Consider the following 57671-nt stretch of genomic DNA (forward strand, 5'->3'; position numbering starts at 1 on the left):
CAATCATTCGGACTCCAACGACTAGTCTAAAAACTAGTATTAAGACTATCACTAACTTAAGTGATACCAACTGTCTGGAGATTCAGGGGGCCAGTCTATCCTGCGTTTCCATGTACTGCCACACTTCACCAAAGTTTTCAGCGGCAGTGGGGTCCGGTAAATCACGATTCGGGCCACACGCGGACAGTTCTGCCCACATGTGGTGCCATTCGGGACTGTCCGGTCTGACAAGACAGATCGCGTTAACGGTATGGTTGAGCATAGAAAAATCCTTTGTTTGTGGACGAGAGGATTTCTCTCCGCAGGGAGAAAATCCCCTGCGGGTCAGGTATCAGTGGTCAGAAATCAGCGTCGTGGCTTTCCATCGTCAGAAAGGCCTCTTCATCTTTAATGGCAACCTGATAAAAAAAATCCCAGGCTGCTTTATCGATGCTTTCTGCCAGACGACAGAGGCTGTCATAGAATGTTACCCATGAGTCAGGTATGAGTTTCCGGACAGACAACTCAGCCAGGTCACGGGCAACAGCAGCCATATCCCAGACGTAAAACTGAAAACCGTCTTCATCTGTCCCGGTATTAAGGTCAAGGCGGCGTAGCGCTGCGATACTCAGCAGCTCGCCTTCCGCTTTTGCCAGCGTAATTTTGTGAGCGATCTGCTCGCTGGCATGATGAGATGAGTAATAAGCGGACAACGTGCGTGATTCATACATGATCGGATTCCTTTTGAGGGGAAACCGATCCCAGAGGGAAAGTTTCCCAATGGGGTAGTGGCACGACCAACAGCGTCAGACGTGAGGATTAAATGTAAGGTAAGGATGCGTAGGGCATAGCGTGAAATAGACCTTAACCTGGTTATCAGGCCCCTGTTTGCAAAGGTTAAACAGGATTAAACCACCCGAAGGCGCCACTCTCAGGTTGCTGTGGCATTGGCATGTGATCACCCGAAGGCGCCTGTCTCAAATCACTCAGGCATTGGCAGTTGTCAGAGACAACGTTAGCAAATTAAGCGTACACAATTCCAGCACCTCAGGCAAGTGTCAACGCAAAGATCTTCCCACATTGTGTCATGTTTAAATTGACCAGAAAACAGGATCATTTTTTTACATATCATGAGCGTTTTCTTTTTCTCTCAGAGATTTCCTGAAACTTTCAGACAGTGCGCCATAGATGAAATAAAGACAGGCATCAGTACGGGTGAATTTGTCGCCGTAATGCGCATGAGCCTCCTGTGAACAGGCCACCTCGTAATGTCCCCTGTCGATAATACGTGAAATCCTTTCCTTCCATCCCAAAAACACACGACCAATAAACAAATCCTCACCAGAAACAAAAATGCTTTTACTCATTACCCTTTACCTTATTATAAACACGAGCCACGTAATGCCCCCTGCCATCGCCATGTCCCAAATCCATTGAAGCCAGAGCCTGTGCCTCTTCTTTAGTGAAACCTTTTTTCATATGATAATTCATGACATCAACAGAGTAGGCATAACGTAAACTATGAGGCGCATATTTTCCTGTTAATCCGGATTCACGGACAACATTGCGATAACGTTCAATAGCTGTATGTAATGATGGCTTATCAATCAACTTTCCATTATTTTCATTCAAGTGTTTAAGGGACGCATTGATTGCAGCCAGAGTTGAGTCACGATCTAATACCGTTGTATCTCTTGGACGTCCTCCTTTTGTCCCGAATACAACACGTATTTTTTCGTCACCATTGAGTAAAGCTTTTTGCCAGGTACGCAATGATTTAGCAGACTGTACTGTTTCTTCTGTTCTTAAACCGAGTAATCTGGATAGTCTCATTGCACATGCAACGCCATCATCCTTTTGCTCTACACTCGTCAATACCTGCCGAAAATAAGCATCGGGAATAGCCACCTTAGTTCCATCCCGGCTCGTTTCCGAAATACCCAGAGCCTGATTGCTCAGTTTTTCGTGAGAAGGATTTGCCATGAATGTTTTACCCGCAACCCGTAACAAAGCCCGGATAGCTGCCATTTCGTTCTGAAGTGTGCGTCTGGAAATATCTTCGGAAAGACGGCTCTTCATATACAACTCGATATGCCCCGTCCTGATGTTCTTAATATCTCTAATCTGGACGTTAAGTTTTAATAAACGTTCAGCAAACCTGTCCGCAATTTTCATACGGTCGGAAACAGTTTTAAAACTTCCGCCAGCCTGTCTGGCAAGCGTTTTTAAATTCTTATTCAGTTTTGCCATAGTCAACCCTCCATTAAACAGGTGTCAGTGCTTTTCCGTCTGCGTGAACGGAAAAGCACTGACACCGGCTGCGCCACAGCTACAGACGATGAATTTCACCCCGACGGCACGGTTTATGGTTGCGCTTCCTGCGTCTCGACAGATATCTGTGCATCGGGGCGGCGAAATGTTGAGTTATTGCGAAGCTCCCCAGGTCTCTGACCTGTTCGCGGTTTGCACCGGGCTGAAATTAATCAGTCTGCTTCCACACACCAGAATGTTGACTGGTGTCGCCATCGATATCGTGTCGATTTTCTCCTTTCAGAATGAAGTCCTTACCCGTTTTTACGGTAAAGGCGTTTGGTTGATAAATGAACAAACAGTGAATGGAGTACGTTTTTAAGGCTCTTAAAACCTTTAAGTACGTGTTGGTCAGTTGGTAAAAAAGTTGTCGAAATGGCAGTGCGTCAGCTCTGCCAGTTTTGCGCTGCGCGCGTCACTTGGTACTCGTTTCACTCGTGCACAAGTGACGCCGCGCTCCTCTGCTCTCAATGCAACCGTGGAAGATGCCCAAATGTGCCAAATGGTCATACCCACGCCGCAAAGTTCGCAACGGCCTGCAGCGTCATAAAGAGTGAAAACGATAAGAAAATTGCACCCAGACAGCGGCTGCAAGACGTATCTGAAAACAGATACAGAAGTGAAAGGGACCTTAATCGCCAGATTCAAACTGTATGCGATCTTCGTTTTCAAAGGGTAAACGAAGTTACCGCCCGAAGGCGCCACCTCTCAGGTTACGGTGGCATTGGCATGGCGATCACCCGAAGGCGCCTCTCTCAGATCACCGAGGCATTGGCGTGTTGCATACAACGCAACGGTACAACGAGTAAGATATTAGATCGGAGAGCGATCCTTTAACAAGTTTTTATCTGTGATTGATTTAAACTGGTTGCTATTATGAGCTATGGAAGAGTAAATATAAAAACAATAATTCTAAATGGTAGTTGTATAACACACTGATAACTGTGTTGCGATTTGATAGAATGATTTTTTATTATGATGATATTGCATTGCTACATAAGCGCCTAAATACGAGTGTAACTCCCTTCCCCTTCTGGTCAACGGAACGAAATAACTAACGACAACATCCATGATTTATTGTCTGAGATATGTTAGATACTCTGCGTTCGCCCACATACCCGGTCGGTAGTTCTGAACGGAATTCGGTGATCACCTGCTCAAGTTCAGCACCGACGCTATCAACATTTTGCCCCTTGATCACATCCCCCTGGATAGTTACAGATGCTTCCCGGTTACGGCGTTGTATTTCCGGGCTCTTTAAATCCCATGAAAATGATGCCACCTGCGATAACGGGATTTTCGTACCCGATTCAGTGGTAATTAGTGTCCCTTCTAGACCGGAAAGATTATTCCTGTCATCTTCGTTACCCTGTAAAATGACTTCAGTACGGTGATTTTTCTCTCTCAACTCTGTGACAGAAAGACCGGAGTAAAACATGTTCAGCATGTTAGCAATACGCTCCGAGGTCAGTCCCGCCATCCCTGCTGCAGCCTGGTTTATCTGAATATTGACCGTACGCTGCGGATCACCAGCCGTCATATTCAGCCCTGTCACTCGCGAGTCCTTTGCCAGCAGGCCGGAAAGTTGCCGGGCATAAATTCGCGTCTGATTAAAATCCGGACCGGTGACCCTGTATTTAAGCGGCCAGCCTATCGGGGGACCTAGTTCCAGCGGTGAGACACGGGTAACGATATCGCTGAACTGCTCATTCATAATTCTGGTCAGCCTGGCCTGCAGCTTCTCCCTGGCCTCAAGGTCTTTTGCCACGACAACAAGCTGGGAAATATTCTCAGCATCAGAAAGAATATCCATTGGCAGATAGAAACGAACCGCGCCAGTACCAATATAAGAGGAATATCCACTGACCCCTTCGTCTTTATCCAGAATATTTTCAAGACGTCGGGTCTCCTGTTCCGTAACATATTGCGTTGTATTTTGCGGCAATGTCAGACTCACAAGCAGCTCCGGGCGATCCGATGCCGGGAAAAACTCACTTTTGAGCCATTGGCTGCTAAACACTGAAACGCCGAAAAGCAGTACGGATGAAATGATAACCGCAGGACGATGGCGGAACGAAAATGCGAGCAGGCTGTGATACATGCCTGCCAGTCGTCCGGTTTTGGTTTCATCGTGCTGCTGCAGCTTTGCCCCTTTCAGCAGCCATACACCACTGATTGGTGAAAAAAGCACGGCAACAACCCACGAGCTGAGCAGAGAAATAAAGATAACGGCAAATAATGAATAGCAGTATTCACCCGCCATTGATTTGGCGAACCCCACAGGGATGAATCCGGCAATCATAACCAGTGTCCCGGTTAACATCGGAAACGCGGTTTTCACAAAGGCACTTGATGCCGCCTTTCGCAGAGGCTCCCCTTTCTCAAGGTGCGATACCATTGACTCGATAGTGATCATCGCGTCATCCACGAGCAATCCCAGCGCAATAATTAACGCGCCCAGCGAGATTCGTTGCAGCCCAATACCTGCCAAATCCATCCCGGTAAAGGTCAAAGCCAGAACAATTGGAATGGCCACGGCAACGACCAGACCTGCGCGCAGCCCTAAAGAAACAAATGAGACCGCTATCACGATGATAATGGCCTCCATCAGCACATGCAGAAACCCATCCACGGCTTCGTCAACAATAGCTGGCTGGTTGGCGACTTTCGTTATGGTAATGCCATGCGGAAGTCTGGCCTTAATCTGCTCAAGCTTTTGATCAAGAGCCTCGCCAAACTGCAGCATGTTTCCACCCGATAGCATAGCTATACCGATGCCAAGCGCCGGATGTCCATTAACATGGAAAACCGGCTGAGGTGTTTCTGAGGCTTTTCTGGTCACGGTGACAATATCAGCCAGGGAAAGAATACGCTCCCCGGAACGCAGGCTGATACGCTTGAGAGCATCTTCAGTAAGTTTTGCACCGCTGACAAGAAGACTCATCCGGTCATCACGCGTTCGCAGCTCGCCTGAAGGCGTAACGGCATTGCTGCTCTTCAGTACAGCCATAATTTCATCAGGAGAAATGCCCAGTGTGGCCAGTTGGCGTGCTGAGAAGCTAAGAATAACCTGTTGCTGCTGTACGCCAAGCTGCACAGTGCGTCCAATATCTTTCACAGAACGGAGATCGCGCTGAACCTGATCTGCAATGTTTCGCAACTCATCACTGGAAAAACCGTCCCCGGTAATGCCGTAAATGGTGCCGTAGGTGGCATCATATTCATCATTCACCACCGGCTCGTTAACCCCTGCAGGAAGCGTGGCGGCGAGATCCCGAATTTTTTTGCGTAGCTCCTGCCATGACGGTTTCACTTCCGACGGAGGTGTGGCATCCAGCAAATTGACAGTGACTTTTGTATGACCATTTCGGGTCTGACTGTCAACACTGTCAAACCACCGAAGCTCCTGAACTGTCTTCTCAATTGGATCGGCAACGAGGTTCACCATGTCCGCCGGCGTTGCACCGGGCCAGTCGGCACTGATAACAGCTGTTTTTATCGTAAACGCAGGATCCTCATCCCGCGACAGTGCGGTAAACGAAAGGCAGCCCGCCGCCATGATGATCAGCAGGAAAAAACTGACCATCTGCTGATGGGCCAGTGCCCAGGATGAAAGGTTATGTTTATCCAGATTCATTTCATTGCCTCAGCGCTGACATCCACCTTTTCGCCGTCCTGTAGCGTATTAACACCGGCAGTAACCACTTTTTCGCCTGCTTTGAGGCCAGAGGATACATAGGCCTTATCGTCAGAGAAACGAACAATATTTATCGGACGGATGACGAGCTTCCCGAGTTTCGGATCAACGATAAATACAGCGGGCTGGTTACCTGCCCGGGTCAGTGCAGAGGCAGGTAGAGGAATAACGGTATCGTCATACGCACTCAGTTCGACTGATACAGCAGATCCAAACACAGGTTCGTTTTCCGCTGCAGAGAGCGTTGCACGGACCAGACTCGTACGTGTGCTGCTATCAAGCTGGGGTGTGATATACCTTATTTGCCCTTTGATCCGTGAGACCCCGTCGTTGACGGATACCGGGTCTCCGGCATGTAATTTTGAAGCCAGCCCGGACGAAACACTGAACTGTACCTCAGCCTTCGAAGAGGAAACTTTTAGGATATCCTGGCCCGCAGCGATGGTTTGTCCGGAATAAGGGAGATACGACGTGACCACACCATCAAAAGGCGCTCTCAGCGTACTGAAATCCGATTCGTTGAGCGCTGCATCTTTTTGAGCCTGAGCCCGGGCTTTACGTGCGTTCAATGCTGCAACAGAGGACACCGCCTCCTCAAGCTGTGCTCTGGATGCCGTTCCTATAGCGAACAGTTTTTTTGTCCTCTCAAGTTCCTGACGTCCTTTTTGTTCCGCTGCTACGGCTTCCTGATATTCAGCCACCGCCGCCGCTTTCTCGCCCTGGCTCATGGAGCCACTCAGCAGAGCAACGGGCTGGTTTTTTGTCACTTTCGCGCCGACATCTACCAGTTTTCTGGCCAGTTTTCCGTCAATACGAAACTGGAGAGTAACCTCTTCTGAGGGCTCAATGGTGCCAGTCCAGGTTAATGGAGGGACATGTTGCGCCTCCTGAACGACCCAGGTTTTAACCGGCCGCAAAGAAGCAGGTGCAACCTGACTATCATCACAGCCCGTTAGGAGCAGTAACATGCTAAATGCACATACGCCCAGACCTGAAACTGAAGTGAGCGGCTTCTGAATGATGTGTTTTTTGTGATATTGCATCGTGTAAATCCCGGTTTATTCCAGATCGTTATCTAACCGCACAAAGAACAAGGAACGCTTCAGGAATTATCAAGATACAGTCAATGGATATAAAAAAGTCATTCTTTCCTGGCATATTGCATCAACCTTGAATTGCCCTTGACCGTTTATTGATAAAGGTCTGGATAATCTGTCTGAGGGACGGATATGGCCGTCGGCTATGGCAATTAACATGACTTCGGGGAAGAGTAATGATACCGGAAACTACAAGATTTACATCCTTAACCATCACATTGTTTTCGGCATTATTGCTTTCAGGCTGTGGCCTGATGCCGGATTATCACAGGCCGGAAACAGCGATCCCGTTGAAGTGGAATCAACAGGAAGTTTCTCTTCAGGGAACAAACGTTGCCCGTTCTTCTGCGCCTTATTTCAATGACGAAAAACTGCAACAACTGATCAAACTGACCATCGCAGGCAATAAAGATTTGCAGGTGTCTGCTCTGAATCTTAAAAAGGTCGGGGAACAATATGGTGCAGACCGTTTGTCCACGCTTCCTAATATTGGTATGACTGTCGAGAAAACAGCTGCACATGAGCCCGCAGGAATTTATGACACAGTCGATACAGGAGCTGTTACGTATCATCAGTTCGATGCGAAACTGGTTTCAGCGTCATGGGAAATTGATTTCTGGGGGCGACTGCGCAGCCTGAAAGAAGCATCTCTGAATGAATATCTTGCCGCCGGTGCAACATCCCGGGCGCTGCGAATCAATTTAATAGAACAAACAGTGAGCGCATATTTCAATTATCTGTCCAGCCGTGAGGCTGCAGAAATATCCACTCAGCTTCTGAAGAATAAGCTGACAGAAAAAGAAATGGTGCATCAGGCATACCTGGAGGGGGCACTGACACAGAATGATGTTATTGAAGCCGATAAAGAAGCTGAACGCGCACAAACAGAACTGATGACATTTAAATTGCAGGCACAGCAGAATTACAATGCATTACAGCTTTTAGTCGGTCAGCCGCTGCCCGCTTCATTATTCAAGAACGTCGCACTCAGCCAGAACTGGCGTTTCCCCCTTCTTCAAAGCGGACTTCCTTCGGATGTACTGCTAAGACGCCCGGATGTTGTTTCAGCAGAATATGCTCTGAAAGCAGCTAATGCCCGAATCGGCGCCGCGCGTGCCGCATTCTTCCCGTCGGTTTCAATAACCGCGGCGGGTGGCTCAACCTCAGCAGAGCTGAGCAACCTCCTGTCCGCCGGAACGGCAAGCTGGAGTTTTGTCCCCTCGCTTAACCTGCCGATATTCGATGGCGGGAAAAATGCCGCAAATCTGAGCATCGCTGAACTGAATAAACAGGTCGAAATTGTCAATTACCAGAAGGCGATACAGCAGGCTTTCAGGGATGTATCCGATGCACTTGCAGGACAGGCGGCTATGAAAGCCCGGTATGGCAATAGTGAGGCGATTTACACGGCTGCAATGACACAATACCAGATGTCCGTAATGACGCAGACGGCAGGCCAGTTGAGTACAGAAGGTCTGGTACATAAGAACAATGAACTTCTTGAAGCACGTAAACAGTTACTGGAATCACGTCTGAAATACCTTATCCAGGGCGTAAAACTGTATTCTGTTCTGGGCGGCGATAGCGCTATCTGATTATTTTTTGGGACACAGGATTATGAGTCTTAAACATACCATTATGGGGTGGGTTCCCTGTAATTATGATGTTTACGCTGCAGCATATTATAAATTTGGCGGTAGCGTGAATATGCACCCCGACATGGTCATGTTTTTTATGAACCAGGGCCGAATGAAGTTTCAATTCTGGCATTATTGTCAAAATGGGATAACTACGGCAGCTTATTTCACCGTTGATAATAAGAATATTGGTTTAAATGTCTGGCGCGAATACCCGGTCTCCTTCGACGAAATTATGCTTCCTGTTGCGGCTGAGCAAAAAATCTGGCTACCTGAAAAGACAAACCGGCTGTCATCTGATAACCGGGCAAACATAATTAACTCTGCTTTTATCTACCGAACGAAAAGGCAGGTGTGTCGCGTTAAAGACTCCTTTTCGGTTAAAACAACCAAAAAGAGAAATAGCGAACTCAGAAAGTTTTTATCTCAGGGAGGCGAAAGCTATCGACTTGCTGACATATCAGCAGGAGAGATTGCGCAACTTTATGTGCATCTGTTTAAACTGCGTTTTGCAGACAGAGTCAGATGCTATGACCGACAGAAAATTTTTGAACTGCTGTCCTCTGTTCGCCATATGATTTTTGGCAATGTTATGTTTTTTGCAGGCGTACCTTGTGCCATCGATCTGGTTCTTGCAGCATCGAGTGAAAATATGATCTATTTTGATGTGCCGAATGGGGGGTTGGACCCACAGTTTTCACAGTACAGCCCTGGAAGCCTGCTCATGTGGTCAAATATCTCTGACGCCCGCAGAATATGCGCCATACAGAATAAAAAGATGGCTTTTTCAATAGGGATGTTCGAAAAAAACTGGGAATACAAACTGAGATGGTCAGAGGCCACTAAAACAGGAAAAGTGCTGTGCTATTAGCTATCCGGCATCGCCCAAAATAAACGTATCGATGCAGTCTATTTTTTATTCCGGTTTGAGTGACTTGTGTCCAGGAGGATAGCCACAAAAAGTTGAATGACAAAAATTATAATCGCGATAATGATAATCCAGACACAGCTATCATCAAATTTATCGCATGCTGACAAGAAACTCTCAATAAAACCTGACAACATGGTAAACCTCCGTTTACCATGCATTTAATCAGACGATAATCAAGGAACTGTACACGCATTGTTAAGAATGCTTCAATGGCTGAAAAATTTAATGCCTGGGGAGGGTTATGCAGAAAGATAATCCTTTTTCTTTGTTTTTTTCAGCGCTTAGTCTTCCGCCATGAGCTTCACAGATTGCCCGCGCAATTGATAAACCCAGTCCTGATCCCCCGCTATGACGCGAGCGGGATACATCTTCACGCACAAAAGGAGTGAAGATACTGTCAAGGAAGTTATCAGCAACTGCCGGGCCGCTATCTTTGAACACTACAACAACAGCTTCAGAGGAAGAACGATAGCTTATATCAAGGACCCCACCGTCAGCTGCATAGCGTAGCGCATTATCCATCAGTATCAGGAACACCTGGCCTATACGGTACGGATCAGCCATGCAAGTGATTGTTTGTTTCTGATGGTGGATAATATCCACCCCAACTTTTTTAGCGGAAGGCGTTATCCACGCGATTTTTTCCCGTACAATATCACTGAGGTTTACTGGCATAACATCCAGGTTAAGCTGACCGGCATCGGCCAGTTTAAGAAGATGCAGATCTTCGACGAGCCTGTTCAGCTCGTTAAGCTGACGCATCACCATCTTCAACTGGTCTTCGTCTGGCTCAAATATTCCGTCAATCATACCCTGCAGGCGACCTGTAGCAGCGGTTAGTGGGGAACGAAGCTCATGTGCCAGCGTTACATGGGCCTTTTTTAAATCCTTTTCATAACGTTCAAGCTTCACTGACATATCATTGAAGTTTTCACTAAGACGTTGCAATTCAAGCGGCAGGATATCCGGAACGGGCACTTTAAAGCCGAACCCACCTTCAGAAACTGATCGGGCTGCGCGATCGAGTCTGCCGATATGACGCGAAATAGGGCGCGCGGCCTTAAGGGTAATCAGGACGATCACCGGTATGAAGAACAGTATCAGGGCTCCTAGTACTAGCCAGTCCATTACACCCATTGAGGGGTCGGAATAAGAAAGGCCATACCAGGTATCAATAATCTCGTGATAACGATTTATATTCAGGCGCGGATTTTTTATCAGTACGGCAAGTTCAGCCCGTACATCTTCCGGCATGCGGTATTCATGCCATTTGTTCTGCACATAAAAGCGTAACCACATCAAAAAAGCGATCAGAATGATACAGCCAACAGCAAGGGATATCAGACGGCCGCAAATCCAGGACCATAAGGTTCCTGGCTCCTTTTTTTGTCTGTTTTGATCCATCTTCATATGTTTGAAAACCTGTAGCCAATGCCTCTGATGTTAACGAGGAGATCTGTCTGACCAGCGGACTCAAGCTTTTTGCGTAAGTTATAAATATGCGTGTCCACAACACGTTCGAGTGCATAACTGTCAGGCAGGCAAGCTTCCAGTAATGCCTGCCGGGTAAACGCCTTATTGGGCGATTTAAGGAAAGTCACAAGTAGTGAGAATTCCGTTGGAGTCAGATCTAATAATGTAGATGCACCCTGTTCATCTTCAACCGTTGCCTGCATCGACTCCATATCCGCTTTAAGTCCTCTGAACTGAATAATATTGGTGACTCGCTCACTCGAATATCTTCTGAGAACAGCGCGTACACGGGCAACGACCTCGCCCGGGTTGTAGGGTTTTACGACATAGTCATCCGCACCAAAACGCAGCGCACTGATTTTGTCGCTACCATCGCTCACGGCGGTGATCATGATCACCGGTACATCACTCCTGCGGCGTACAGCCAGCAGAACGTCCGTTCCGCTCATTGCTGGTAGCATGACGTCCAGCAAAACGAGGTCGGGTTTCCAGCTAAAGACCAGTTCCAGACCATGTTGACCATTACTGGCTACCGCCGTTACAAACTGATCGTGTTTAAGGTATGCCTCAAGCACATTCGCAGCATCGAGGTCGTCTTCAATAATTAAGACACGTTTCATATTCGCACCTTGACTGAATCTTGATTAAATCTTGCGGGTTTTTTGATTATCTGCATGCATACTATGTTTCCTTTTTATATAAGCATAATTCATTTCGGGAGTTTTATGAAGGAAATAAAATTTGCCATCGCGACATTAGTTACCTTGTCATTTTCATCGCAGGCAGCATCTGAAAATGCCACACCATCCCTAACGATTGGACTGGGTGCACAGTATGCTCCGGAATATACGGGGGCTGATAAATATAACACGAACGTATTGCCCTATATTGAATGGAGTAACGACACCTGGTTTCTGAACTCCGAAAAAGGGGCGGGTTATACCCGGCAATTTGATAATGGTATTTATATTGGTCAGGCTTTAGGATATTCTGTCGGGAGAACTGATAAAGGTAACTCCTGGATTCAGGAGGGGTCGAAAAAACTGAAAGGCATGGGAAAAATCAAGCCAGCAATAACGAGTACGACTACTGTTGGATGGTGGATAACCCCCTGGGTCGGTTTTGAAGGGAATATTATTGCACCACTGACAGACAGTCAAGGTATGCAGTATAACGTTAAAGTCAATCTCGTTCTCTTTAATAATGATACAGATACGCTGACAGTTAGCTCGGAAGGTAAATACGGTGATGCACGATTTAATGACACCTAGTTTGGTGTTAATGAAAGACAAAGTACAAATTCAGGTTACAGAAAATACAATGCCGGAAGCGGAATGAGCAGTATTGATTATACTATTAACTGGCAGCATGCATTCACTGACTCCTGGTCAGGATATGCTGATTTTCGTTACACCACTCTACCGAACCGTGTAAACAGAAGCCCGATTGTTAAAAAGGATGATTACATCACTTTTACTATTGGCGCATTATATAATTTTTAAACGCTGGCATCAGTTATCTGACGGCATTATGCCGCCAGATAATTTAAAGCACCCACAACCGGCCAAGCTTTGCGTCCCATTCTGGAGGATTAAACTTTAGTTGACCGCTTTCTGGTGTCAGTGTAATTTCACTAAAAAATATAGCGTCGTCAGATGCCATAAAATCCAGACGGCAATAGTCAAAATCAATAGCTATCTTACTGGCTAAGCTAAGCATTTTATTGAAGGATGCTGGCCTGTCGATTGGATTCGGTGTGTTGGCATACCCCAGAGTAAATGGCTCCAACTCCCATTCAGTGTTATAGATGTTTACATGCTCGTTGCCATTGCCCGACGTGAAGTCGACCTCAATAAAGTGTGGTCTGCCATGGAAACAATGTATTCTGAACATTTCTGGTGTGGTATCCCGCGATTTACCACGAAACAATTCTACTTTTTCTTCAATTAAGATACGCGGCTTAATGTTTTTGTACTGCCATTCACGGTTGGTGTAATACGGATTTCTTTTGAGATGCTGTTTAAAATGGCGGATGACATTTTCCAGATCAAGATTATATTTATTATTGCATATAATTGCGCTTCCACTGTCATGATTGCACTTCATAACGAAACTCAATGGAAGTCTGCTAAATTCAATTTCTTCTGGCTTTTCGAAAACGCCCAACAAAGGAACAAGATACTCAGGACCAATGGCAAGTTCAACATAATCTCGTACGGAAATTTTATCTGCAACTAGCGTAAAGAAATCACTTCGCTGATTAACCATTCTGTAATTAATTTTTTCGTTCAGCGTTTTCGGTGATGTCAAGGAGACTTCTTTACCAAAAATTTTTTTAAATTTTTTCCTGCGATACTCCTCATCGCTAACAAACAGTGTTCTGAAAACCTTGAACTGATACTCAATCATTTTAAATTTACTTAAAAACATGATAAATCCCCAGGATAAATGACAGAGTCAATTTAACCTGCACTTGTCAATTCTCAGTCAAGGAAGTATTGAGAAACCGTTAAGATTGGGATGTATTTTCGTAAACATACGTAAATAATAAAAAGTGGCGATAATAAAATCACGTTCCGGTTTATTATAAGTCAGCCACAACATTTAACAAACAGGATTTCATAAGAGTTGAGCATGGACATAACCATTAAAGAAGTTCAAAAGAAAGACCATCGCAGAGCCAGGCAGTTTGCTATTTCTGGCATGCATCTCAGCTGGTACACATCAAGTAGGCTGCATCTTTTATTGTACATACAACACTACTGGAATTATGAGTTATTACATGCAACTCATCTTATGGGAGCTTATTCAGGGGACAAGTTGTCTGGTGTACTTATAGCAAAAATGAACGATCACCCAGCAATCTGTAGTTCCGTTTTGCGGAAGATTTTCGTTGCGACATTAGAGTGGATTATAAGAAAATTATACGGTCATTCCGGTGAGGAACTGGACAACCTCAATATGAAAATGTTACAGGAAAATTCACATTGCTCTCAGTTCGATGGTGAAATTACTTTTTTTGCCGTCGCCCCTGAAACGAAAGGAGCTGGAATTGGCTCCCTCCTGCTTAAAGAGCTTGAGGCCAGGGAAAAAGGAAAAAAAATTTATCTTTTCACCGATACGGGTTCCACGTTCCAGTTTTATCAGAAAAGAGGTTTTCAGGAGGCTGGCAAAAAGAGAGTGCACCTGAAAATAGGCCCACGAACCCTGGAGGTAACGTCTTACCTATTTTGTAAAAGGTTGTGATTTTCTTGAAGACAGACTCAACAACACTCTCACTAATCCTTGATTTCTGCTGCGGAGATTTATTCTAACTATTTTCTGTCATTAACAATCTGAACGATGTCTGCATAACCACAGCCTTGACGGATCTAAAGATCCTCTGTGTGCCAAGCGGACATGGCTAAGTCCGCACCGCATCTATTATTGAGGAGCGTGTCACTCAACTAAATCTGTTTGACGAGATACAGCCGCGCGCTTCGATTAGATAATTCTGGCTGATCTGTATAGTGCCGGTTTACTCCACATGTTGAGTAATCTGCTTCATCAAACTTACTGCTTCATCTGTAGGCATCTGAAACTGAACCCGGTGTCTGGCAGCGACATCAAGGGCAAACACCTTCGTGTACACCTCCGTCGAGCTTACCGACTTATGCCCCATCAGACTCTGTAGCACCTTCAGCGGAATACCGGCGTACAGCATGTGCATGGCATAGGAGTGACGGAACGTGAGAGGCGTCACCGGCACTGAGAACCTCACGCCGTCGGCCGCAGCGGCTTCAACCGCTTCATTCACCCATGTCCTTGCCGTCCGGTCGGTGATCTCCCAGATGCGTGCCTTTTCCATTCTGCCGGTACGTTTGTGTTTACGCTCCAGCGGAATTTTCAGGGTAGCCACTAACATCTGCAGCTGGCTGACGTACTGATTATCTGAGAGGGGGACCAAGCGATGTACCTGACTGTCGGCTAACGCACGCCCTGCTGCTCTGGCCGCTTTTTCCGTGCGCTGCTTGAGAGTGGCCAACTGTACAAACGGCCAAGGCGGCGTCAAAGAAAAATCGCCCCTCGTCAGCGCCAGCGCTTCGTTGATGCGCGCGCCGATGTTCCAAAGCGTCTCTAGCAGCATTTTGCGGTGCAGATCCGGGACATAATGGAGTAACGCGCTCACTTCCGGCGCCAGCAGGTATTTCGGCAGTTCGACATGCAAAAGAGCCATCTTCCGCAGCGCCAGCGCCGCCGGATAGTCGATAGCCACAGGAAGCTGCTGTGACTGGGCAACATATTCGCTTGGCAGACCAAGAAGAGACATCTTCATCAGCATTCCTTTCAACTAAGTAGATAGAACTCGTGTAACAGTTGCTCAGGAATTCAGGACCTTCCGCCCCTGAACTATGGCATGCAGATGCTTGAGAACTTTCTGGCCATCTGTTTCCATCATGAAGGGATTTAGGTTAACCAGAGTCAGTATCATTACAATCAACCCGGCAATGACCATTAGTGGCTGAATACCGGTAAGAGTAAAAACTGGTACTGACAGAATCACGGGCAATAATGGACCGGCCAGCGCCGCCGCCATAACTTTCCACCTGGGGGCATCATTCGCATAGTGGTAACTGACACCTCCGTCCGGAAAAAGCAATCCAAACTTCAGGATAAGTCTGCCCCTTTTGAACCGGAACAAGACAGGTTTCCCCACTTGAAAGCGCGTTACCCGAGTTCCCAGGCACATGGCCATAAGGGCATGTCCGGATTCATGAATAAATGCGTAAATAAAACTGAAGAGATATAAATAAACCGGCAGCATCCATCCAAGGCTATCAACGATGTAATGCAGATATTCAAAAGAGAGCAATGGAATTTCTTTAATCATAAATCCCGCCCGCCATTAAATTTGTTTAGCAGCAGCTTTTGCAATTTCATCCACCGCTTCTCTGACCGAAAAGGACAAACTCTGCTTCGGCGAGAAATGTACCCAGTAGCACAGGTGAGATGCCCAGGTCTGACCGTTCTGTCGCGGCTCATAATCCACACTGAAGGCATAGATAATCCTTCCATTAAGATCAAAGCTGGTCACTTCGCAGTAACGCAGATAAAGCTCGCGTAATTCATCAAACAATTTTCCCTCTTTCAGCGGGCCCGCTTCTTTGACTGTTTCACGCTGATCCATGAAATGCCCCACAGCTGCTTTTTTGGAAGGAAACTCCCTCCCCTTGATAATCACCTTAGTGGAACGCCCCATCCTTAACTCCTTTGTTGTTACGCTGCTTTATAGAGAAATCCCGCCATCATTGATTGGTTCAATTGCGGGTGGCTTTTGCTATTACCAGTCATTTATTAGATATATCTGTTGTGCTGCATGACCTGGGTCTATGAGTTCAGTGAGGAAGCCCCCTGGTGGGGATTCATTTTTCGTATTGTCATTCACCCGACAGGCATTTTTGCGAAAATTCCAGCTCCTGAGGTATGGGTTATAGCTGGCAGCGACTAGGTTATCCCTGGTAATGATAAGGCGATTGTACTTTCCGTTATCACGAAGCCAGAGACGGGTGTGTCCGATACATATCAGCGCCTCAAATATTTGTTGTATTTCAACCGGCATTCGTTTGCTCACTGATCTCCCCCAATACCTTTCATGAAAATAGTCCCGCCGTCAAACCTTCCCCCGCCCCGACGCCACCCTTTCTTTCCGCATTGTCGCAGTGAGTGATAATCACTAACCTGATAATAAACAGATATATAACCACTCCATTAAATTACCGAATGCCGGTTTCAAGGTGATCAGATTTTTCTGCTCTACAGCAGTTTCCGGAAGTGTATCACGGTCAGGGAATAAGGCCGGGGGCGAAGATACAGCATATAGCGTGACCGGTGCGGTATTAACTACCACATGGTGGATTAAATGGCCGCAGCGCCCCGGAGGCCGAAAAGAAGAACCGGGACCACCAGAAATCGGATCTGTGCGAGAAGAAAAAAACTACTGCTTAATCTGCAATAACCATAAATTATTATTTCTTTTTTGGCATTAATGTCTGATATGCAATAATAATCACTTTCTATTGCTTAATTCAGCACATCGGAAAAGACTGCCGGCCGCCCTCATTCGTAACCGGTTAAATGCGGTTCGGGTTCAGATCAAAGATTTATTAAGCGGCTACGGAAATAAAATGAAGCCGGAACGGGATCGCCCTAATATAAATGACATTAAGCAAAGCCTCCGGGCATTCATCAGCGACTGAATAAAGGTATCAAGGAATGTATCCCGTATTTGAGAATGGATCCTGCTGGGTCAAGGTGGATTTTCACCTGCATACCCGTGCAGATAAAGAATTTCGCTATGCCGGCGAAAGCGACAGATTTATTACCGACTATGTGAATACCCTTAAAGCGGCGGAAGTGGGGCTGGGGGTTATCACCAATCACAATAAATTTGACCCCGGTGAGTTCATTGCACTGCGTAAAGCGGCGCGCCGTGAAGGTATAGGGCTACTACCCGGCGTGGAGCTGTCCGTCAATGATGGCCAAGCCGGCGTGCACACGCTCGTGGTCTTTGCTGATGAGTGGTTTATCAATCTACAGCAGACGAATCATATTGAAAGTTTCCTGACGGCCACGTTTGCGGGCGTTGATAATTTTGAGAACGAAAATGCCCGTTCAACAGAAAATATCACACAGACCATCCAGCGCCTTGACCGGTACGAACGGGATTACTTTATTGTGTTTGCTCACGTGGAGGCCCATAACGGGTTATGGGGCGGGCTGAGCCCTGGCCGGATCGGGGAGCTTTTTAAAAATGACCTTGTCCGCCGGCGCGTGACGGGATTTCAGAAGGTGATGACCCTCGACCTGCGGGTCAAAATTCAGGGCGTGCTTGGTGAGCGCTATCCTGCTGAAGTCCAAGGATGCGATGCCAAAACGCTGGATCACATCGGTGCCAGAAAAGTCGCCAGCTATCTGAAACTGGGTGATTACAGTTTTGACGCTGTCCGCTTTGCGCTGCAGGATTTTCCGCATCGCGTCAGCGGCGAGAAACCGCCCCTGAACCACAGCCATATCCGCCAGATAGCATTCGAGGGAGCCGGTTCGCTCGGTGGAACCGTGGTGAAATTATCTCCGGAGCTGAACACCCTGATTGGGATCCGCGGCAGCGGCAAATCCTCCATACTTGAAGGGATCCGATATGCCTTGGACATTCCGTTTGGCGAGAAGGCTTCTGACCGCGATTACAAAGAAAATCTGGTCAGTAATTTACTCAAAAGCGGGGGGAAGATTACCGTTGACGCCGTGTGCCGTCACGGACGGGCCTATCAGATAACCCGCATCTTCGGCCAGGAGCCGCAGGTTATTTTTGACGGTCAGGCCCGGCACGGGGTGGCGCTTCGGGAAACGGTTCTGCACAAGCCGGTGTATTTTGGCCAGAAAGATCTGTCCAATACCGGCGCGGGATTTGAACACGACCTGATTGAAAAACTGGTCGGAGAGCGCCTGGCCGCCGTGCGGAATAAAATCCGGCAGCAGAATGATGTCGTCCTCGACAGGTTACGCGAGTATCGTCGTCTGAAAACATCAGGAGAAACACTCTCCGAATGGCAGGCGAAAGAGAAGGATGCGCAGTTCCGCCTGCGCTTTTATGCCCAGCACGGTATGGAAGAAAAACTGGCGCGTCAGACCACTTTCGGACGGGATGAGCGTTATCTCAGCAGTACCACTGCACGGGCAACCCGGGCGCTGGACAGTCTGCAGGACGGGATCAAGGAAACACTCGATGAGCTGAAACAGGAGCAGAAACATGAATCAGCGCATAACCAGGCAGACATTGATGATTACAGTGCGGGATATGATCGCTTCACGGCCCATCTCGACTCCCTGAACTCCATCGTAGACGGCGCCCGCCCGCTCCTCGCCGAACTCGATACGAAGCAGCAGGCCTTCCTGCAGAAAAAGCTGGCGCTGACGGAGGAATTTGCCGAAATAGAGCGTGGCCTGGCTGAAGAGTTGCGGCTGGCAGGCGTGGAAAAAGCCGATCCGGCTGACTTTCTGAAGCTGAAGGCCGGGCTGGAACTTGCGGAACAGAAAATTGCCGAGCTGACCCGGGCTGAAAGCAGTCAGGCGTTACTGGAGAAAAGCCTGACAGAGGCGCTGAGCCGATTGTATGAACTGTGGGTGGAAGAATATCAGGAAATTGAAGCCGTGCTGGCCGGCATCAGCCAGGCCGACTCGCCCCTGAAGATCGTGCCGTCCTTTGCAAACGGCAAAAAAGCCATGCAGGCCGTTCTGAAAGAGGCCTTTACCGGCAGCCGGCTGCGGGAAAGTACCTACCAGACCGTGGCTGACACCTTCAGAGACTTTGGTGAACTCTGGCTGAACAGGGACAAACTCCCGAGGATTATCAGCGGCTCTGCAGAGACGTTCAGCGAGTATCTGGAACAGCAGATAGAATCGCTGATTGCCTGGCAAATACCCAATACCTACTCCATTGAATTCCGGGGCAAACCCCTAGAACAGCACTCGCTGGGTCAGCGCGCATCCGCATTAATGCTGTTTGTCCTGAATCAGCAGGACAATGATGTGGTGATCATCGATCAGCCCGAAGACGACCTCGACAATCAGACGATTTATGACGACGTGATTAAAATCATCCGGGTAATGAAACCCCACACCCAGTTTATCTTTGCCACTCATAATGCCAACATTCCGGTGTTGGGAGATGCAGAAAATGTCTGTGCCTGTGAATATTCAGACGGAAAGATCCAGGCTGCCGGCGGGGGCGTGGATGCCCCTCTTGTACAACAGCACATCATTTCTGTGATGGAGGGAGGGCGGGAAGCCTTTGAGCGTCGCAGGGAAGTTTACGGCTCATGGCTCAGTAAAACCTGATGCCATCACGCTTACTGAGCATGCAGAAAAAGCCGCAAATGCGGCTTTTTCTGTTTCCAATTAACCCGAATCCTCAGAGAGGATTTTCATGCTGTTCTCGCACCGCTTCATCAGGAAATGCGCAGCCTGGACTATATGACGTCCCGTCTGCCCCTGAAGTGGCTGCAGCGGGAACAACGCCACCTACTCCGCCATGCTCGATGGCTGCAGCTGTATCTGGATTCGTGCAGGGGCGACAGTAAAGGTTTTTTTCCTGTTACTGCATGATGTGGCGATGGGGGCTGATTATGAGCTCGCTGACATTCTGGCGTCGCTGCATAACAGTAAGCGGTGCCGTGTATCACGCCTGCCGGTTAACATGAAAACCAGCCCCTAAGACGGTGCAGATGAACGCAGAAATGAATATCCGGCATCAGCCGGGTTATCCCGACACCACATGCAGCATGCGTCTGGCTTCGTCAAAGTCCCGCAGTTCCTGCGCCTGCTTCATTATCTCGGCAGTAGGAACCGGGAGTTTACCCAGGAGTTCCTCAAAGCGCTTGGCAACCGACTGGATTGACACGCTGTTGGTCCTGGCCGTTTTCAGATTGGTATAAACAAGGCGGGCAAGCGGCTTTGTCAGCGCCTTATCTTCCATGAATCGCTTGAATGTCCAGAGATAAATATCTACCAGCTCCAGGCCTGCACTTTGGGTACCGGACTGGAAAACAAGTGGCTCAGCCGGCATATTTTTCATATTCATTACGGGTAATCCAGGCCCCAGCTCCCAGGGCATCTCCCGGATCTGGTAGTAGAACTCGTTAAGTTCACGTTGTGTAGTGTTGAACTGTGACTGCTGGTCAACAATGATACAGGCCTTTCTTTCAGGAGCCCCCAGGCGGGAGCAGATACCGTGCAGCACGGACTGAAAGCCAATCATATTGGGCATGATCTGCAGCCTTTCCTTGTTAGTTTTACAGTTATAGCCCAGCCGCTCAAAATTGACTGATGCCCAGTTCAGGGCATCGGTGATCAGCTGTTTCGACCGATGGTCCAGCGCGCTGGCTGCCGTCCTGCTGACCAGTTCATTACTGACGGTACAGAAAAGCGCCGCCGCCCGCTCATCATGAGCCTCCAGCCTAGCACTCCATGCGTTTGCAGCAAGTTCATCATCAAACAGGCTGGCCAGATTCAGCAGCAGGGGGTAGCGCAGAGGGGTCCAGTATGCGGACCAGGGAACAGCTGGATTCATCCCCTGATCAAACACCTGGTCGAAGAACGAAATAATGGCGTGATCGCGCTTAACCACCTGCCAGATGTCAAACCGTATCCGGTGCTTTTTCTGGAGGACCAGCAGCGTATCCACAACATCAGAAAGACGATGCACGCCCAGTTCCGCAGCGTGCAGGCGCTCCACGCCCAGTGTTTTGCGTAATACGGCAAGATCAGCTTCAGCAACCTTATCCAGATCAGCATCTGAGGACAGCACTCCATAGGAGAGGACGGGCTGGGTTTTGTCAAAAAGGTTTCGGCCGGTCTGGCCTGTTTCATCCACATAAAAGTGCATTCAGATATCCTTTTCCGGGCAGGAGGAAGGGAAACGGCATAATCTAGGTCAATGTAAAACCTTTCTGTAGTCGGCTGCAAGTGATCCGCTTAAGCCTTAAGATCCACGCGGAGTCCGGTAACTTCAGAAAGGTCGCTGATTCGGGACGCCTTGCGGATCTTACAAAAACATGGCTTACCCCGGCAGAAACCGATCTACTCTGCAGTGATCTTGCCCACTTAGATCACAGCAAGGAACAAACGGACCAAAATACTGGCCTATTTTTTTGTGTTAAATCTGCCCGGTCGGCAGAAACTCGATTCTAGCAATGGCCGATCTGGACACTGATTTACCCTCACAGTCTATGCCTAAAGTTGCGTTTGTGTCCGGCGGGAGGTCCCGGACTGATGTATAGGCATATGCTAGGGCCGTCTCAAGTGCCCCTTTTTCATAAATAATATCCGCCTGGAACCAGATAATACAGGGATGAAGCACCCTGAGGTAATGCGGCGTCAGATCGTGGCCGTACTGCTCCTGATAGGCGTTACAGACGTCCTCTACCAGTTCCGGCAGCCGGAGATAATCATGCAGCCCATTTTTTCTGGCGTGGAAATGTAATTCACGGACCAAATGGCCGTATGGTCCCCAGTGCGTTTTATCGCCTGTTCTGAGCTGAAACATCTCGTCCGGGACGCCCCCCGGAACAACCCATTCCTGCAGGTGTTTACGGACTATGTCGTTCGGGGCATGGGTAAGCAGCATCTTCATCGCAAGCGATTCGGAATGATTCAGCGCAAGTAACCCTGCAGGAAAAGTATTATCGACGAAAGTCCTGGTGCCATGAAACCACAGCGCCCTTCTGAAGGGACCCGGTTCGCCCAGTTCCGCGCTGACATAATCTTTCAGAAACTGATTTGCATCCACTATAATACTTTGATCTGTTTCGTAGATATGCTCCAGATCGAGCGACAGCAGCACCTTTTTCAGCTTTTCAGGGGGACAGCCAAATCCGGCAGATAGTGTATGCAATGCCTGAGACCGTGAGGAGCAATCGAGAATCAACATTGTGTAAATCCCTTACAAATCCAAGACGTTAACAGCTGGGGCTCGACGGCGGGCCATATTCTCTAGCAGCTGCGCTGCGTAATATTTAAGGAAAGGCAAAAGTTCCGGGGCGCTGAAAATGGCGTAGGCATTCTCATCCTCCGGATCATCCCTGAAAGCAATCAGATCTACAAGACTCTCATCGCTTACTGATACAACCTGGACGCTGAAATGAGCCACAGAATTTCTCATTTTAAGGATCAGAGCCCGCAGGGTCATCTCGGGTCCGGGTAGTTGCGACTCCTGTAACCCCATGCTGGTTTTAAGCTGCTGCGTTAAACGGTCAGCAGGCAGGAAAGAGAGCGCCCTCTCTTTCGCAACACGATAAGACCCAGAAGGCAATTCAGGGTCAACGTGTAGTTGTACTGCTCCCTGAACGGCTTGCCCTGCACCTCAATCATTTCGTTATACTGATCGATAAATGCCAGTGTTCGCTGAACAAATTCGGTCTCAAAATCTGAATAATTTCCCATTCAAACCTCCCGCTCCGGTCCAAAAACTCACTATACCATCAGGTCAATCAGATACCTCAGGCCTGCAATTCCGATTCAGTGAGTTTTCGGATCTGAGCGCGAAAATAAAGATGGTGTATGTTGGTTTTGTATTGAATGTATTATTTGTATTGTGTACAAAATACAGTCAGGTTAAAATGTATGCATACCTTCTAAACGGAGTATTTCATGACTAACCTGCCTGCTGACACCGTCCGTCGGATCGAGGACGTCGCCGCCGCACTCATTGCCGCCGGCAACCCGAACCCGACCAACGAACAGGTCCGCCAGCACCTCGGTGGCGGCTCCCTGTCCCACATTTCCCCGGTGATGCGGGAATTTCGGGCACGCCAGCGCGCACTGGCCAGCGAACGGACGCCGGCTCTGCCGCCAGAGCTGGCGCAACTGCTCACCGGCCAGTTGGCCCTGCTGTGGCAGGCCGCAGTGAAACAGGCAGAAGCCGGGACACTGGCGGCCCGGGAACAGGCCGACACCGATATCGCCCGGGCCGACCAGGAACGCGACGAGGCGCTGGAGAAAGTGACCGCACTGGAAAGTGAACTGGCGGTGCTTCGGGAGGTGGTGACCGAACGTGACCGGTTGCTTGATGAGGTACGCGGGCTGCGCGCAGAGGCACTGCCGCTGCGCGAGCAGGTAGCCCGTCTGACCGCTACCGGCGAACACCTGGCGGCGCAGTTGCAGGACACCAAAGCGGAGTTGAAGGAAACCCGGGAGGATGGCCGTGCGCTGCAGGCCGAGCTGCTGGCCCTGGCACGCCATGACGGGAAGGCGAAGAAATGAGAGCGGGAACACAGGCCCGTGTGGAGGCCTTCCGTCGTCCGCTGGAGCTCTCCACCAAGGAACGCGCCGGTGAGCGGTGCCCTCCGACTGGCACAAGGAGCTGGGGTCATTTCCGGACTGCTGCTGTGAGCTGGCCAGCCAAGCACTGGTAAAGTACCTGAGAGATCACGACAAAAGCGACAGAACGGTTACCGGTCCGTCAGATTAGGGCGCTCACGTCCCTGAAGGAGTTTATCGTGGGGAGCACTGAATCCGTCAATCACACTGACTCCAGCGGGCCACCAGACTGACGGCCTCATATGACAAGTATTGCAAGCGGAAGTCAGCATTAAGGTATCCATACCGGCTAAGGAATAAAGTTAAAAATATGAGTAAAAAAATGCTTGAAAGATGCAAGGAGACGTACCGATTTCTCAGATCGGTAGATGCGCTTTATCATTGGATCGGGCTCGGTAGTCTGGTTGTATTGCTGTCCAAGGTGGCGGTTCTGAACAGTATACCAGCGCCGCTGCATTTTATGTCTGCAATCAGTCCGGTGGTGGAAGGCATTCTTGGCTCGGTAATCGCCAGCTACATTTTTTATATGTTCTGTATTCACCCGCCAGTGTTTGCAGAAAAAAAAACCAGTGCGGCTTTTGTTAATTTTATACTGACACGGATAAAAAAAGGGTTCGACGAACATTTGCGCAATGTGTCCTCCACGCTGAGCTATGACTCAACCGAACAAGATTTTTATGCGGCATTTACGGGTATCAATCCCTTTGCACGTAACGCACCTTTACTCCTTCAGGCACACCCAAAGCTGATATATGCAGACTGGTTCGAGTTTTTTCAAAACCATAATGTGCATATAAAGAAAGAAATCTCGCGCCTGCTGGATTCGCGGCTAACCTTGGATATAGAGACAATCTACATTCTGAATCTGATTAACGATTGCAGCTGGTTCATGATTACCGAAAAGCTGGCTGGACTGAAAGGGCAGATGACAAATGGACATAACCCTTTTGTAAATCCAAACCAGCCAGAAATTTCTTGCTGCTCAAGTATGTATAAGTTGAAGGAGTTTATCAGAAGCCTTCAACCTGCAATCGATGCTACGGATAAACTGGTAGGTAGAATCTGAAAGATAGGTTGACATGTCCCCTATACGGCCCATATAGCGCTTAATAATTTGCGTGTATAGGGGATTTTTAGTAGCTTATTTATTAGACGAAATCAGGAGTCGTTACTATGAGCGAGGACGGTTTCAATAAAGATGACCTGAGCAGCACCTTTGCGCGCTTCACTACAAAACGCCGTAATATCGTTAGTGATGAGTCAAAGTTAAAGCGGAAAAAACCTGAGTCGGTAAAACTTTCGAGTGCAACACAAGAAATTGGTAGTGTGATTTCATCTGTGCTCGCCTCTACCTCTAAAGCGGATGTCACTAAAGACAAACAGGACCAATATAAATCTCCTATCCGTTACAGCTGGGAGAAAAAAGGTATTAACGGTGGTTCTAACAATTTTTAATCTTATGAAGCGATGGCATAACCACCGCTTCATAAAGCCATCAGTTACCCTTTACTTAATCCTGATTTAATCCCGCCTGAAGCTGCATCAATCGCCATTCCCTGAGCTTTTTTACCTGCTTCCGAACCAGCATCCATAGGCATTTTAGAAGCATCGCTAAAGTTGTTAGCCATATTGCCAATTCGAACTCCTGCCCAACTGAGCATACCAACCCAGAACATTGGAAAGACCAGGTACATCATCCCCAATACCAGGTTCATAATCCATCCATCAGCCGTTGAGCTAAAGAAAGCCGCAAAAGGCACTGAGCTGTTTGCAATCCCCTGCTCAGCCATATTGTCATAAAGGATGGTGATCAATCTGTCATCAAGCCAGCCTGCCAGTTCCCACCAGAACGTAATGAACTGAAGAGCAAATAACGCGAATGAGATAGTAAAAATGGTTTTCGGATCGTAGGCGCTGAACATCATTAACGCAGGAATGACCGTAATTATCATCATCAGCAATAATGCCTGGATCATCGGCAGCGCCTGCTTCATTGCATCAAAACCTGGTAACGCTTCGGCCTGTTTCAGTCCAAGACCAATAGACGAGGTAAGGCGTGTAAGATTACCGACTACTCCGGAAGTTGTGTCGCTACTGCCAACAGCATAAGTGGTACCTGCGCCGGACAGATCTGCGTTGCGTGGACTGACCAGCCAGCGTAACGCGATTTCTTCCCACTGCTGTCCGGGGAACTGGCGTTGCATCTCCTTACGTGTGTTATCACTAAAGCTGGCCAGAACTCGTTTGCGAAGCCCGGAAGTACCATCAGACCACCACGTCTTACATGTTGGGTATCCACCTGCGCCGGTATCTGGATAACCACTGTCCCGGCTAATGTTGTAAGGCCACTGGCTACGTGGCGTCATAGCCGTGTAGTAATCATAATATCCGGAAGTATTCAGGAAGTAGCTGCTACCTATCCAGCCCACAGAGTTGATGGTGGCATCACTGAGCTGGCTGTTGCTGTTTTTCAGTTTGAAATATGCTCTCGAGTAACATTGATCTGCAAATTCCTGGACCTCCTGCAGCAACACAGGATCACGCAGCTTCGTGTTCTGAATGTCAAAACGCATCTGTCGCAAATTCGTACCGCATGGGATTGACGCAATCATTGCCTGCGTTGTGCCCTTCGACATCATATGCAGGAGATACCACCATACTGGAACCTCGGCCGTACGACCGTCAAAATCATTAACGAGTCCCTTGTAGCCCGAATTCTGTGGCGTCGGCACACTGACACCGCACTGTTTAGCGCGTGAACTGTCGAACTTGATCGTGCTGATATCAACCGGCAACAGCGGAATGCAGCAAAAGAGCATCACAAGATAAGACACATACAATGCATGCTCGATTCGCGGAAGGGCAAGAAGCCCTTTGTTCCCCTCGTCAGCCCCCTCCTCCCTCACTTTCAGCCAGACGCCAAGAACCCTGACCACTAGTGGCAATGCAAAAAGGCCCGTATTGCTGAGAATGCTCCACATAGCATTGTTCATTACCCAGCCAAAGAGAACGAGAAAATATTCCAGAAAACTGTTTGCGGTCATCGTCCTCTCCTTACACAGCACTTGTCCAGGCCACATATTCCGTGGCTACCAGGAACAACACCCCCATCAGTTCCATACGCACAAGACGCGGACGTCCGTCCGGCCAGCGGATTAATGCCTGTGGGCGTACCTTCAGTATCCAGGCGGTAATAAGGCAGCCATAAAGAACCAGTCGCCAGGCAAACAGTCCCCATCGGCTGTCATGCAACCAGCCCCGTGTGATGTGGCCATCAGGGTCGTAAGCCATAAATACCGCTGAGATAGCAAACATGCTGGCCGTCATCAACAGAATGAGCAGCACCATAAGGAGAATGCGGCCAATATGGCCGCTGAACGGGTAAAGTCTCATATCAGTTTGCTCCGGAAGACTGAGACTGGCCCATCTGGCTGAAGCCCTGGTCCTCGTTACCGGCTTTCTGCTGCAGACGGTTATCCTGATTCCTTGTTCCCTGCCGTTCCAGTGCCGTAAGCAGACTGTTATTGCTGATAGATTTGCGTAACTCCATCTCATTACGCAGCGCCGTCAGCTCGCGATCGAGGGCATCGATGCGGCGATCACCCTCGGCAATAGCTTCCGGCTGCTCTGCAGCATTAGGTTCGGATTCACCGGTGGTGAGCATCCTGCGCATTGTTAGCGCGGTTTCAACGGTATCGGACATCGCCAGTTCGCCGGCAAGCCGTTGAACCAGGGCCGCTTTGTCTGGATCGTCACGTAATGCCTGAATTACCCCGCGGGTGACAACCAGACTGCCGGTTTTCAGTGCGGAAAGGTTATCAGTGGTGGGCTGCAGTTCACCACTAACCAGCTTACTAAGCTGCTCCAGATTCTCTTTCGTGGCATCCTCAAGGATGGGAGAAAAGCCAGTACCAGCGACAGCACTGCCCGGCTGGTTATCGGTTCCACCACTGGTACATTCACTGGTTTCCCGGCAAGTCCTGATGGAGCGATCACCAAGCACTTTAACAACGGCCGCTGCGGCCTCTTCAGAAGATTTATAACGTTGGCATGCGGTACCATTGCAGCTCGAGGAGCCGACGCTGCTGTTACTGGTCACTGGCAAATTATTCATCATGTTATAACCAGCTTTGGCCAGATCCCGAGTGGGTTGAATTGCGGGCTGCCCCTTACCTCCCCTTTTCTGCCCACCGACCCACGTCACGCCTTCCTCTCCAGTTGCTTTTTGCAGTTTCTGGTCGCTGGAAACCGCATCGCCACCACTTGTGGCCACAATATCTTTGTACTCTTCAGAGACGGCTACCTGCTGCCATTTATTGCCAATGGTATAATCAGCCAGCTTCTTCGACATACTCTGACAGTTCAACATCGCTTTATCAAAGCTCAAACCGGCCTGCAGAACGCCATTGGTGAGCATTTCATACAGCCCGGGGTTTGCGCGCTGAATAGCCATTGCCGGCATACTCATGACAGCACCGGTCGCCCCCTGAATCACATTCCCCATCAAATCCTTAAACCCGCTGGTAATACCATTCAGCTGGTTGCCAACGGTTGTTTTGATGTCGAAATTGCCACACATCAGATCACTGCTAAGGCCACCATTAATGCCTATCCTGGACATATTGTTACGACTGGGCGGGGGTGAAATAACCGAACCGCCACCAATAGAATAAAAGAGCCCATCGCTGATAGCGTTACCGCTAACTGACGCCCCCGATGAAGACAAAGAGATATCAGCTGCCATTGCCGGCAGCGAGGCAAAAATCAGTAAAAGTCCTGCTTTTTTCATGTTCTGAACCTTTATGAGAAATCGGTGCTGGAAAGGAACGTCTGGCCGCGACGTTTGCAGCAGCTGTACGGTTGCCACAATGCCCAGGCATAGTTACCGTCCTGGGCAATCTGACCATTGGTGTCGGGAAACACTGCACAGGTCTGGGACAACTGAGGCGAAAGTCGCTGCCATTTGTGGTTTTTCGTGCCGGTATTTTCTTTTACCGGCTCGGGTGGCCAGTAACCCGGGGACTTCTGTCCCGTAAGGGGGTTGTAGACGTGGAGCTGGCCGGAGCGGGTAATGACGTCAGCGACACGCTGAACTACAACCGCTGCTGATTTGTAACTGTCTGTCTGGGTGACAAACCCGCTACGTGGATAAACGTTCCCCCACATATTGCCGGATGTGGTTTCCCCGATTTCTCGTTGCCCGGGGATGAGTGCTTCGGGATAAAGGGTCTCCGGGACACCCGTTCGCCAGACCAGAGCATCCAGTGAGCTGTTGAAATATGGCATGAAAGGAGTGGCAGCACTGTCGCATGAATAGCCCGGCACCATACCGCCAATGACTTTCGTTGCTGGATGGCCATAGGCGTCGCCGTAATAGAAATGCAGGTTCTGCTTACGTTCCCCGGGAGCTTTCATCTCCTGACGACCGCCCCCCGTACTCACGCCCGTCACACTTTCCAGCAGAGAACCTTCAGCACCGCTGGCGGCGTTACTAACTGTGGACATTTCGGTCCAGGGGTTATCTCCGGGGTTGAGGTAAGCCGATACCACAGCCTCCGGAATGAAATGTGTCACTTTTACCGAGGTTTTCACCGTGCAACCAAATGGGGTACACAATAACCAGTAGCAGATACCACTGACACGCCAGCTGATACAGTCTGTACTTGCCGCGCTGGCCAGAAGATTCGCTGTATTGACGCTGGCCATGGTGCCGGAACAAACCAGCAATGTGGCGATCGCCAGTCGACGTGGGCGGAAGGAGAAAGATTTCATCGGTTCTTCTCCTTCCAGGCAGTGAGCTGACGGGTTGCCTCGTTGACATCAGTCGTACCGTAGACAACAAAGACGTCATCAAAAACCACAGCCGGGTATTTTTCCAGGCCGAGGGACCAGGCATGAGTGACACCCGCATAAGCTTCCGCCAGTTGTTGTTGCTGCTGCCGGAAATTCGGGGAAGAGATCACTGCCCGGGCACGTTGTTCTGCAAGAACGGGATCGGCAGATAACTGACCGAAAATGTCCGCCTGTGCACGTTCGGGCGCATCGAGCTCAACAACGGAGACATCCGGACCAGGATTTGCTGCTATGGCATGAGAGGAGTCGGTATATATCACTGTGCCGGCACTGGCACCGACGGAAAGGAACAGTGCTGCCAGGCAGCAAAATGGCATTTTCATGAAAAACACTCCCTGAGTGTGAAAAACCTATTCAGGGTGCGTTCTCTTTAAGGAGGGGTCAGTAATTAATTCTGACGTGAAAAATGATAATTAATCTTGCCCTGGTAATTCATCATCTGTACGTCAGCATAAATCTCAGATCGCTGGAAATGTCATTTTTTAAATGCAGGAACTTTAATACACGCGGGCTCTTTGCCGCCCGCACCCGCAGCCTCCCCCCTTACCAGACAGCGGAAAACACACCGCTGTCTGGCAAGGTCGGAGGGTTATAAGTCACATCCGGTGTCACAGGTCACCCTGTCGATTTCCTTAAGAACCCAGAGCATATCGGTTGCATCGGGTACACAGATATTCCATCGGATACCCGACCGGTACTCTTGTTCTGCTGGCCAGAGTGTATTGCCGGTAACAGTTATCAGGATATCCAGGGTTTTCTCATGCACGTCGCTGAGGTGGACTGCAACGCAGCTGCGCCGGCCAACCCGGTGAGGATAGACCGACAGCAATACAGGCTGCTCCAGTCTCTTAACGATCTCCCCTTGCAGATGCTTAATCGACTCACTGTCAGCCACACCGACTGAGGCAGAACCCTGTGGCGGAACGGTAAAAATAACAGAGGCAATAAATGCCTTGTCCGGTACAACGATCGGCGTCGCCATAATCAGTTTTTTCATATTGTCCCCTGAATAGTACCAATGCCACGTTTCTCATCGAGGCGGCGCGCAACGTGAAATGCGGCCTCAAGCTCCGAGCAATTTAATTCATTCATAATGGCCCGTCTTTCGGCTTTTTCCTCTTTTTCAGTCATTCCCAGCGCCAGGTACAAACTGGGGGGGACCGCACGAAACAACGCCTGTACCTTACGGGACAAAATAACTCCCTCTGTGTATTTTCTCGGAAGTTTTGTCGCGGACAACAGCATCGCCTTCTGCTCTTCTGTGAGCGTCTTAAATCGCGCTATTTGTTCAACTTCATCAGGTGGCATAACGAGGCAGATCCACCACTCCGCCATATTGAGCATTTTTTTCGCAGTGTCAGGGAAATCCTCCAGGTTCTGTGTGAACAACCACAGCCATGATCCGAGCTTACGCCACATTTTGACAATTTTGGTTGCATACGGGCCCAACAGCGGGTTAGCAGTTACAATATGCGCTTCGTCGATTGGCACAATGATATCCCGATCGCTGAACTGTTCCCTTTCTGCGATGTTGTTAATCGTATTAAGCAGCGAGATGACAGCAACGGCCATCTGAGCTTCATAGCCTTCACGCGCCAGCGTACCTAAATCAACAATAGTCACGTCTGCCTCTGGCCATTGCGCGCCTGGACGGTTAAACAACTCCCCTTCAAAACCTTCGGTAAACATGCGTAATGCTTCTGCCATCTCTTCAGCTCGCGCACGTCGCGCTGGCGTGCGTTTCTCGCGGCCGTCTTCTCCCATGCTGACATCGCGGGCAATGTTCTCAAGCGAGAACATTAAATCTTCCGGTAGCATCTGGCGGTTTTCCTCAAACGCTTTACGAGCCGCAATGAGTATCGCCTCACGAATCATACCGCGGTCGGCGCGTGTCATTCGCTCCTCTTCTGCTGCTTCACCACCGGTGATCATCAACCGCGCTGCAATCTCCATTTCACCCAGAATGTCACGTTCTTCGTCCTTGTCCTCATCATCTTCATCAATGTCAGGGAGGGCCTCTTCGCTTGTCACTAACGTCTCAGGTTTCGCCTGCATGAGCAGATGTGAATCGCCAAACGGAGCAAGTGAAATAACCTTACCAGGCTTGATACTGACACGGTGCACTGAGAGCCCCAGCGAATTACAGTAATCTCCAAACAGACCGAAGCTGTTACCCGCTTCCAGCAAAAATATACGGGGGCGGTAGATTGCCACCATCTGAGCCAGTTTATCGAGCGCAGTGGCAGATTTACCGGCACCTGTCGGCCCGAAAAGCAGCAGGTGCGCATTCTGGGTACGGTCATTTTTATTAAGTGGATCTACGGACAGGGGGCCACCACCACGATTCCAGAACGTAAGCCCCGGGTGACCAGTACCGGTGTCACGACCATAAATAGGGGCGAGACATGCAAAATGCTGTACAAACATAAGGCGCGTGTACCAGTTGTGTTTATCCATTTGAGGGTTAAAGCACATGGGTAACGCACGCATATAACTGCTGAGAGGGCCAATATCGTGTTCTGGATTTATCGGTTCCATCCCACAGTTCAGCAATTTACTGCTGAGATCAAGATACCGTTTATCGAGTGTTTCCTTGTCCTGAGCCTTGATAAGCAGTGTGATGGCCGCACGGTAAAGCTTGTGTTTGTTTCCCAGGAAATTACGCGCTGTAGCAGCGTCTTCACGAGCACGCAGGGAATCAACATTCTCCCCCATTGAATTGCGGCTCAGGCTCGCAAAACTTTCTTCAAGTTTGTCCTGAGGCTGAACCACCAGGGTCATGGCCAGAACTGTCCCTTCCGGAAGCAGATCCATAATGGCATTCACGTTATCACCACGTTTTACCTCCCCCGTCAGATGACCGGTGGAAGGTGCAGTACGCAGGCGGGCAACCGGAACAGCTTTATGTGCCACATCATCAAACCACCACACACCGCTTTCGGCATCACTTCGCGGGCGGGTAAACCAGAGGCTTTCGCTGAAATCATTCAGAAGAGGCAGATCGCCCGGTGCATGATCGGAGTGTTTTGCGCAACGATACAATGTTTTCTTATCGACCCACGCCGGCGCCGGGTTGAACCAGCGCAACAGCCAACTATGGATTTGCTCGCCGTTCTGCTTTTCGCACCGGATACCGGCACCGCTCAGAGCTGCAGTCAGGCGATCGCAGACCTGTTTCAGCAGCACCTCCGGTGGCATGGGGTCACGATACGGCGTCTCAACCCAACGGTAAACCACCATGCGCGTTCTGCGAATTTGCCCTCTCCAGGCGGCCCCTGTGACAGCCTCGTCTACAAAAAGCCCCTGTTCCACCGCCACATTTTCTAGGTGGCGCTCCTGTTCAGCCAGCCAGGCTTTCGTGAATGCAGTTCCCTGAGCTCTTGGCCTGACATAGCCTCTGATAGTATCCATATAAGTAGAGAGATCAGAGTCATCCTGGCAGAAAAACTGTACCACCCATTGGTGATCATCCAGTTCAGGGAGACTGTCCTGTAGGGCGTTCTCAGCGATATTGCAGATCTCGTCCAGACGTGTTTCCGGGCGCCCTTCAGTGCCCACAGGAATAATCTCATACACGGCCCCGACAGATACACCATCGTCAAGCAGAATGCATTCATGCTCTGGCAAATACTCGCCCCAGGGAACATGATCGATAATGGAAGGTGCCGTGGAATACAGACGCGCTTCATCTGAATGAGTCAGCTGCCCTTCCCGGGTAAGCGGTTCATACCCACTGACGGAAAACGGACCGTTACCGTACTGATGAGCATCCTGAGATGCTCGACGTCGGCTAAATAGAGGGAAAGCCATCAGAGATCCTCCGTTCGCTCACCAGGCAACGCATACTGTACCTGGCTGTAGAAAGGAAAGACGGTGCTGTAGCCTGGAACCGGCGTGTTCCCGCCAGCCAGATGCGGGAAAACATACATGACCATGTCAGGATTTGGCAGACGCGGAAACGTCTGCTGAATTTCATTTTCCTGGGTGCGGCTGTAGCTGTTACTGACCTGCTGATTGATCTCACGTTCGCTGTCTGTAACTGGCCGGCGAAGTGTTGTTCTGCTCTCGTTGGTAGCATGAGTTGCCGATGCACCATCGTTCCATAATTCAAGCATGGTGCTGTCGCCAGGCGGCAACATCTCCTCTTTTGACGTACTGCAACCCGAGAGGGCAAGCGGTACAACAACCAACATAATGGTGGCCAGATGATTAAAACTGAGCAACATGCACCTCCGCTTCATCCGAATCACTGATGACAGCTGACAGACGAATCACTCGCCCATCAGGCAGCTGCATCTGCATTCCATTACCCTCGCTCAGAAGCTTTTTTCCGACAGCGAGCAGGGCCTGTTCGGTGACTTCATGCCTGTTACCTTCCCATTTGCCATTATCACGCCTGACAAAACCGGCAAAGAGACGGCCACCCAGTGGTGTATAGTCCACCCGATATTCGAGGTTTTTATTGTTCTGCATCTTTATCCCCATCAGTCCATGCCCGTGCTGCTACCAGCGAGGCTGAAATCGTCATATTTCACCTTGCGGCCTTTTTCTTCATAATCAATCGCCAGCTGACGAGTGATATGTAAAGCCACTTTCTGTCCAGGCGGTACATAGATCGCGTCAAACGTCTGACCATATCGCGCTTTAACCCAGTCAACGGTCTCACGCATACCGCCTGATAACGCCTTACCCAACACTGCCTGACCGGCATCCCCCGTCAGCGTTGACGTCACACCACCATAGCCATTGGTCTGGCTGGTATTCTGGTTTTCGGCCACGGCATCACCAGCTGCGCTGGCAGCTGCAAGTGCGGCAATGGTTGGCAGATAAGTAGAAGCGTTTGATTTTCGGGTACCCGAAATGCATGGAATGCCGTTGTCATCTGACAACCAGCCAATACTGCTGTTATTCCCACCCTGGCTGTTCTGATTACCACCATTACTGCCTTGCCCCTCAGGTGAAGGAAGCGTACGAACAGTGCCATCAGTAAAAACAAAAGTGATGCTGGTTATGGCGCCACGCACGCAGGAAAGCGTCCAGTCCCCCGTAGCGGTTCCCGAAACGATCGCCCCCTGTACATCAGGCAATTCAATGCCATTTGCCGTCAGGTTGTCTTTTCCGATCATCACTTTGAACGGGTAAGGGTCAGTCACCTTGCCATCAATGGGAATACGTCCCAACAGCGCGGTCATGGCCCGACTACCCACAAGCGTGGAGTTTTCCGGAAGGGTGTAAACAGGGGCGGCATTTTTTTCAGATCCGGGAATGTTGTTCTGTACCGTTGTACTTACTGCTGACGTAGCCTGCCTGGCTGCATCACCTGCAGCGCCAAAGGAGGTGGCAAAAGAAAAACCAGTCGCGTTATTACTGTTTTTATCTGAGACCGGTCGACCGTTCGCATCCGTGGCAATACCATCTTTCGGCTCAACCCATTGCAACCCGTTTCCATCTGTTTGAGATATATTTCCCGCGCCTCCGGTCAGACCATTGTCATAACCCAGTCCCACAGGAATATCGCTGCCTGCAGCGTTACCTTTATTTCCTGCCGTTAAGCCGGAGGACCCATTTTTGAGTTGATCAAGAAGTTGGTTCACCTGCGAGCTCAGATCAGTAACCTGAGAACTCAGTTGTGCACGTTTTTGGGCCTCTTCGGAACGAACTTGCCCCACAGCCTGGCTGATTTGCTGGTCAACATTGGTGCTATTTTTTTTTAGCTCCTTATTTTCATCAACAAGTGTTTTATTATCGCTTTCAAGGCTGTCAAGCCGCCCCTGAACCTTACGATAACTACCTACCAGGGTACGCAAAGTATCCTGCGCGGTGTCACCTTCCACACCCAGCGCTTTGAGATCTTCTGGTGTAAGGTCCTTCAGGACGACATTAGAGGTTTTCTGGCCTGCTTCATTTTTATCGTTTTTATCTGTACAGGATTTAACCCCAATCATGATGGCGCCCACCACTACGACGGGAACAGCAATTTTCACAAGCAGGTTTGAAGCAGGCTTTTTCATTTATGTGCTCCTCGGTTACTCCGCTTACTCTCCTTTCCTTCAGATTCGGGTAAACGCTGTTCAGCAATAAAGGCACTTTCGGGACGTCCTGCAGTAACCAGATATAGAACTGTCGTGTCTTCCGGTGTACCGGCACGCCCCAGCCAACGGTGCTGGAAAGTCGCAGTAGTAAACTGACCTTGCAGCGAACGAGGATCAAGGATGACCTTTACTGCTGCTCGGTTACGCACCTGCAGCGCAATTACACTGCTGCCCTGCAGACTCCAGGCAGACATCGGCGTGACGCTGACGGACTCAGTGGGCATAAGTGTGGTGATCCGGGGGGGAAGCTTCAGTGAAACCGGACTTACTCCCGGTACGGGCTCTACCGTTCTCAACGGTCCATACATGTTCTGTGCGGCATAACGAGTCAGGACAACGGGCAGCGGCGCATTGAGTTTTGCGGGCCTCCGGCTTTCTGCATTTGCCTCTGCCGACGAGTGACGGCCGGCACTGTCCCCATCACTGCTGACCGTCTGTTTATCGGTCGCCGAAGCGGTAGCCACTTCTCCGTCGTAGACAATTTTGACAGGTTCCCGCGTGGTTTTACCGGGGGCAGCAGAAACATCAAGTAGAAGTATTTCCCCGTTTTCCTTGTTCTGAAGCTCCAGTCTCGTCACCGGAAAGGCTTCTTTCGCATCAAGATAAACTACACCTCCGGAGCTTTGAATACGCAGCTTGTCGTTGAGTGCGGGCGGAAACCCCACTCGCACGTTTTTGTTTACAAAAACGATTCGCTCCTGCCCTACAGTCAGGGGAATCTGCAACGGTATCCGTTCCCATTTCATAAGCTCAACAGCACGAGCTCCGGCTGAGACCAGTACCAGGGTCAGCAGGATCACTGAGAATTTTTTCAATTGAATGCTCCCGACTTTTGTTCTGGCTCAGGCAAGGAGATCGCCTCAAGTCTTTGTGGCGCGCTGTCATAGCAGTCCAGTGCCAGTCCAAACGGATTTCGCTCTGGGTCGCCTTCCCAGCGAACCACTTTCATTGGATAACGCGCCAGGGCACGCTTAACGGGTTCGGTATGGAAATATTCGTCAGCTACCAGGTCCAGCCGTACCACCCAATGATCTTCATCAATGATGGTCACGCTGCGGTTGCTGTAACCACGACGGGGGATTTCGTATACCACGCGTACACGATCGCGCAGCTCGTCATTATTCTTGCGCATCTCGGCGTCCTTATTGAGAAAATCCTGACAGGACGGCGTCAAATACGGGCTCATTTGGGCAATTTTGGCTGTGTAGTCAGCTTCCCCATTTTTCGGCCAGGAATTCAGTTGCTGAAAAATGTAAAAAGCAAAACTGTAAACCGTAGATGGCGGGACCTCCCACCATTTTCGGGTGCTGCCGGAACGCAGGTCGGGTGGGTTGTGAATTGTCAGTTCCGAGGGCGCTCGCATCCATCCCAGACTGGTGACGAACAGCCCCAGAGCCAGCAAAACACAAGCGATACGTAGCGAAATAATATGATTATCGCGGGCGGTTATACCGTTACGAAAACGACTCATACTTTCCCTCCGCGCATCAACGGAACAGGTTTCGTTCGTTTAAGTTCCCACGCCCTGCTATCCAGAATCATGGTTCGGGACATACGTGCACGGCAGCGCAATTCCTCCAGACGTTGCCAGATATAATTTTCTGGCTTACCGCGCTTGTAGCTGGCAATCCAGTTGCCGCCAAAAAAAATAACCAACAGCGGCATCAGCAGCATGCACGTCGGAAAAGCCAGCCATCCAACAAAAGGAACCAGAGCTAACGGTATTGCCAGAGGGATACCGGCAATAACACCGATGACGGCCGCCAGCACAAACTCCCCGGATGTGAACCCTTTCCAGACCACGGGGGGGTTGTTCAGTCTGTCAGGGAGGAAATCAATGACGGCCATATGGGCTCCTTACAGGATATCTGAAGCTTTAGTTGCGAGGTAAATAACCAAAAGGATGAGGATGATGCCGACAACCAGATAGACCAGGAACTGAGTCCATTCCCCCTTACCACGACGGATATCGTGAAATGCGGTAATCACGGCATGCGCTACGGCAAAAAAAGCACCGACACATACGAGAAGCCCTATCGCAAGTGCCCCCATTTTGATGTAGCCCATAACGGTGTTGTAGGTTCCGCCACCGCCTCCAGATGTTGGCTGTTCAACAACTGGCAAGTCTGCCATAGCCTGATTTGCAGTTAAGAGACCGGTAAGCAACAAATATCCCGCACGGGAATAGGCAGAACGAAAATGCCTGAAGAAAGTGAATTTCATTGAGTCATCCTTTCAGTGGAAAAATAGAAACAGGGTCAGCAGATAAAGCACAATCAGTCGAATTAGCAGCTCATTGAACTGCCTGAACGTCACTGATTTACTGACCAGGCCACGGTAGGCCTGCACCAGTGCCCATGCGCTGAAAAGGAGAACGACGATGGCGAGCGTACCGAGGATCAAGAGGTTCAGTTGCCCGGGCGTGAGGCTGCTTCCGGTGCCCGCACTCCATCCATTTAGCTGAGAGCCATTCATCGCCATGAGGGCTCCTCAGCACGGTACTGCCCGGTGACTAAAGTGGAGGGTGCTGTTGGCTGCGCGCGCGACGGCTCGAGATAAGTGGATATGCCCTGCCTCATCGTTGAGATGTCACGGGTTGCCTGCTGATAGTCGAAATAAAAGCGAGCGTCCTGATTCTGATTGGCTACGACGCGGGCGCGATCAAGGCCAGCCTGAACCTGATCCAGCTGGCGCATCACGAGTGCCAGCTCATCTTTTTCTGACGCCTGGCAGGTCAGCACCGGCAGAACGGGCAATAACATTGCCAGGATGATTGTGGTGTGACGCATTTGCGACTCTCCCTAATAACTTGTCGTCGGGAGATTGACGCAAACAGGACATGCTGGCAGCAGGAAAATATTTATGAAGGTCAGAAAATTAAATGCCACAAAGTGAGCCGGTTAATACAGATGAACCTTCAAAAAAAAGCCCGCGACATCGAGCGGGCTCCGGGGAACTCCCGAAACAGCTACTTCCTGGGCTATAGGTATTTTTTAAAGGACGCAGTGACGATGGCCAGAACACCGCCAAGTAATAATGCTGATGGCAGCAACAGGAGATTTGGCCAGACAGCAGTCGGCCAGGCCAGATACAACATGCAGGGGCCGTAAAGTGCGGGTTTAATAAAACGTTTGGCGTGATGGTATACAAAGCTCGATTCATATCCAGCTCCGTAACGACGCAAATCTCGACGGACCAGCCCTTCAACTATGCCGGTGATAATCACCAGGCCGAACAGCGGCAGACTCAGGAAAAGGATCATCACCCTGATGAAGTAAATCAGAGTTACCCAGAGCGTAGCTTGCAGGTACTCCCCAAGCCAGCCGATTAGTGAGTCACCGAACCGGTTTATCGTTGGGATAAGTCCAGTCCCCTTCTGACCAGTTTCCCTGAATGATTGAAGCCAATGGCTGAATCCGCTATCGACAAACAACCAGTTCCAGGCGGTATGTACCCACCGCGAAATCGTCTCAACCGGCGCTGCCATCAGTAAACTCCGCGTGTACCCTTCCGACAACCAGTGGCTTTCTGCAACCATCACCCGGTAGCTGTGTGAAGCACCTTCGTCAGGCCAGAGTAAGGCAATGCAGGCATATTCGATTAGCAGGCTAACCAGAAGCGACCCCAGCAGAATGCCAATTAAACTGACAGGAAAATCCCAGAGCAACATGCCGAATGGTCCGGATTGTTTCTGTCGGGATGGCGAACTGCGATTGGCAGTATCTCTGTCATGCTGAGACATTTTGCCCCCCCGAATATGCCGCATCACCGCCTGTCCACCAGGATTCTCCAGTTCGGTAGTTCTGCTCCATGTTGTCAGCCAGCTGCTTCAGGCTCGCGGGCATATAAGGATCGTCGTTATCAGCCGGCAACGGCATCCTGATTTTCCACAGGCGCCCTCCTTCAAGCAGGGCGAATGCCTGCCCTTTCGGCAGGTTGATAACGTCTGAAGGGTTGAGCATCGGGACTTTAACCAGACTGACCTGGTCCTGAACGTTACTGTTAAAATCAGTACCCTCTCCCGGCCGGGATACGTCAGTGACACCCGATGTAAGGGTTTTCTGGTAGACGTCAATTTCTGGTAATTGGTCGGTCAGGAGCATGGCAGTGTTTTTTTCACGCACACGGAGCATAATCAATGAGTTGAAGTTCCCCACTACCTGATTCGCTTTAGCACTGCTGCCTATACGGGCCTCGATGTCCGAAAGAGTCTGCGTGTATGCTGTCACCTGGAAGCCCGCCCCCCCCCCTTTGTTGATGAGAGGAATAAACTCATCACCCATTAACTCGTTAAACTCGTCACAGTGAAGATTTATCGCCACTTTCGAACTTTTTCTACCATCCTCATCACCGAGACCGAATTTATAGATGTGTCCACCTTCGGAAACGAGATCAGCGAACATGCTGTTGCCGACTGCTGCTGCGACAACAGGGTCGGATAGTGCATCGAGGCCGATATAAACCACGCCGCGCGATTTGATAATGTTATGCCAGTCCAGGATCGGCCTCGGATCGTTCAGGTCCGTATAGTCAGGTGCCAGCAATGCGGCCGTTTTACCAGTTGTAAGCTTTTCAAGCAGCGGCAGCAGTGACGCAACAATTTTGTCGAAATACGTTCGATCATATTGCACAGCGCTACGTAGCCCATCCAGCACCGGGTCCCACAGTTTTTTTCCTTCTTCGCTGGCCAGTACCTGCTCAATAGCCCAGATATTCATGCCATTAGGCCTGCCCTGCATGTGACGCGGCAGATCCTTCTCGCTTATACCGCTACCTAACAGCGCTTCGACTGTACTCAGCAACTGTGGTGCCTTTTCACTCAGCATATTCTCAACATAGGTTTCGTACAGTTCACCTATGTTTGTCACGTAACGCAGTATGAGACCGTAATCAGGACGCTGGCCAAGTGCGACCAGCGCACGGGTAATAATATTGACAAATCGCCAGGCAAATTCCCGAAATGCAGCAGAATTGCCCTCTCCGGAGAGCTGTCCTGCAACACGTGATGCTACTTCCGAGATACGGCTGAACCGTCCAACGGCATTGTAGCGAGCGCTTATATCTGGCCATCCGAGGTGGAACACCCAGAAGTTATCCTGACGACCAGCACGGTGTGCCTCGGCATACATTCGCCTCAACAGATCGGCATCTCCTTTCGGGTCAAACACGATGACAACTTCATGCTCGCCTGCAGCGTTTTTACGGCGAATATCCTGTGTGATAAGTAACTCAGCAAGCCGGGTTTTACCGACTCGTGTGGTGCCGATAACCAGTGTATGCCCTACACGTTCTCCGAGATCATAGGTGACCGTAGTTTCATCCAGTTCCACACCATGGTAAATGGGGCTTCCTCCTACAGGGGGCAACGGGCGAAACGGGTTGAGCGCCGAATCAGTTCGTGTCAGCCTGCACAACCACGGCAAGCTGTACTCCATCTTTTTTTCCAGATCGCGTGCCAGGCGATAAATAACAGAAGGTTGTACGTAGACCTCACACTCCGGACGCCTCGCTTCCAGAAGACGCTGCGTATGGCGGGGAGACCACTGGAAGCCCTTGCCAAGGAACAAGTGCCGCTGGCTGACGGGGATCTGCTCGCTGGTCAGTACATATCGGGGCAAACGGCGAATGTTTTGGCGGTAACGGAGTATTTTCATCCCCTCAGATGTACGCTTCAGCGCCAGTACACCAAACCCCGCGGTGGTCACCCAACTGACCGATGGTGCGAGCGCGACAGCCCAGGGGGCCGTAAGGCAAATAAAGGTCGCGCTACCCGCCGCCGCAGCGGAATACAGTTCAACCGCCGGGCGAAGGAGGGATTCCATCACGTACTTGTCGCTCATATAAAAGCCCCCCCCTGGAACGGAGCAAAACTTTTACCATTGAGTTTGAGGAATAAACGAACAGAATCTGTGGCCTTGCGGAATACTGCATGAAATAAATAAAAGAAAAGAAATAACCCAAACATCTGCAAAGAAATCATTACAGACCGGAATATGAAAATCCGGAAAGAAACCAAAAGCCACACCGAACCAATGAACGGTAATTTTGATGTGGAAAACTTCATCTGTATTGCCTCTTTTTTAATGGCCGGAGAACATGTTCAACGGATTCACCAGACAGCAGTAGCAAAAGGGAAGACCCGCTTATGAGCAAAATTTCCGGGTAATCACTGAAATACTTAAAACTGATAAAACCTGTTCGTCCTGTGTGTACGAACAGACCTCTGCATTTTTCTTGTCGGACTAGCTCACCAAACTGACGGACATGTTCAGGACGAACAGCACTGGCAAATCGTTTAGCCTGGACAAGCCACCTTTCCTGACCAATCCAGAACTGACCATCAATACCACCATCACCGCTGTAACTCGGATTACGCCTGACCGGTATTCCTCGCCGCTCTATGGCGGTCAGAACCATCTCCTCGAAAACATAGGGATTAATCTTCCGTAAATATAAAACCTGCTGCCCCGCTTTCAGCTCAGGCAGTTTTAGCAACACCCTGTTAGCCGTCTGTCGATTGCGCTGATGTCTGCGGACACGGGCACTTCTTGTATTACACCGCAGCCAAAAAGCCGTGAGTGAAATGAAAGCCAATAATATGAAAACCACGGTGGTCATTGCGCTAATCCATCAGCGGTAATCAGGACAGGGTAATGCGTCAGTTTCAATCGCTGTGCCAAATCACCGCCGCGAACAGGGACCATCTCAGTACCTGGCAAGAGTCCTCTAAGCGTGTTGAGCGCACTTTCAGTCGTAACATTCACTACCATTCCTGTGGCACCCATCCCTTTCAGTTCAGCACCACGCTGCCGCAACCAGGCTCGGGAAATATCATCATCGCCAATCACAAAAACAGGAGGCAAACCGAGTAACTGCAGTGGGCGTGACGTCACCTTTCCGGGTGTCATTTCAGGTGTATTAACGGGCAACATATCGGAAATAGACAGCGATGACGGAGGTCCAGGCAAGGAGGAAACATCGGATAAATGCGACTCTTCACCTGAATTAATCGCCTCGAATAATGGTCTGGTTGACTCCCCGCCCAGATCCCCGACCACTGTCAGCGAAGCAAAACAACTAAACGCTGCTGTAAGCAGTGATACACAAAAGATGCCATTGAAATATTTATCGATATTTTTTTTCATTGAGGTTCAACCCAGGTTAATGAGTGACTGGCCAGAGCAACCGGCTCCCCTTCAGGGACCTTAATATCAGGTGCGATCTGACTTAGCTTGCGGCGTACGATAGCCATATATTTTGCTGCCGGCTTACCACCGGCCGGGTGGTGATAACAGCCAGCAGCTTTAATCCAGCTTCCAGGCTGAGCGTCATAGCAGGCACGGAGAATTCGGGCCGCTGCACGAAGATTTGTGTAGGGATCAAAAGCATCACGAAAGGATGGGAAAAGATGCCCGTTCCACCCAAGATTGACCTGAGCTACACCGACATCGATACGCTTGAGAGGGTAGCGCTGCATAAATCCAAGAAGTGCCGCAAAGGCCTCCTCGCGGGTTTCAAAGTGGTATCCTTTCCCTGCTACATTAATAGTCCAGGGCCATGGTTTAGACCCCCATGCGGTTTTACGGGTGCTTTCGGCCATCGCCAGCGAGTAAAGCGATTCTGCCGGAACACGCTCGGCAGCAGCAATGACCCGATAAGCCTGCGGAACTACCTGAACACTGCTATTTACATTCACGACCGCCAGGCAACCAGTGCTGACAAACCATAAACAGCAAGCCAGTTTCAGAATGCGGCAATTTGCCATCCCTCTTCTCCCTGCTGCAAAATAACTGGCATCTGACCTTGCCCATAGCGCTGCCACAAACCGCGATCATGATTTAGGGTAATTTGCCGATTACGCACTTTTTCGACTGGTATGCCATGGCTTATTGCCCATGATCTGATTTTTTCGTCGCTCACGTCATTTCCGACAAGGTAAATATCTACCGGTCTGTTGTCGGCGATAACAGCAGCAAGCCGGGCATCACAGCGTGAACATGACTCTTTGACAAATAACGCCAGTCTTCCTTGTGTGTCATGAGCGATACCCGCGGCATTCCCCATATTCACGGCCAATGTTTCAGGATAAAGACGAAGCCAGGCAGTGTTTATTTCTCGTTGAAATGCGAGTTCTTTCTCGGTACGGGCGTATTCGTGTTTTACCCACAATTCAGCCAGCCGACGGCGCTCAGATGAATTGTCTGTCTCGACGCCCAGGGCAGTGAGAGGATCAAGACCAGGGGACATAATGCCTCTGGCTCCTTTCATCAACGACTGATAGCGACTCCAGTCCTCATCTGAAAGCCCCCATTGTTGACCCTGTTGCTGCGTCTGAACCTGGTTTGTTGATGATGCCTGCAGGGATGTCTGCTGACTCCGATTCGATGGGGTGGTAACTGTTGATGCCGCTACACACAACGGCAAGGAAAGTACACCTGCCATCAAAATTCTTCTCATCTGATGCTTCATATGTCTGGTCTCTTATTGAACCTGTAAACTCTGTTGGGCACCGTTCACGCTGAAAACAGCGGTACCACTGTCCTGAATAGAACGAAGCGTCCACCCCAGCATCCCGTCTCCCGGTGAAAGCAACCGCATATCTGATATTTGGGAATTTCCACGGGGGATGACGACTGCGAACATCTGCCCGCCGCGCCGCTCAATGCCGGTCAGTACAAACGGTGCTTCAACAGCTGCGCGCCTGACTGACCGCTCAGGCTTTTTTACGATCTGGCCTGTCCCGGATTTTGAAGTTGTTTTGCTCTTAGTGACTGGTTGCTGGTTCTGCTTCGATTCTTTCTGAGAAGAGTTGCTTTCAGCTTTGCTCAGCCCGGCAACTCGCGATTCAACCTGTGACAACCGTGAGTTAATGTCATCAATACGTTCAGAGTGTTCGTCTATCGCGGTACGCCGCACCTGAGCTTCTGAGGAAAGTTTGCTAATGCTTCCTGTTAATTTTGAATGTTCCCCCTGGAAATCAGCTAACTGGTTTTTTACTGATTCAAGCCCTGATGAGACAGACTCGAGCTGCTTCTCGTGTTTCCGGCTTTGCGCTTCGAGCGAAGTAACCGAACCAGACAACTGGCTCATCTGACCGCTGCGAAAAGCGGCATCCAGGGAGTTCACCCGAATACTCAGGTCAGAGATTTGCTGTGCCATGATCACAATCGTGGCCACAGAACCAACAAGAGAAACAATGAGGAATCCCAGACCTCCAATACGGACTATTTTTTTCAGATTAATGGGAACCAACCGGCGAGCTTCTGGCTCAGCAGGTTCAACTTGCGAAGAAGTAACCTCCGGATTTTCCGCTATAACTTCTTCTTTGATGACTTGACTGACTGACATTTCAAAATCCTTATAGCTGCGCAGAACAGCCATAAGGTGCAAAAAACGTCATTCTATGGCGATGATTAACTCATCTGCCATTTCTGAAGTTTTTTTCGGCAGGGAAACCAGGTCGGAGGGGATCATCTGGAAAGGCCACTATAATAATAGCGCTGTCAAAAACGTCCTTGTTTTAGATGTGTTTGAATCCAGGGGTTCGCAAAATTTCAGAGCGGATTAATGAGCACACGAGTTGGGTCATTAGCTTTGATATTGCCTGGTGGAGGGAGTCGTTCTCCAGAACGAGCAGCAAGAGCCTGAATTCTGAGAAGCTCAAAAGAGGCTTTCTGGATAACGTCTTCCTTTGTTTGCGCTTCAAGTGAAGGATGTTCAAGATCAGGGAAGCGTAAAACAATACCGTTATTGCTGCTCTCAAGTTCAGCAGGATACGGAACAAAGATCGCCGCCAGTTTCTGCGCCTGTCGTTTACGTATATCAAGTTTACTAACCAGCTGCGTCGCACGAAGGTGGGTATAGCGTTTTAGCATCGTCAGGCTCTTATGTCCTGATATCGCTGCAATTTCCATAACATTCAGTGTTCCGAGCTCAAAGAGACGGCTTATAGCTTCGTGTCGTAGATCATGAAAATGCAAATCGACAATGCCTAAAGCCTGTATAACTTCTCGCCAGGCGCTTTTAAACCCATTGGATGTATAACTGAAAACAGGTCCGGATAGAGGGCCGGAATACTCTCTTAATACCTTTCTTGCTTTAAACGACAACGGAACATCCCGTACGCTCCCATTTTTAGTGAGAGGCAAATGAGCGATGCCAATGTGCAGGTCGATATTCTCCCAGCGAAGTGAGAGGATCTCCCCCTGACGCATAGCCGTTTCAAGGGCCAAATGAAAAATGGCTGCCAACTCGATATTTCGTTTTGCCAGCGCCCTGCTAATCTTTCGCTCCTCCTGAGATGTCAATCTTCGGGTTCGCCCTTTAGAGGCCGGTGGTTTTCGTACATGCTCAACAGGGTTATGAGTACATGTTCCCCATTCAATTCGAGCAAGGTTATAAAGGGCAGATAGCAACGCAAGTTCAAGTCGGACACTTGCAGGACTATTAGTTCGCCCCGTTTTACTACTTACTTCAGAGAGTCGCTGATCACGGTATTCTGCAATATCAACCGAAGTAATCTCATGCATGTATCGCCTGGCAAGAGCTGAACGCTTTATAACATTTATCCGATAAAACTCCTGTAGATGGCCCCGCTTTTGCGCAGATGCACAACCGTAATATTTATCAAGAGCTACACCCAGCTCCATTTTCTTAATTCGCTGTCTGAGTTGCATCGCATATTCCTAAAAAGATTAGAAATATATCACATACCACTGTCAATCCGGTGTGTGGAAATCATTCCAAAACAAGTTCTCGATACAGGCTTTCGATGTGGGGAAAAATGTCACTAACAGTGATATTGGAATCCATGCTTATTGCTCATGGACGAACTTAAATGGTTCACCTTTTGGTGGATTTCAGAAGGTATATGCAGATAGTTCAAATCGCTGGTTTGTTACCAATACGCGATGGGGTGATTATGAATCAGGAGGGACAATCACTGTCACTTGCTTAAATCTACCTGGTGCCGGAATTTGACTGTCAATCCGGTGTGTGGATTAGCCCAGGAAAAGGACGTTCAGGATATTACTGTAGAAGGACTTCCTTCGATAAAGGACGTTCAGATGATTACGTAGGTTATACCCCTCGCACCGATGACAATTGCCCTGTTATTAATCCAGGTCAAACACCAAACGGATATTGCAGTTGTATGAAAATCATACTCGACTACTGACTGTCAATCCGGTGTGTGGGCAGGAAGCAATTTCAAGGCTACCACAAGGATTAATACTGGGTATGACGTGATATCAGTTAGCTGTGCCAGTAACGAGAAACTGACCGGAGGAGGAGCTCAATGTAACCCGAATAGTAAGGAGCGACTTAAATGGTCAAATCCGAATGGAAATTCTTGGAGCGCAGCATGTCCAGGAGAGAACCTAACTGTGTACGCTATATGTGCCAGTAATTAACCTGTCAATCCGGTGTGTGGCAAGGAAATGAAATTTCTACTGTTTACCCAGGATATATTGACTATGGATCACATGTAGAAATGTTCGGAACCATATACGGTATTGGCGACGATAGCTGTGTCAACAGCGGATTTCCGGTACTGGTAAGCCAGGTTCTATCGCTTACAGGAAGTGTATCTGATCTTAGTTCTCTGGCTAATGCTGGAGTAACCTCTGCTTACTTTACAGTCATAAATGGAAGCCAATTTCGCGTTTGCGTAAAAAACAAAGATTCAAGCCGCAGCAACAACATTGCGTGGCGTGCATTAGCAATTAAATAAACCTGTCAATCCGGTGTGTGGGTATCTGGTGGAAACTACAGCGGGAATTATTCTTCACTTGGCTCATTTGTGTCAGCTTACACAGCTATCAATACCACCGGTAAGCCCATGACAGTATATGCATCTGGGGGAGTATCCACAGTGAACCGGCACGTCGAGGATGGTGACAATTGCAGAAACACATGGGCTTTGTCAGGTAGTGTTGATGGGCGCGTTATCACCGCCGCAGGTACAGCTAATTCAAGCTGGAGTAAGTCAGGTACGATTAATTTTATCGTACCGGCAGGCTCTTCCTTCACTGTTATGTCTAGCCCGTTACCCTCTTATGGATGCTCTCCAGGGAGTTTTAGCCTTGCTATATACTCATAATCTATGGGAGCTATACCGTCAGAATCGTACTGAAGAAATGCGCAGTAGACTGATATTCCATCCGGCGTGTAGTCAGGCACATCAAAGCCCTTGAGTTCACTACACACAGGATTTGGCGTCTAATTAGTGGCGCAGTTTGCTATAGCCTGGAAGCACGCTGCACCTTTTGAATTGTTCGGTAAGACGATGTAGAACCGGTCATTTACAGGATCAAGAGCCATGGAATCGGGTGAGTTATGATTGGAACCATCAGACCAACTTTTTAAAGTGTAAGAACCACCTATAGCCACTGTACCGGACGGACAATAAGCAGACGCAACCGCTTTATTGGCACAGGTGGTTTCGCCAAAAACGGTTTGCATTTTGATTTTTGATGCGGCTGCCCACACACCGGATTGACAGGAAAGTATGGCTCCAGTGGCGTCGCGGCTTACAAGGCCGTTTGGTGAACAAACTGCGCCAGCAGTATTGACTCCGTCGAGCTGCAAAACTTCTCCTGTAGAAAGTCTTCCATCAGCCCGCACACTTCCACCACGAACCTGACCGCTTGTATAAATATTCTTATTATTTATGACTCTAACCCAGTCATTATCTGACATATAAAAACCGCCGCCATACGTTTCATTTAGCCATCCCTTACTCCCTCGAGTTATGAACCAGCCATTATTTGAACGTATGTCGTTGTTAGCCGTTATTGTATTTCCTGCGGTGACGTTTGAACCGGCAGTAACATTCTGTCCTGTAACAGTTCCATTCGCAGTTATATTTCCAGTGGCCGCCACATCGCCACTAAAATTACCCGTTACGGCATTAATCGTGCCTGTGTTATTAAGATTGTTACCTCCCATATCAATGCTGGTATGCATCGTGTTGAGGTCTGGCTTGCCGGTTACCGAAAAACGATAAAGACGATCATTTTCACCGCGAGCAGCGCCCAGTTCATCTGTGGTCAGTAAAGCCGCAATATGCCCCTGAGTTGTGCTTATCCCAAACTGAGAAAGAGGTAGAGTCCAGCTGCCCATGGCGCCGGTAGCAGTTCCCGACGTCCAGATATAGCCGCCCATACCCGAGGTGATATCCATTGATATCTGGCGCAGTGCGAGAAAAGGCAGTGCCGCACCGTTTTGTGTGTAAACCAGCGCCTGCAGTTGATCTGTATTGGTGGCATTACGAACAACTGCAGCCAGGTAAGCCTGTCCGTCTACGGTCGTCTCGCTGAACCCCTGCTCCAGAAATCCGGTGTTTTTCAGCATAGTGGGAGTAACCGTAACCGGGGTCGTGGTGGTGGCAGTTGAAAGCAAAGTATCGTAATAACGGCCCGTGTAGCTCTTCACAGCCTGTGTAAAGCGAGAAACCTGTGACGCAGTATTCAGCCAGGTCCGCTTTTGCATCCAGTCACTGATAAGCGTAAAGCCCCAGACGCTGACAACAAGGAGAATAATCAATGAAGCACCAGTGCTGAGGATAGCCCAGCCCCGGTCAGTCGTTTTATATGTGAACACAGGCATCACCATGTAATAAGCGGTTGATACAATTTAAACAGGGTCACAGAAATCGCGCCGGCGCACAGCCAGGGTCCCATCGGCCCTCCTTCAGTTATGCGACGAACAGATATCTGCCAGAGCACAAAGAGCACCACGCCGATCAGCAGAGCATAAAGCCCCTCTCGCCCTCCCAACCAGGCCGCAATAGCGCCGGCCAACCAGACATCGCCCAGCCCCAGACACTCACGGGCATGAATCCTAAAGGTGACGTAACGCCAGACACCAAAAATCACCAGCGCAGTGGTAGCTGTCAGGAGGTGCCCTGTAAAGCCGGGAGCGATAAGAGCGGAAAAAAGACCGGCAATAAGGCATCTTATTGTCAATTCCCGGGGCAGAAATCCTGTGAGCGCATCTGTAAGCGTCATCCTGAAAAGAAACAGGCAGAACAACAGAGACATCAGTCGCTCCAGTAGCGGCACAGGGGACAGCATCATGCCTGTTGCCGCTATTGCATAAAGCCAGATGAAGCCGGTGGATGCAGGTGCCAAAAAAGCAGCGGACCATTCCTGATCATCATCCAATATCATCAGGCTGAGACGAACCAGGCTCCTCATAAAACTGAATAAGCTGAGGCATAGAGGAAAAATGATAATGACAGTTGGCCAGGGCATACTCAGCGTCAGCAGTGTCACAGTTTTATTCCCCGTTCATTAAGTAAAAGCCGACGATAAATGGCATAAATCCGGTTGGCGTAGGACTCGCGAGTTTCATGCCGGTCCTTACGAAAACCTGCGTTATAAGAGCCAAGACAGTTCCAGCTTATGCCGCATACCTGAAAATGTTTCGCCAGTATCCAGGTGCCTATCTGAACGTTTAGACACGGACGGTTCAGGAGGTCCTGTGAGCTGCGAATGTAACCCTGCGCTATCAGCGAAGGGATATGCGATGAATTGACCTGCATCAGTCCATAATCGGTACTGAGTGCCTGCCCGGTCTTTTTGTCACGATTAATATTTGTGACACCCGGTCGCAGGCTGCTTTCACCTATGGCTATTGCCTTAACCAGTAGCGGGTCAATGTGGTATTTAGCGCCCGCCGATTCAAAGCAGAATGCATCCACCCGTGGGCAAACCAAAATCAGCAGTAGAAAGGCGGACAGGCGCAGCATGTCATCAGCCGTTATGGGTGAAGACCAGTGTATTGTTACCTGTCATTCCGCTGTCTGATGAGCAGGATTTGCCTGCCTCTTCTGCACTGACCAGACCGTCGCTGTAATCGGTACTGTTAATGGTGATAGCACTGAATGCCCCACCGGAACCGAGTTGAGTAGTGATAGAGATGCAGTCTGCCTGCGGAACTTTCTGCGTTGTAACTGAAAATCCATTGTTAAATCCATTCGATGCCACAGGTGCCAGAACGACCTGACCACCATAACCGTTCCACATCGTAGCGGTACCGGAACTGGCTGTTCCCTGGATAGTCCAGCCAGCCTTTGGTGCGCCCCCCTGCTGGATAAGCGTTCCCGTCATAGTTGTACTGCTCGTAAAGTTATATCCCCCCTGCGCCTGCTTAAGCTGCTGCGCGTTTGTCACGACGGTCTGGAGATTTGAAACCTCAACGGCAACGGACTTTTTCCCCCAAAGACTCCAGACCAGAGCACCAACCAGAGCCAGTACGATAATCGTCCCGATCGCAATGGTACCGTGTTCAAGAATGCCCCAGCCCCGGTCAGGATGATGTTGGCGATGTGGTAATGTCTGAGCTGACATGGCGGTTCCTTAATGTAAGTTGAAAGTGTTCATGTCCTGAATCTGCATCACCATCATCAGGATGAGTAAGAAGAAACTCATAATCAGAACGAGAGAAAAGAGTTTGGTGGCATTCGCCCGACGCGCGACGCGCGCGAGCGCCTGTTCCAGCCAGCGGTCCGCATAATTGGTGATGAGCGAAGCAGCACCATCCCCCTTATCCAGAAGAGAGAGATAGTTCACAGCCTCACGGCTCGGAAAATCATATCCGCTGTTACGCAGAGCTCTGCCAAGTGAATCGCCTTCACTCATGCACTCCATCGCGGCCTCGATGCGTTCCTGCAGCCAGGGCGGTGCAAAACCGTTAAGGATCTGCAAAGCTTTGAGTTCCTGGACACCCGAACCAAGAAGCGCGCCAATATTCATAAGGAATACAGCTCCCTGCAGGTCGTTATAAACAGACCATGGTAGTAACCAGTCAGCACAGCGCCTGAGACGGCCGCGCCAGCGGGGCAGCGACCAGAAAGACAGCAGCACAAGCCCTGCGGCTGTAGCGGCAGAAGCAACACCCCACTCGGAACTCCACTTCGCTACTCCATTCATAAACCCGAGTGCACCGGTCCAGCGAGCTGGATCGGACATTTTGCTCATGGTGGGAACAAGTGCGAGATTGTTGGCCAGTAGTAGCCCCGTACTCAGGATGGCAAGCGCGGCAGGAAATACGGAGGCAAAAATTACCTGTCCAAGAATTCGCCTACGGGCAACAATCAACTTATCAGCCTGCATCAGCGCGGCAGGAATATTACCGGTTTCCATCCCGGCGCTGATAAGCGCGGCCTCTTCGTAAGGTGCCCAGGCAGCCAGAACATCCTGCAGCGCGCGGCCAGGACGGTTGTCGTTCACACCCTCGATGCAGTCCTGAACAAGTTCATAATAAGGATGCCAGCGCCTGCCAAAATCAGTATGTACATCGCCGATCATGGTCAGCGCGTCTTTCAGGGCCTTACGGTTTTCAAGAAGAAAGCGCAGCGTTTCGTAAAATGGCTGGCGGTATTTTCCAGTAAAAGTGGCTCTGACAAGCCGGTAGCGAATCCTTTCAGGGAACGACATTTCCCGGGATGGATAAAAATGGCTGTCACTTTCCATCAGGCACCTCACAATCCATGATGTCATCCTCATCCAGCGGACAGATGAGATCGCCTTCCAGCGGATCAACAAGACCCTCTGCCAGATAACGCAACAGATGCATGCGGCGAGTAATCCCCCCCTGGTTTACCCAGTACTTTCTGGCAACTGAAGGCCCATGTGAAAGCCAAAGTTGCATCAGGCGAGCATCTGTCCGGACAACTTCGGCAATAGCTGTTCGCCCTGTAACGCCACGACTGATAATGCGTCCGGTCAGTGGTACCGTTTTCCGGCAGTTTTCACATCCCTCATAGTTGCGGAAGAAGAGATTTTTCGGTTCGCACAAGCCCGCGACAGAACAATATTTTTCGAGACGCGCGCGGGTTTCTTCATCAAGCTCAGGGACTTTGACTTCCCACGGTACCCGGCAGTGTTCACACAACAGCGGCACCAGACGCTGGCCAATCAGGCCGGTGATGAGTGCAGCATCCGCCAGAAGGTGGCGATCAATACCGAAATGCTCCATACGACGCAGGGAGCCGATAGGGCTCTGGGTGTGCAGGGTCGACAGCACCAGGTGGCCGGTTTCACTGGCGAAAATGGCGGCGAGCAGGGAATACAGGTCACGGATCTCACCGTTCAGGATGGCATCCGGATCGAGACGAAGTGCAGAGGCGTTTCCGTTACTCCAGGCGCGGCTGATGGCCTCCGGTGAATTGTCTTCCGGCATAACGGGGGTCTGAATACCACCCGGAATACGCCCCTCGGGCGGGTTTTCCAGCGTGAGCAGGCGCTTTTTACCGCCGGTCAGTTTCAGCCAGATATCACTGAAAACGCGCAGCGTGGCGCTCTTCCCTGAACCAGTAGGCCCGGTCAGCAGCGTCATGCCTTCCGGCATACGCAGGATCTGCATGATAAGCTTAATCTGCTCAGGCAAAAAACCCAGTTGCGGCAGCGTCGGTATATTGTCCCCGTCATCCGGGATCAGACGCATGACCACTATCAGCCCATCCGGAGTAGGACGGTGTTCGTAGCGGGCGCCATAGAGGCCGGCGCGGCGGGCGAACTTTGCATCGATGCGCCCTGACTGCTCACGACCGGCAAAGAATGACTGCTCGCGCACGTCGCACATGGAAAGATAAGCCGTGGAGGCCAGCGTCATACCCTCCACGTCTTTCACTTCATCCACCACCTCCAGCTCGCCGTGAATACGCAACTGAACGATGCAAATCTTGCGATCACCGCTTATTTCCATATGAATATCAGAGGCATTAAAGTCGTTACCCAGCCTCATATAGCTGATGACCTTATCCTGCGAAACACTGACGTCACGGTTACTTAGATCCGCCTCGCTCACCCCCTGGTTAAGCCCGCGGCCCTGACGTTCTGCCACTTCACGCCGCCGGTTCAGTTCGCTGAGAGTAACAAACTCAGTTTTTGCGTCAGACCATGTACGGGTGACATCCATAACCCAGCGTTGTATGCCAGGGTCTTTTCGCCGGTTGCCGTCGATGAGTAGCGTAACCCCACCAGATGGATGCTGCTCGGCAAAGACAAAATCCATGATTTCTTTATCAGGAGACATCATCACCTCAGAATGAAAGTTCAGAATTGTCGCTGAGGCGTACGATCGTGGACGTAACCTCCGTGACCCGCTTTGAGGTTCCGGGAAGCTGATCGCCTTTTGCTACTTCTGTGACTCCGCCATCCGGCAGAACAATGCGTGCACGCAACTGCGAGCCGCGACCGTAAATTTCCTGAAGGCGCACACCACCGGTCCGCTTTTCACTGGCTGCACTGGTAGTCTGTTGTGAAGGAGATGGCTGCGCCATAAGCGGCATGGCAGGCTGGGTGGCAGTAGACAGATAATTCCTGTCAGTACTCTGCCCGGCCTGGCTTTCGCGCAGCTGCTGCTCCAGACGCGCCGTCTGCACTTTCTGCTCCAGAATGAGATTGCGCGCCTGAGCTGCTTCAAGTTCGCCAATCGTAACGTTCGGCGAAAGCGCGTCACTGGTTACGGTTGCTACTGCCTGCCCGCAGAACAGAGCGGACAGCAGCAGGCCCGTTCCCACGGGTTTAATTCTGCGCATAAATGCTCCCCTTCATGGTGTAGTCGAACTGCCCCTGCGGGCTCATGGTGATTGACACGCTATTCAGGCGGAGCCCGGTCGCATCAAAATCCTGCAGCAGACGCTCAGCCAGCAAACGAGAGCTGACAGTGAACGTGAATTCGCGCCAGTCCTGTACGGGCATGGTTTTCTCCTGTCCTGGCGCGACCGCAGGCGGTTTCACTTCACTGAACTTCACTTCCAGATTGCGACGCTGCAGGTGCGAAATAAAACGCATCAGTTGGGCATCCGCTCCAGGCAAGGCCTCGTCGGTATACTCACTCATGCTGTATTTCCGGAAAGGAATGAAGACGTCGCCGTTTTTGCCTCCCTCCTGCAGGTTGAAAACGGCAGAATGCCCAAAAAGTATCCTTGCGCGGTGGGAGAAATCCTCCACCGTCGCACCAGGTGTGGCGAAGAAACGCAAACGAAGGCCCTCAGGGACACATTCGCCGTTCGTAAAGCGCCAGCCGGCCACCGAGGCGAAAAGTGGTGCGCGTGTCAGCCAGCAATTACCAAGTAAAAGCGAAACCGGTGGCTGAGAGGCCCACGGATGCGGCGCTCGGGCTGGCGCAGCTGGCTTATCAGCAGACATCGCCATTCGGGCGCGAAACTCGGCCATTGCAGCAGCCTGTTCCGCTTTTTGCTGAACGTCGTCGTACCAGTAAATTCCTGCTGCTGCCACGAGGGTAATAAGCGCAGCAGGCATAATGAGCGACATCGTCGTCAGGCGCTTACCCAGGCGGCAGCGCTTCAGTTGCGAACGGTTTAGCCTGTCTGTGAGCGCGGTTGCATCACAATTATCATCTGCGGTTGCGGCACAGCGCAGACCCGGTGCATCAGCATCGTTAAAACGCAGGAAGTTTTCAGCTGCTGATTCTATCTTCACCCGTGAACCAGTCACGTCACCCATGACAGAAAGCTGCCCACCACTGGCTGCAAAGAAAACCCAGAGGTCTTCGCTACGGCTGAGGCGGTATATCCCCCATGTATTTCCCCCTTCAGACAGCAAAAATGCTACTGCAAGAGAGTAAGGGCTCCGTCTCACACGCCCGGGTGAAACGACCCCCATCATTGATGCGTTACGCCTGCCAGCAACTACGACATGCGTGTCAGGTGATGCTTTTCCCCGGAACCGCGTTAACAGTGCGCTCCGCTGCTGTTCCCAATGAAGACCGGCTATCCAGTCGCGACGGTGGTGAGTGATGCGAATGCCGCTACGGAGTGAAGATTTTTTCTTTAATGACATGGATTACCTCAGCAGAACAGGAGTGATCATGATCACGAGCGTGGTACGACCGCGCGTACCGTTCTGGCCGCCGCCCAGGATAAAGTTGTTGGGTGTGAATGTTCCCTGCTTGTTTGCAGAAAGGTTCTGTTGCTCAGATCCGGTTAATACCAGTGTCTGTCCTGAGCGCAGGTTTACTTTACGAGCCAGCCCCTGTGTCGAGGTATTCGGTATATCGTTACGGGTATTCCCGTCCCTACTGATAAATTTCTCTATCTGCGGTGGACTGGTATAGCTAAAAGCGAACTGCAGTTGCACGTCGCCGTTTTCCTGGATGAACGGCAACATGGTCATGAACAAACCGGTGGTGATTGTGGTCACGGTCTGGGAAGAAGTAACCCCGACGTTAGCTGTTGCAGTTGAACTGGAACTTGTCAGAACGCCCTGTTGGTTTGAGAGCTGATAAGCTACTGGCGTCAGATTTGCCGTTGGGTCGGTCTGGTTCAGCGCCATGCTGACGTTGCCCTGCTCGGAAAGCGCTTTAATCAGCAGGCTGGAGCCGGAAAATTTGGCGGCATTGCCTGTTGCCGTGTCGAGAATCGAAATGCCGGCACTGCCTGCTGAAGTCGAAGCATTGGCCATTGAACCGGTCAGAGTGGCGCCAAAATTGTGCAGGGATTTGTATACGAGCCCCCAGTCAAGACCCAGTTGCTCATTACGCGTCTGGTTGACGCTGACAATCTGTATGTTGAGCTGGACTTGCCTGCTTAGAACCTTATTCTGATACTCAATGTAACGACCAATACGCTCCAGAACGTCCGGTGTGTCAGTAACACTCAACGTGCCAGTAGCTGCTGAAAGCCAGAAACGACCTGATTTTGGCGTCAGCATCTGCTCGATGGTTTTACGAATGTCGTCGTACAGGTCGCTGTTCATGCCATAATCGGTCTTCTGATTAGAGCTAATGTCTCCGCTCGTCCCCCCCGATGTGCCGCCACCGCTGCCCAGCTGATTGCCAGAGCCGGAGTTAATTGATGCGCTACTGTTTACTTTCGTATTCAGGATAACGAGCTGAAAAGTGCGGGTATCCTGTCGATAAAAATAAACTCCGTTTCCGTCACTGCGCCATGACAGCCCGTACCCGCTGGCTTCGACATCGAGCAGATCACGAACATCTCCCTGGAATTTAAGGCCACGCATGAGCGCCGGTGATGGCTGAACGGAGACGGGCTGAGCTGACGTAGCCCCCATCTGTGCCAGGGGAACCCGACCATTGTCATCCGGCGCCGGCAGTTGACCACTCATCTGAGAAGTTACCACGCTGCCGGTACTCACGTTGCTCAGCGCAGCAAATGCATCTGGTGTGATGGAGACTCGTATACCACATAGCGCAGTGATGCGCTGTCCCAGCTCAGGCAGTGAAATACCATCAGGACGATTAATCGTTATCTGACAGGGAGGCAGATTCTTTTCGTCCGGCGTGGAGACTACCGGCGTAACTGGCTGCAGGTTTACCCAGGGCTTATCCATCCAGACAACAGTTGGTTGTGATATGGACTGACGACTCTGCAACACTCGCTGAGCCGTATCGGCCTGCCCAACGGCTTCCTTGTCTATTTTGCTGATTTCACTCAGCGAACATGATGACAGCACAAACGCAGCAGCAAGTACTGTCAGGCAGAAAGGTATACGCGGCATCCGCAGCTCCCTGATTCTGTTAGTTGAGATAAACAATGCTGCCTTCCGTCACACCGGACGGCAGAGACAGGTTCATATCAGTGCCATCCGCCATCCGCAGACGACCGCCGCTGACGGTCAGGGCAAGCGCAGATGTCACTGAGCGGGCGCGCAACGCGGCATAAACACCGTCTGTTTCAGGTACCCAGATCCACAGGCGACCGTTTTGAATAATGCTTTTGATGCGACTGTCTGGTAACGGCACCATTCCAGTCAGTGC

Annotated in this window: 54 protein-coding genes and 2 pseudogenes (1 of these 56 running past the window's edge); 8 read left to right on the forward strand and 48 right to left on the reverse strand. The window is 50.1% G+C overall.

All coding sequences use genetic code 11. The annotated features are described in order from the left end of the window. Positions 1-338 precede the first annotated feature (338 nt). From ACMWKA_RS05125 to ACMWKA_RS05145, 5 genes are all read right to left on the reverse strand, one after another. A complete protein-coding gene (locus tag ACMWKA_RS05125; RefSeq protein ID WP_152043840.1) occupies positions 339-710 on the reverse strand; it encodes a hypothetical protein in 372 nt (123 codons plus the stop codon). A gap of 390 nt (positions 711-1100) precedes the next feature. Continuing rightward, positions 1101-1346 (reverse strand): hypothetical protein, encoded by a 246-nt coding sequence (locus tag ACMWKA_RS05130; protein ID WP_152043841.1) that lies wholly within the window; start codon positions 1344-1346, stop codon positions 1101-1103. Continuing rightward, the gene (locus tag ACMWKA_RS05135) at positions 1339-2229 is read right to left on the reverse strand and encodes an integrase domain-containing protein (RefSeq protein ID WP_152043842.1); all 891 of its coding nucleotides are present in this window, start codon (positions 2227-2229) and stop codon (positions 1339-1341) included. Before ACMWKA_RS05135 ends, ACMWKA_RS05130 begins: the two co-directional genes overlap by 8 nt. A gap of 1114 nt (positions 2230-3343) precedes the next feature. Beyond that, positions 3344-5926, reverse strand: coding sequence for an efflux RND transporter permease subunit (locus tag ACMWKA_RS05140; RefSeq protein ID WP_301512092.1), 2583 nt, complete (start codon positions 5924-5926; stop codon positions 3344-3346). Continuing rightward, on the reverse strand, positions 5923-7029 hold the full coding sequence (locus ACMWKA_RS05145) for an efflux RND transporter periplasmic adaptor subunit (protein WP_152043879.1): 1107 nt from the start codon (positions 7027-7029) through the stop codon (positions 5923-5925). Before ACMWKA_RS05145 ends, ACMWKA_RS05140 begins: the two co-directional genes overlap by 4 nt. Positions 7030-7259: 230 nt before the next feature. Between ACMWKA_RS05145 and ACMWKA_RS05150 the strand changes: the two genes are divergently transcribed. Both ACMWKA_RS05150 and ACMWKA_RS05155 read left to right on the forward strand, forming a co-directional pair. After that, positions 7260-8678 (forward strand): efflux transporter outer membrane subunit, encoded by a 1419-nt coding sequence (locus ACMWKA_RS05150; RefSeq protein ID WP_198996554.1) that lies wholly within the window; start codon positions 7260-7262, stop codon positions 8676-8678. 22 nt (positions 8679-8700) lie between these two features. Continuing rightward, the gene (locus ACMWKA_RS05155) at positions 8701-9591 is read left to right on the forward strand and encodes a GNAT family N-acetyltransferase (protein WP_152043877.1); all 891 of its coding nucleotides are present in this window, start codon (positions 8701-8703) and stop codon (positions 9589-9591) included. 282 nt (positions 9592-9873) lie between these two features. Here the strand turns inward: ACMWKA_RS05155 and ACMWKA_RS05160 are convergent, their stop codons facing one another. Next, positions 9874-11061: a sensor histidine kinase gene (locus ACMWKA_RS05160; protein ID WP_152043876.1), complete on the reverse strand. Its 1188-nt coding sequence runs from the start codon at positions 11059-11061 to the stop codon at positions 9874-9876. Next, positions 11058-11744 carry a response regulator gene (locus tag ACMWKA_RS05165; protein ID WP_152043875.1) on the reverse strand — a complete coding sequence of 229 codons (687 nt, stop codon included), beginning with the start codon at positions 11742-11744 and terminating at the stop codon, positions 11058-11060. The genes ACMWKA_RS05160 and ACMWKA_RS05165 overlap by 4 nt, the downstream gene beginning before the upstream one ends. Before the next feature lie 105 nt (positions 11745-11849). Here ACMWKA_RS05165 and ACMWKA_RS05170 point away from each other — a divergent pair. Beyond that, positions 11850-12626: pseudogene (locus ACMWKA_RS05170) on the forward strand (MipA/OmpV family protein). Positions 12627-12669: 43 nt separating this feature from the next. Here ACMWKA_RS05170 and ACMWKA_RS05175 read toward each other — a convergent pair. After that, positions 12670-13554 carry an ATP-grasp fold amidoligase family protein gene (locus ACMWKA_RS05175; RefSeq protein ID WP_152043873.1) on the reverse strand — a complete coding sequence of 295 codons (885 nt, stop codon included), beginning with the start codon at positions 13552-13554 and terminating at the stop codon, positions 12670-12672. Between the two features lie 204 nt (positions 13555-13758). Here ACMWKA_RS05175 and ACMWKA_RS05180 point away from each other — a divergent pair, with 204 nt between their 5' ends. Then, positions 13759-14370: a GNAT family N-acetyltransferase gene (locus ACMWKA_RS05180; RefSeq protein WP_152043872.1), complete on the forward strand. Its 612-nt coding sequence runs from the start codon at positions 13759-13761 to the stop codon at positions 14368-14370. A gap of 271 nt (positions 14371-14641) precedes the next feature. On the opposite strand, the gene ACMWKA_RS05185 is transcribed toward ACMWKA_RS05180, so the two are convergent. Genes ACMWKA_RS05185 through ACMWKA_RS05195 form a run of 3 tightly spaced genes read right to left on the reverse strand, consistent with a single transcriptional unit; the run spans position 14642 to position 16363 of the window. Further along, complete coding sequence (locus ACMWKA_RS05185) at positions 14642-15433, reverse strand: tyrosine-type recombinase/integrase (RefSeq protein WP_152043882.1); 792 nt, start codon at positions 15431-15433, stop codon at positions 14642-14644. 51 nt (positions 15434-15484) lie between these two features. Next, positions 15485-15994, reverse strand: coding sequence for a M50 family metallopeptidase (locus ACMWKA_RS05190; protein ID WP_152043871.1), 510 nt, complete (start codon positions 15992-15994; stop codon positions 15485-15487). 15 nt (positions 15995-16009) lie between these two features. Further along, entirely contained in the window at positions 16010-16363 is a 354-nt protein-coding gene (locus ACMWKA_RS05195) for a hypothetical protein (RefSeq protein ID WP_152043870.1), read from the reverse strand. 1013 nt (positions 16364-17376) lie between these two features. Here ACMWKA_RS05195 and ACMWKA_RS05200 point away from each other — a divergent pair. After that, on the forward strand, positions 17377-19998 hold the full coding sequence (locus ACMWKA_RS05200; RefSeq protein WP_152043869.1) for a TrlF family AAA-like ATPase: 2622 nt from the start codon (positions 17377-17379) through the stop codon (positions 19996-19998). A gap of 421 nt (positions 19999-20419) precedes the next feature. Here the strand turns inward: ACMWKA_RS05200 and ACMWKA_RS05205 are convergent, their stop codons facing one another. The 3 genes and pseudogenes from ACMWKA_RS05205 to ACMWKA_RS05215 all read right to left on the reverse strand — a co-directional run bounded on the left by ACMWKA_RS05205 (position 20420) and on the right by ACMWKA_RS05215 (position 23100). Next, on the reverse strand, positions 20420-21544 hold the full coding sequence (locus ACMWKA_RS05205; RefSeq protein ID WP_152043868.1) for a DUF3800 domain-containing protein: 1125 nt from the start codon (positions 21542-21544) through the stop codon (positions 20420-20422). Positions 21545-21814: 270 nt separating this feature from the next. After that, positions 21815-22588, reverse strand: a complete 774-nt coding sequence (locus ACMWKA_RS05210) for a hypothetical protein (protein ID WP_152043867.1) — start codon at positions 22586-22588, stop codon at positions 21815-21817. A gap of 12 nt (positions 22589-22600) precedes the next feature. Next, positions 22601-23100: pseudogene (locus ACMWKA_RS05215) on the reverse strand (HEPN family nuclease). 207 nt (positions 23101-23307) lie between these two features. On the opposite strand from ACMWKA_RS05215, the gene ACMWKA_RS05220 reads away from it, so the two are divergent. From ACMWKA_RS05220 to ACMWKA_RS05230, 3 genes are all read left to right on the forward strand, one after another. Further along, complete coding sequence (locus tag ACMWKA_RS05220) at positions 23308-23919, forward strand: DNA-binding protein (RefSeq protein WP_152043865.1); 612 nt, start codon at positions 23308-23310, stop codon at positions 23917-23919. Between the two features lie 367 nt (positions 23920-24286). Further along, on the forward strand, positions 24287-25042 hold the full coding sequence (locus ACMWKA_RS05225; RefSeq protein ID WP_152043864.1) for a hypothetical protein: 756 nt from the start codon (positions 24287-24289) through the stop codon (positions 25040-25042). Between the two features lie 107 nt (positions 25043-25149). Continuing rightward, positions 25150-25431 carry a hypothetical protein gene (locus ACMWKA_RS05230; protein ID WP_152043863.1) on the forward strand — a complete coding sequence of 94 codons (282 nt, stop codon included), beginning with the start codon at positions 25150-25152 and terminating at the stop codon, positions 25429-25431. Positions 25432-25475: 44 nt separating this feature from the next. Here the strand turns inward: ACMWKA_RS05230 and ACMWKA_RS05235 are convergent, their stop codons facing one another. The 34 genes from ACMWKA_RS05235 to pilM all read right to left on the reverse strand — a co-directional run. Next, positions 25476-27020, reverse strand: coding sequence for a conjugal transfer protein TraG N-terminal domain-containing protein (locus ACMWKA_RS05235; RefSeq protein ID WP_152043862.1), 1545 nt, complete (start codon positions 27018-27020; stop codon positions 25476-25478). A 10-nt stretch (positions 27021-27030) separates the two neighbouring features. Further along, positions 27031-27369, reverse strand: a complete 339-nt coding sequence (locus ACMWKA_RS05240) for a hypothetical protein (RefSeq protein WP_152043861.1) — start codon at positions 27367-27369, stop codon at positions 27031-27033. Position 27370: 1 nt separating this feature from the next. Continuing rightward, positions 27371-28765 (reverse strand): integrating conjugative element protein, encoded by a 1395-nt coding sequence (locus tag ACMWKA_RS05245; protein WP_000709002.1) that lies wholly within the window; start codon positions 28763-28765, stop codon positions 27371-27373. Positions 28766-28776: 11 nt separating this feature from the next. Continuing rightward, entirely contained in the window at positions 28777-29748 is a 972-nt protein-coding gene (locus ACMWKA_RS05250) for a TIGR03756 family integrating conjugative element protein (RefSeq protein WP_064373805.1), read from the reverse strand. Continuing rightward, positions 29745-30152, reverse strand: a complete 408-nt coding sequence (locus ACMWKA_RS05255; RefSeq protein WP_105633371.1) for a TIGR03757 family integrating conjugative element protein — start codon at positions 30150-30152, stop codon at positions 29745-29747. Before ACMWKA_RS05255 ends, ACMWKA_RS05250 begins: the two co-directional genes overlap by 4 nt. A gap of 266 nt (positions 30153-30418) precedes the next feature. Further along, positions 30419-30826: a hypothetical protein gene (locus tag ACMWKA_RS05260; protein ID WP_032676588.1), complete on the reverse strand. Its 408-nt coding sequence runs from the start codon at positions 30824-30826 to the stop codon at positions 30419-30421. After that, positions 30823-33639, reverse strand: a complete 2817-nt coding sequence (locus tag ACMWKA_RS05265) for a conjugative transfer ATPase (RefSeq protein ID WP_152043860.1) — start codon at positions 33637-33639, stop codon at positions 30823-30825. The genes ACMWKA_RS05260 and ACMWKA_RS05265 overlap by 4 nt, the downstream gene beginning before the upstream one ends. Next, a complete protein-coding gene (locus ACMWKA_RS05270; RefSeq protein WP_000926982.1) occupies positions 33639-34055 on the reverse strand; it encodes a TIGR03751 family conjugal transfer lipoprotein in 417 nt (138 codons plus the stop codon). Before ACMWKA_RS05270 ends, ACMWKA_RS05265 begins: the two co-directional genes overlap by 1 nt. Then, positions 34039-34302 carry a hypothetical protein gene (locus tag ACMWKA_RS05275; RefSeq protein ID WP_223195103.1) on the reverse strand — a complete coding sequence of 88 codons (264 nt, stop codon included), beginning with the start codon at positions 34300-34302 and terminating at the stop codon, positions 34039-34041. Before ACMWKA_RS05275 ends, ACMWKA_RS05270 begins: the two co-directional genes overlap by 17 nt. An 11-nt stretch (positions 34303-34313) precedes the next feature. Beyond that, positions 34314-35840 (reverse strand): TIGR03752 family integrating conjugative element protein, encoded by a 1527-nt coding sequence (locus ACMWKA_RS05280; RefSeq protein ID WP_152043859.1) that lies wholly within the window; start codon positions 35838-35840, stop codon positions 34314-34316. Next, the gene (locus tag ACMWKA_RS05285) at positions 35837-36736 is read right to left on the reverse strand and encodes a TIGR03749 family integrating conjugative element protein (RefSeq protein WP_152043858.1); all 900 of its coding nucleotides are present in this window, start codon (positions 36734-36736) and stop codon (positions 35837-35839) included. Before ACMWKA_RS05285 ends, ACMWKA_RS05280 begins: the two co-directional genes overlap by 4 nt. Further along, on the reverse strand, positions 36733-37392 hold the full coding sequence (locus ACMWKA_RS05290; RefSeq protein ID WP_000086096.1) for a PFL_4703 family integrating conjugative element protein: 660 nt from the start codon (positions 37390-37392) through the stop codon (positions 36733-36735). Before ACMWKA_RS05290 ends, ACMWKA_RS05285 begins: the two co-directional genes overlap by 4 nt. Further along, the gene (locus ACMWKA_RS05295) at positions 37389-37769 is read right to left on the reverse strand and encodes a TIGR03750 family conjugal transfer protein (RefSeq protein ID WP_000268263.1); all 381 of its coding nucleotides are present in this window, start codon (positions 37767-37769) and stop codon (positions 37389-37391) included. The genes ACMWKA_RS05290 and ACMWKA_RS05295 overlap by 4 nt, the downstream gene beginning before the upstream one ends. Positions 37770-37778: 9 nt before the next feature. Then, positions 37779-38144 (reverse strand): TIGR03745 family integrating conjugative element membrane protein, encoded by a 366-nt coding sequence (locus ACMWKA_RS05300; protein WP_152043857.1) that lies wholly within the window; start codon positions 38142-38144, stop codon positions 37779-37781. A gap of 12 nt (positions 38145-38156) precedes the next feature. Continuing rightward, positions 38157-38402, reverse strand: coding sequence for a TIGR03758 family integrating conjugative element protein (locus tag ACMWKA_RS05305; protein WP_001251235.1), 246 nt, complete (start codon positions 38400-38402; stop codon positions 38157-38159). Next, the gene (locus ACMWKA_RS05310; RefSeq protein ID WP_001216596.1) at positions 38393-38710 is read right to left on the reverse strand and encodes an RAQPRD family integrative conjugative element protein; all 318 of its coding nucleotides are present in this window, start codon (positions 38708-38710) and stop codon (positions 38393-38395) included. The genes ACMWKA_RS05305 and ACMWKA_RS05310 overlap by 10 nt, the downstream gene beginning before the upstream one ends. Before the next feature lie 191 nt (positions 38711-38901). Next, the gene (locus tag ACMWKA_RS05315) at positions 38902-39663 is read right to left on the reverse strand and encodes a TIGR03747 family integrating conjugative element membrane protein (protein WP_152043856.1); all 762 of its coding nucleotides are present in this window, start codon (positions 39661-39663) and stop codon (positions 38902-38904) included. Then, positions 39650-41761, reverse strand: a complete 2112-nt coding sequence (gene traD, locus ACMWKA_RS05320) for a type IV conjugative transfer system coupling protein TraD (RefSeq protein WP_414760040.1) — start codon at positions 41759-41761, stop codon at positions 39650-39652. Before traD ends, ACMWKA_RS05315 begins: the two co-directional genes overlap by 14 nt. Positions 41762-41981: 220 nt before the next feature. Continuing rightward, on the reverse strand, positions 41982-42539 hold the full coding sequence (locus ACMWKA_RS05325) for a restriction endonuclease (RefSeq protein WP_152043854.1): 558 nt from the start codon (positions 42537-42539) through the stop codon (positions 41982-41984). Next, the gene (locus tag ACMWKA_RS05330; protein WP_152043853.1) at positions 42536-43066 is read right to left on the reverse strand and encodes an integrating conjugative element protein; all 531 of its coding nucleotides are present in this window, start codon (positions 43064-43066) and stop codon (positions 42536-42538) included. Before ACMWKA_RS05330 ends, ACMWKA_RS05325 begins: the two co-directional genes overlap by 4 nt. Then, positions 43063-43686 (reverse strand): transglycosylase SLT domain-containing protein, encoded by a 624-nt coding sequence (locus ACMWKA_RS05335; protein ID WP_152043852.1) that lies wholly within the window; start codon positions 43684-43686, stop codon positions 43063-43065. The genes ACMWKA_RS05330 and ACMWKA_RS05335 overlap by 4 nt, the downstream gene beginning before the upstream one ends. Further along, complete coding sequence (locus ACMWKA_RS05340) at positions 43665-44378, reverse strand: TIGR03759 family integrating conjugative element protein (protein ID WP_152043880.1); 714 nt, start codon at positions 44376-44378, stop codon at positions 43665-43667. Before ACMWKA_RS05340 ends, ACMWKA_RS05335 begins: the two co-directional genes overlap by 22 nt. A gap of 24 nt (positions 44379-44402) precedes the next feature. Next, positions 44403-45269, reverse strand: coding sequence for a plasmid transfer protein (locus tag ACMWKA_RS05345; protein ID WP_152043851.1), 867 nt, complete (start codon positions 45267-45269; stop codon positions 44403-44405). Positions 45270-45475: 206 nt separating this feature from the next. Then, the gene (locus ACMWKA_RS05350) at positions 45476-46597 is read right to left on the reverse strand and encodes a site-specific integrase (protein ID WP_152043850.1); all 1122 of its coding nucleotides are present in this window, start codon (positions 46595-46597) and stop codon (positions 45476-45478) included. Positions 46598-48140: 1543 nt separating this feature from the next. Continuing rightward, positions 48141-49529 carry a shufflon system plasmid conjugative transfer pilus tip adhesin PilV gene (pilV, locus tag ACMWKA_RS05355; protein WP_284948570.1) on the reverse strand — a complete coding sequence of 463 codons (1389 nt, stop codon included), beginning with the start codon at positions 49527-49529 and terminating at the stop codon, positions 48141-48143. Then, entirely contained in the window at positions 49529-50197 is a 669-nt protein-coding gene (locus ACMWKA_RS05360; RefSeq protein ID WP_152043804.1) for an A24 family peptidase, read from the reverse strand. The genes pilV and ACMWKA_RS05360 overlap by 1 nt, the downstream gene beginning before the upstream one ends. Continuing rightward, positions 50194-50673, reverse strand: coding sequence for a lytic transglycosylase domain-containing protein (locus ACMWKA_RS05365; RefSeq protein WP_076734831.1), 480 nt, complete (start codon positions 50671-50673; stop codon positions 50194-50196). The genes ACMWKA_RS05360 and ACMWKA_RS05365 overlap by 4 nt, the downstream gene beginning before the upstream one ends. A gap of 4 nt (positions 50674-50677) precedes the next feature. After that, the gene (locus ACMWKA_RS05370; RefSeq protein WP_152043805.1) at positions 50678-51274 is read right to left on the reverse strand and encodes a type 4 pilus major pilin; all 597 of its coding nucleotides are present in this window, start codon (positions 51272-51274) and stop codon (positions 50678-50680) included. Positions 51275-51283: 9 nt separating this feature from the next. Next, positions 51284-52399, reverse strand: a complete 1116-nt coding sequence (locus tag ACMWKA_RS05375; protein ID WP_152043818.1) for a type II secretion system F family protein — start codon at positions 52397-52399, stop codon at positions 51284-51286. Continuing rightward, positions 52389-53963 carry a GspE/PulE family protein gene (locus ACMWKA_RS05380; protein ID WP_152043819.1) on the reverse strand — a complete coding sequence of 525 codons (1575 nt, stop codon included), beginning with the start codon at positions 53961-53963 and terminating at the stop codon, positions 52389-52391. Before ACMWKA_RS05380 ends, ACMWKA_RS05375 begins: the two co-directional genes overlap by 11 nt. 7 nt (positions 53964-53970) lie before the next feature. After that, positions 53971-54468, reverse strand: coding sequence for a type IV pilus biogenesis protein PilP (pilP, locus tag ACMWKA_RS05385; protein WP_152043806.1), 498 nt, complete (start codon positions 54466-54468; stop codon positions 53971-53973). Beyond that, positions 54455-55735, reverse strand: coding sequence for a type 4b pilus protein PilO2 (gene pilO2 / locus ACMWKA_RS05390; RefSeq protein ID WP_193227153.1), 1281 nt, complete (start codon positions 55733-55735; stop codon positions 54455-54457). Before pilO2 ends, pilP begins: the two co-directional genes overlap by 14 nt. A gap of 3 nt (positions 55736-55738) precedes the next feature. Further along, on the reverse strand, positions 55739-57412 hold the full coding sequence (locus ACMWKA_RS05395) for a PilN family type IVB pilus formation outer membrane protein (RefSeq protein WP_152043807.1): 1674 nt from the start codon (positions 57410-57412) through the stop codon (positions 55739-55741). Positions 57413-57431: 19 nt separating this feature from the next. Continuing rightward, on the reverse strand, positions 57432-57671 hold the 3' portion of the coding sequence (gene pilM / locus ACMWKA_RS05400) for a type IV pilus biogenesis protein PilM (protein WP_152043808.1). 204 nt of this gene lie beyond the right edge of the window; the window shows 240 of its 444 coding nt (coding positions 205-444); its start codon lies beyond the right edge, outside the window; the stop codon is at positions 57432-57434.

Origin of the sequence: Enterobacter sp. 03-F-07-AD-ECC (assembly GCF_047530935.1) — a bacterium.
Lineage (GTDB): Bacteria > Pseudomonadota > Gammaproteobacteria > Enterobacterales > Enterobacteriaceae > Enterobacter > Enterobacter cloacae.

Excerpts from the sequence above, each read along its gene's own strand:
- pilP (WP_152043806.1), bottom strand. The coding sequence starts at position 54,468 with ATGCGCAGAATTAAACCCGTGGGAACGGGCCTGCTGCTGTCCGCTCTG.
- ACMWKA_RS05365 (WP_076734831.1), bottom strand. The coding sequence starts at position 50,673 with ATGCTGCGCCTGTCCGCCTTTCTACTGCTGATTTTGGTTTGCCCACGG.
- ACMWKA_RS05165 (WP_152043875.1), bottom strand. The coding sequence starts at position 11,744 with ATGAAACGTGTCTTAATTATTGAAGACGACCTCGATGCTGCGAATGTG.
- ACMWKA_RS05255 (WP_105633371.1), bottom strand. The coding sequence starts at position 30,152 with ATGAAAATGCCATTTTGCTGCCTGGCAGCACTGTTCCTTTCCGTCGGT.
- ACMWKA_RS05135 (WP_152043842.1), bottom strand. The coding sequence starts at position 2,229 with ATGGCAAAACTGAATAAGAATTTAAAAACGCTTGCCAGACAGGCTGGC.
- ACMWKA_RS05130 (WP_152043841.1), bottom strand. The coding sequence starts at position 1,346 with ATGAGTAAAAGCATTTTTGTTTCTGGTGAGGATTTGTTTATTGGTCGT.
- pilO2 (WP_193227153.1), bottom strand. The coding sequence starts at position 55,735 with ATGTCATTAAAGAAAAAATCTTCACTCCGTAGCGGCATTCGCATCACT.
- ACMWKA_RS05370 (WP_152043805.1), bottom strand. The coding sequence starts at position 51,274 with ATGTCAGCTCAGACATTACCACATCGCCAACATCATCCTGACCGGGGC.
- ACMWKA_RS05330 (WP_152043853.1), bottom strand. The coding sequence starts at position 43,066 with ATGAAAAAAAATATCGATAAATATTTCAATGGCATCTTTTGTGTATCA.
- ACMWKA_RS05205 (WP_152043868.1), bottom strand. The coding sequence starts at position 21,544 with ATGCACTTTTATGTGGATGAAACAGGCCAGACCGGCCGAAACCTTTTT.
- ACMWKA_RS05240 (WP_152043861.1), bottom strand. The coding sequence starts at position 27,369 with ATGAGACTTTACCCGTTCAGCGGCCATATTGGCCGCATTCTCCTTATG.
- ACMWKA_RS05345 (WP_152043851.1), bottom strand. The coding sequence starts at position 45,269 with ATGTCAGTCAGTCAAGTCATCAAAGAAGAAGTTATAGCGGAAAATCCG.
- ACMWKA_RS05220 (WP_152043865.1), top strand. The coding sequence starts at position 23,308 with ATGACTAACCTGCCTGCTGACACCGTCCGTCGGATCGAGGACGTCGCC.
- ACMWKA_RS05325 (WP_152043854.1), bottom strand. The coding sequence starts at position 42,539 with ATGACCACCGTGGTTTTCATATTATTGGCTTTCATTTCACTCACGGCT.
- ACMWKA_RS05175 (WP_152043873.1), bottom strand. The coding sequence starts at position 13,554 with ATGTTTTTAAGTAAATTTAAAATGATTGAGTATCAGTTCAAGGTTTTC.
- ACMWKA_RS05245 (WP_000709002.1), bottom strand. The coding sequence starts at position 28,765 with ATGAAAAAAGCAGGACTTTTACTGATTTTTGCCTCGCTGCCGGCAATG.
- ACMWKA_RS05290 (WP_000086096.1), bottom strand. The coding sequence starts at position 37,392 with ATGAGTCGTTTTCGTAACGGTATAACCGCCCGCGATAATCATATTATT.
- ACMWKA_RS05395 (WP_152043807.1), bottom strand. The coding sequence starts at position 57,412 with ATGCCGCGTATACCTTTCTGCCTGACAGTACTTGCTGCTGCGTTTGTG.
- ACMWKA_RS05160 (WP_152043876.1), bottom strand. The coding sequence starts at position 11,061 with ATGAAGATGGATCAAAACAGACAAAAAAAGGAGCCAGGAACCTTATGG.
- ACMWKA_RS05310 (WP_001216596.1), bottom strand. The coding sequence starts at position 38,710 with ATGCGTCACACCACAATCATCCTGGCAATGTTATTGCCCGTTCTGCCG.
- ACMWKA_RS05180 (WP_152043872.1), top strand. The coding sequence starts at position 13,759 with ATGGACATAACCATTAAAGAAGTTCAAAAGAAAGACCATCGCAGAGCC.
- ACMWKA_RS05230 (WP_152043863.1), top strand. The coding sequence starts at position 25,150 with ATGAGCGAGGACGGTTTCAATAAAGATGACCTGAGCAGCACCTTTGCG.
- ACMWKA_RS05235 (WP_152043862.1), bottom strand. The coding sequence starts at position 27,020 with ATGACCGCAAACAGTTTTCTGGAATATTTTCTCGTTCTCTTTGGCTGG.
- ACMWKA_RS05315 (WP_152043856.1), bottom strand. The coding sequence starts at position 39,663 with ATGTCTCAGCATGACAGAGATACTGCCAATCGCAGTTCGCCATCCCGA.
- ACMWKA_RS05280 (WP_152043859.1), bottom strand. The coding sequence starts at position 35,840 with ATGAAAAAGCCTGCTTCAAACCTGCTTGTGAAAATTGCTGTTCCCGTC.
- ACMWKA_RS05295 (WP_000268263.1), bottom strand. The coding sequence starts at position 37,769 with ATGGCCGTCATTGATTTCCTCCCTGACAGACTGAACAACCCCCCCGTG.
- traD (WP_414760040.1), bottom strand. The coding sequence starts at position 41,761 with ATGAGCGACAAGTACGTGATGGAATCCCTCCTTCGCCCGGCGGTTGAA.
- ACMWKA_RS05380 (WP_152043819.1), bottom strand. The coding sequence starts at position 53,963 with ATGTCTCCTGATAAAGAAATCATGGATTTTGTCTTTGCCGAGCAGCAT.
- ACMWKA_RS05300 (WP_152043857.1), bottom strand. The coding sequence starts at position 38,144 with ATGAAATTCACTTTCTTCAGGCATTTTCGTTCTGCCTATTCCCGTGCG.
- ACMWKA_RS05155 (WP_152043877.1), top strand. The coding sequence starts at position 8,701 with ATGAGTCTTAAACATACCATTATGGGGTGGGTTCCCTGTAATTATGAT.
- ACMWKA_RS05225 (WP_152043864.1), top strand. The coding sequence starts at position 24,287 with ATGAGTAAAAAAATGCTTGAAAGATGCAAGGAGACGTACCGATTTCTC.
- pilV (WP_284948570.1), bottom strand. The coding sequence starts at position 49,529 with ATGCCTGTGTTCACATATAAAACGACTGACCGGGGCTGGGCTATCCTC.
- ACMWKA_RS05125 (WP_152043840.1), bottom strand. The coding sequence starts at position 710 with ATGTATGAATCACGCACGTTGTCCGCTTATTACTCATCTCATCATGCC.
- ACMWKA_RS05140 (WP_301512092.1), bottom strand. The coding sequence starts at position 5,926 with ATGAATCTGGATAAACATAACCTTTCATCCTGGGCACTGGCCCATCAG.
- ACMWKA_RS05305 (WP_001251235.1), bottom strand. The coding sequence starts at position 38,402 with ATGGCGATGAATGGCTCTCAGCTAAATGGATGGAGTGCGGGCACCGGA.
- ACMWKA_RS05350 (WP_152043850.1), bottom strand. The coding sequence starts at position 46,597 with ATGCAACTCAGACAGCGAATTAAGAAAATGGAGCTGGGTGTAGCTCTT.
- ACMWKA_RS05340 (WP_152043880.1), bottom strand. The coding sequence starts at position 44,378 with ATGAGAAGAATTTTGATGGCAGGTGTACTTTCCTTGCCGTTGTGTGTA.
- ACMWKA_RS05200 (WP_152043869.1), top strand. The coding sequence starts at position 17,377 with ATGTATCCCGTATTTGAGAATGGATCCTGCTGGGTCAAGGTGGATTTT.
- ACMWKA_RS05250 (WP_064373805.1), bottom strand. The coding sequence starts at position 29,748 with ATGAAATCTTTCTCCTTCCGCCCACGTCGACTGGCGATCGCCACATTG.
- ACMWKA_RS05195 (WP_152043870.1), bottom strand. The coding sequence starts at position 16,363 with ATGGGGCGTTCCACTAAGGTGATTATCAAGGGGAGGGAGTTTCCTTCC.
- ACMWKA_RS05145 (WP_152043879.1), bottom strand. The coding sequence starts at position 7,029 with ATGCAATATCACAAAAAACACATCATTCAGAAGCCGCTCACTTCAGTT.
- ACMWKA_RS05150 (WP_198996554.1), top strand. The coding sequence starts at position 7,260 with ATGATACCGGAAACTACAAGATTTACATCCTTAACCATCACATTGTTT.
- ACMWKA_RS05275 (WP_223195103.1), bottom strand. The coding sequence starts at position 34,302 with ATGCAGAACAATAAAAACCTCGAATATCGGGTGGACTATACACCACTG.
- ACMWKA_RS05185 (WP_152043882.1), bottom strand. The coding sequence starts at position 15,433 with ATGTCTCTTCTTGGTCTGCCAAGCGAATATGTTGCCCAGTCACAGCAG.
- ACMWKA_RS05270 (WP_000926982.1), bottom strand. The coding sequence starts at position 34,055 with ATGTTGCTCAGTTTTAATCATCTGGCCACCATTATGTTGGTTGTTGTA.
- ACMWKA_RS05335 (WP_152043852.1), bottom strand. The coding sequence starts at position 43,686 with ATGGCAAATTGCCGCATTCTGAAACTGGCTTGCTGTTTATGGTTTGTC.
- ACMWKA_RS05265 (WP_152043860.1), bottom strand. The coding sequence starts at position 33,639 with ATGGCTTTCCCTCTATTTAGCCGACGTCGAGCATCTCAGGATGCTCAT.
- ACMWKA_RS05210 (WP_152043867.1), bottom strand. The coding sequence starts at position 22,588 with ATGTTGATTCTCGATTGCTCCTCACGGTCTCAGGCATTGCATACACTA.
- ACMWKA_RS05375 (WP_152043818.1), bottom strand. The coding sequence starts at position 52,399 with ATGGAAAGTGACAGCCATTTTTATCCATCCCGGGAAATGTCGTTCCCT.
- ACMWKA_RS05190 (WP_152043871.1), bottom strand. The coding sequence starts at position 15,994 with ATGATTAAAGAAATTCCATTGCTCTCTTTTGAATATCTGCATTACATC.
- ACMWKA_RS05260 (WP_032676588.1), bottom strand. The coding sequence starts at position 30,826 with ATGAAAAAACTGATTATGGCGACGCCGATCGTTGTACCGGACAAGGCA.